51 protein-coding genes and 5 pseudogenes (2 of these 56 cut by a window edge) are annotated in these 57,671 nt (G+C 34.1%); 45 read left to right on the top strand and 11 right to left on the bottom strand.

The annotated features are described in order from the left end of the window. From araA to ABDW27_RS12695, 4 genes are all read right to left on the bottom strand, one after another. On the bottom strand, positions 1-106 hold the start of the coding sequence (gene araA, locus ABDW27_RS12710; protein WP_343696252.1) for an L-arabinose isomerase. 1,403 nt of this gene lie to the left of the window's left edge; 106 of the gene's 1,509 nt are visible here — the first part of the coding sequence; the start codon lies at positions 104-106; the stop codon falls past the left edge of the window. Between the two features lie 137 nt (positions 107-243). Beyond that, positions 244-945, bottom strand: a complete 702-nt coding sequence (locus ABDW27_RS12705) for an L-ribulose-5-phosphate 4-epimerase (RefSeq protein WP_343696251.1) — start codon at positions 943-945, stop codon at positions 244-246. Next, positions 929-2,620 carry a ribulokinase gene (locus tag ABDW27_RS12700; protein WP_343696250.1) on the bottom strand — a complete coding sequence of 564 codons (1,692 nt, stop codon included), beginning with the start codon at positions 2,618-2,620 and terminating at the stop codon, positions 929-931. Before ABDW27_RS12700 ends, ABDW27_RS12705 begins: the two co-directional genes overlap by 17 nt. A gap of 275 nt (positions 2,621-2,895) precedes the next feature. Further along, positions 2,896-4,440, bottom strand: coding sequence for an alpha-L-arabinofuranosidase C-terminal domain-containing protein (locus tag ABDW27_RS12695; protein WP_343696249.1), 1,545 nt, complete (start codon positions 4,438-4,440; stop codon positions 2,896-2,898). 529 nt (positions 4,441-4,969) lie between these two features. On the opposite strand from ABDW27_RS12695, the gene ABDW27_RS12690 reads away from it, so the two are divergent. Beyond that, positions 4,970-5,659 carry an NUDIX domain-containing protein gene (locus ABDW27_RS12690; protein ID WP_129745873.1) on the top strand — a complete coding sequence of 230 codons (690 nt, stop codon included), beginning with the start codon at positions 4,970-4,972 and terminating at the stop codon, positions 5,657-5,659. 11 nt (positions 5,660-5,670) lie between these two features. Here ABDW27_RS12690 and ABDW27_RS12685 read toward each other — a convergent pair whose 3' ends face one another. After that, positions 5,671-6,663, bottom strand: a complete 993-nt coding sequence (locus ABDW27_RS12685) for a GntR family transcriptional regulator (RefSeq protein ID WP_343696248.1) — start codon at positions 6,661-6,663, stop codon at positions 5,671-5,673. Positions 6,664-6,770: 107 nt separating this feature from the next. Between ABDW27_RS12685 and ABDW27_RS12680 the strand changes: the two genes are divergently transcribed. The 5 genes and pseudogenes from ABDW27_RS12680 (at position 6,771) to ABDW27_RS12660 (ending at position 13,030) form a co-directional block, all read left to right on the top strand. Further along, on the top strand, positions 6,771-7,823 hold the full coding sequence (locus tag ABDW27_RS12680) for an aldose epimerase family protein (RefSeq protein WP_343696247.1): 1,053 nt from the start codon (positions 6,771-6,773) through the stop codon (positions 7,821-7,823). A 33-nt stretch (positions 7,824-7,856) separates the two neighbouring features. Continuing rightward, positions 7,857-9,018, top strand: a pseudogene (galK, locus tag ABDW27_RS12675) (galactokinase). Between the two features lie 17 nt (positions 9,019-9,035). Then, a complete protein-coding gene (locus tag ABDW27_RS12670) occupies positions 9,036-10,094 on the top strand; it encodes a UDP-glucose--hexose-1-phosphate uridylyltransferase (protein ID WP_343696246.1) in 1,059 nt (352 codons plus the stop codon). A gap of 251 nt (positions 10,095-10,345) precedes the next feature. Beyond that, a pseudogene (locus tag ABDW27_RS12665) lies at positions 10,346-12,033 on the top strand (sodium/sugar symporter). 217 nt (positions 12,034-12,250) lie between these two features. After that, positions 12,251-13,030 carry an SDR family oxidoreductase gene (locus ABDW27_RS12660; RefSeq protein WP_008465924.1) on the top strand — a complete coding sequence of 260 codons (780 nt, stop codon included), beginning with the start codon at positions 12,251-12,253 and terminating at the stop codon, positions 13,028-13,030. Between the two features lie 313 nt (positions 13,031-13,343). Here ABDW27_RS12660 and ABDW27_RS12655 read toward each other — a convergent pair whose 3' ends face one another. Further along, the gene (locus ABDW27_RS12655; RefSeq protein WP_343696245.1) at positions 13,344-14,072 is read right to left on the bottom strand and encodes a hypothetical protein; all 729 of its coding nucleotides are present in this window, start codon (positions 14,070-14,072) and stop codon (positions 13,344-13,346) included. A 172-nt stretch (positions 14,073-14,244) separates the two neighbouring features. Here ABDW27_RS12655 and ABDW27_RS12650 point away from each other — a divergent pair. The 4 genes and pseudogenes from ABDW27_RS12650 (at position 14,245) to ABDW27_RS12635 (ending at position 18,000) form a co-directional block, all read left to right on the top strand. After that, positions 14,245-15,901 (top strand): annotated as a pseudogene (locus ABDW27_RS12650) (altronate dehydratase family protein). A gap of 36 nt (positions 15,902-15,937) precedes the next feature. Further along, entirely contained in the window at positions 15,938-16,702 is a 765-nt protein-coding gene (locus ABDW27_RS12645) for a glucose 1-dehydrogenase (protein ID WP_343696244.1), read from the top strand. 97 nt (positions 16,703-16,799) lie between these two features. Continuing rightward, positions 16,800-17,655, top strand: a pseudogene (locus tag ABDW27_RS12640) (fumarylacetoacetate hydrolase family protein). Between the two features lie 9 nt (positions 17,656-17,664). Then, the gene (locus tag ABDW27_RS12635) at positions 17,665-18,000 is read left to right on the top strand and encodes an L-rhamnose mutarotase (protein ID WP_343696243.1); all 336 of its coding nucleotides are present in this window, start codon (positions 17,665-17,667) and stop codon (positions 17,998-18,000) included. Positions 18,001-18,210: 210 nt separating this feature from the next. Here the strand turns inward: ABDW27_RS12635 and ABDW27_RS12630 are convergent, their stop codons facing one another. After that, complete coding sequence (locus ABDW27_RS12630; protein ID WP_343696242.1) at positions 18,211-19,461, bottom strand: tryptophan 7-halogenase; 1,251 nt, start codon at positions 19,459-19,461, stop codon at positions 18,211-18,213. A gap of 101 nt (positions 19,462-19,562) precedes the next feature. On the opposite strand from ABDW27_RS12630, the gene ABDW27_RS12625 reads away from it, so the two are divergent. The 34 genes from ABDW27_RS12625 (at position 19,563) to dusB (ending at position 52,764) form a co-directional block, all read left to right on the top strand. Then, positions 19,563-21,083 carry an aromatic amino acid ammonia-lyase gene (locus tag ABDW27_RS12625; protein WP_343696241.1) on the top strand — a complete coding sequence of 507 codons (1,521 nt, stop codon included), beginning with the start codon at positions 19,563-19,565 and terminating at the stop codon, positions 21,081-21,083. A gap of 90 nt (positions 21,084-21,173) precedes the next feature. Continuing rightward, the gene (locus ABDW27_RS12620; protein ID WP_343696240.1) at positions 21,174-22,313 is read left to right on the top strand and encodes a WG repeat-containing protein; all 1,140 of its coding nucleotides are present in this window, start codon (positions 21,174-21,176) and stop codon (positions 22,311-22,313) included. Between the two features lie 116 nt (positions 22,314-22,429). After that, positions 22,430-23,161, top strand: a complete 732-nt coding sequence (fabG, locus tag ABDW27_RS12615) for a 3-oxoacyl-ACP reductase FabG (RefSeq protein WP_343696239.1) — start codon at positions 22,430-22,432, stop codon at positions 23,159-23,161. Between the two features lie 236 nt (positions 23,162-23,397). Continuing rightward, the gene (locus ABDW27_RS12610; RefSeq protein WP_343696238.1) at positions 23,398-24,633 is read left to right on the top strand and encodes a beta-ketoacyl-[acyl-carrier-protein] synthase family protein; all 1,236 of its coding nucleotides are present in this window, start codon (positions 23,398-23,400) and stop codon (positions 24,631-24,633) included. After that, a complete protein-coding gene (locus tag ABDW27_RS12605; protein ID WP_343696237.1) occupies positions 24,626-24,880 on the top strand; it encodes a phosphopantetheine-binding protein in 255 nt (84 codons plus the stop codon). Before ABDW27_RS12610 ends, ABDW27_RS12605 begins: the two co-directional genes overlap by 8 nt. Beyond that, positions 24,880-25,761 (top strand): lipid A biosynthesis acyltransferase, encoded by an 882-nt coding sequence (locus ABDW27_RS12600; RefSeq protein WP_343696236.1) that lies wholly within the window; start codon positions 24,880-24,882, stop codon positions 25,759-25,761. Before ABDW27_RS12605 ends, ABDW27_RS12600 begins: the two co-directional genes overlap by 1 nt. A 205-nt stretch (positions 25,762-25,966) precedes the next feature. Further along, complete coding sequence (locus ABDW27_RS12595) at positions 25,967-26,869, top strand: dialkylrecorsinol condensing enzyme DarA (protein ID WP_343696235.1); 903 nt, start codon at positions 25,967-25,969, stop codon at positions 26,867-26,869. A 15-nt stretch (positions 26,870-26,884) separates the two neighbouring features. Continuing rightward, a complete protein-coding gene (locus tag ABDW27_RS12590) occupies positions 26,885-28,018 on the top strand; it encodes a beta-ketoacyl-ACP synthase III (protein ID WP_343696234.1) in 1,134 nt (377 codons plus the stop codon). Then, a complete protein-coding gene (locus ABDW27_RS12585) occupies positions 28,018-28,449 on the top strand; it encodes a hypothetical protein (protein ID WP_343696233.1) in 432 nt (143 codons plus the stop codon). Before ABDW27_RS12590 ends, ABDW27_RS12585 begins: the two co-directional genes overlap by 1 nt. Before the next feature lies 1 nt (position 28,450). Further along, positions 28,451-28,918 (top strand): ABC transporter permease, encoded by a 468-nt coding sequence (locus ABDW27_RS12580; protein ID WP_343696232.1) that lies wholly within the window; start codon positions 28,451-28,453, stop codon positions 28,916-28,918. A 27-nt stretch (positions 28,919-28,945) separates the two neighbouring features. Then, complete coding sequence (locus ABDW27_RS12575) at positions 28,946-29,350, top strand: hypothetical protein (RefSeq protein WP_343696231.1); 405 nt, start codon at positions 28,946-28,948, stop codon at positions 29,348-29,350. After that, positions 29,350-30,348 carry a BtrH N-terminal domain-containing protein gene (locus ABDW27_RS12570; protein WP_012023182.1) on the top strand — a complete coding sequence of 333 codons (999 nt, stop codon included), beginning with the start codon at positions 29,350-29,352 and terminating at the stop codon, positions 30,346-30,348. Before ABDW27_RS12575 ends, ABDW27_RS12570 begins: the two co-directional genes overlap by 1 nt. Positions 30,349-30,355: 7 nt before the next feature. Continuing rightward, a complete protein-coding gene (locus tag ABDW27_RS12565; RefSeq protein WP_343696230.1) occupies positions 30,356-31,108 on the top strand; it encodes an ABC transporter ATP-binding protein in 753 nt (250 codons plus the stop codon). Then, positions 31,098-32,381, top strand: a complete 1,284-nt coding sequence (locus tag ABDW27_RS12560) for an ABC transporter permease (protein WP_343696229.1) — start codon at positions 31,098-31,100, stop codon at positions 32,379-32,381. The genes ABDW27_RS12565 and ABDW27_RS12560 overlap by 11 nt, the downstream gene beginning before the upstream one ends. Beyond that, on the top strand, positions 32,356-32,805 hold the full coding sequence (locus ABDW27_RS12555; protein ID WP_343696228.1) for an acyl-CoA thioesterase: 450 nt from the start codon (positions 32,356-32,358) through the stop codon (positions 32,803-32,805). Before ABDW27_RS12560 ends, ABDW27_RS12555 begins: the two co-directional genes overlap by 26 nt. A 49-nt stretch (positions 32,806-32,854) precedes the next feature. Next, a complete protein-coding gene (locus tag ABDW27_RS12550; RefSeq protein WP_343696227.1) occupies positions 32,855-33,355 on the top strand; it encodes a hypothetical protein in 501 nt (166 codons plus the stop codon). A gap of 119 nt (positions 33,356-33,474) precedes the next feature. After that, positions 33,475-34,614, top strand: a complete 1,140-nt coding sequence (locus ABDW27_RS12545; protein WP_343696226.1) for a beta-ketoacyl synthase N-terminal-like domain-containing protein — start codon at positions 33,475-33,477, stop codon at positions 34,612-34,614. 96 nt (positions 34,615-34,710) lie between these two features. Beyond that, positions 34,711-35,328, top strand: coding sequence for a 3-oxoacyl-ACP synthase (locus tag ABDW27_RS12540; protein ID WP_343696225.1), 618 nt, complete (start codon positions 34,711-34,713; stop codon positions 35,326-35,328). A 2-nt stretch (positions 35,329-35,330) separates the two neighbouring features. After that, the gene (locus ABDW27_RS12535) at positions 35,331-35,588 is read left to right on the top strand and encodes a phosphopantetheine-binding protein (RefSeq protein ID WP_068841663.1); all 258 of its coding nucleotides are present in this window, start codon (positions 35,331-35,333) and stop codon (positions 35,586-35,588) included. Positions 35,589-35,726: 138 nt separating this feature from the next. Further along, positions 35,727-36,926 carry a beta-ketoacyl-[acyl-carrier-protein] synthase family protein gene (locus tag ABDW27_RS12530; protein ID WP_343696224.1) on the top strand — a complete coding sequence of 400 codons (1,200 nt, stop codon included), beginning with the start codon at positions 35,727-35,729 and terminating at the stop codon, positions 36,924-36,926. Continuing rightward, positions 36,926-37,987, top strand: a complete 1,062-nt coding sequence (locus ABDW27_RS12525; protein ID WP_343696223.1) for a beta-ketoacyl synthase N-terminal-like domain-containing protein — start codon at positions 36,926-36,928, stop codon at positions 37,985-37,987. The genes ABDW27_RS12530 and ABDW27_RS12525 overlap by 1 nt, the downstream gene beginning before the upstream one ends. A 68-nt stretch (positions 37,988-38,055) precedes the next feature. Next, positions 38,056-38,760, top strand: a complete 705-nt coding sequence (locus ABDW27_RS12520) for a polysaccharide deacetylase family protein (protein WP_343696222.1) — start codon at positions 38,056-38,058, stop codon at positions 38,758-38,760. Further along, positions 38,750-39,382: an outer membrane lipoprotein carrier protein LolA gene (locus ABDW27_RS12515; RefSeq protein ID WP_343696221.1), complete on the top strand. Its 633-nt coding sequence runs from the start codon at positions 38,750-38,752 to the stop codon at positions 39,380-39,382. Before ABDW27_RS12520 ends, ABDW27_RS12515 begins: the two co-directional genes overlap by 11 nt. Then, on the top strand, positions 39,348-39,983 hold the full coding sequence (locus ABDW27_RS12510; RefSeq protein WP_343696220.1) for a hypothetical protein: 636 nt from the start codon (positions 39,348-39,350) through the stop codon (positions 39,981-39,983). Before ABDW27_RS12515 ends, ABDW27_RS12510 begins: the two co-directional genes overlap by 35 nt. A gap of 38 nt (positions 39,984-40,021) precedes the next feature. Continuing rightward, positions 40,022-40,615, top strand: coding sequence for a porin family protein (locus tag ABDW27_RS12505; RefSeq protein ID WP_343696219.1), 594 nt, complete (start codon positions 40,022-40,024; stop codon positions 40,613-40,615). Next, complete coding sequence (locus ABDW27_RS12500; RefSeq protein ID WP_343696218.1) at positions 40,615-41,229, top strand: outer membrane beta-barrel protein; 615 nt, start codon at positions 40,615-40,617, stop codon at positions 41,227-41,229. Before ABDW27_RS12505 ends, ABDW27_RS12500 begins: the two co-directional genes overlap by 1 nt. 11 nt (positions 41,230-41,240) lie before the next feature. Further along, entirely contained in the window at positions 41,241-41,612 is a 372-nt protein-coding gene (locus ABDW27_RS12495) for a 3-hydroxyacyl-ACP dehydratase (RefSeq protein ID WP_343696217.1), read from the top strand. Positions 41,613-41,614: 2 nt separating this feature from the next. Continuing rightward, entirely contained in the window at positions 41,615-42,100 is a 486-nt protein-coding gene (locus tag ABDW27_RS12490; protein WP_343696216.1) for a hypothetical protein, read from the top strand. A gap of 18 nt (positions 42,101-42,118) precedes the next feature. Next, the gene (locus ABDW27_RS12485) at positions 42,119-43,306 is read left to right on the top strand and encodes a DUF2062 domain-containing protein (protein WP_343696215.1); all 1,188 of its coding nucleotides are present in this window, start codon (positions 42,119-42,121) and stop codon (positions 43,304-43,306) included. A 162-nt stretch (positions 43,307-43,468) separates the two neighbouring features. After that, positions 43,469-47,149, top strand: coding sequence for a 1-acyl-sn-glycerol-3-phosphate acyltransferase (locus ABDW27_RS12480; protein WP_343696214.1), 3,681 nt, complete (start codon positions 43,469-43,471; stop codon positions 47,147-47,149). After that, on the top strand, positions 47,150-48,667 hold the full coding sequence (locus ABDW27_RS12475; RefSeq protein ID WP_343696213.1) for an NAD(P)/FAD-dependent oxidoreductase: 1,518 nt from the start codon (positions 47,150-47,152) through the stop codon (positions 48,665-48,667). Between the two features lie 6 nt (positions 48,668-48,673). Next, positions 48,674-50,341 (top strand): C45 family peptidase, encoded by a 1,668-nt coding sequence (locus ABDW27_RS12470; protein ID WP_343696212.1) that lies wholly within the window; start codon positions 48,674-48,676, stop codon positions 50,339-50,341. Continuing rightward, a complete protein-coding gene (locus ABDW27_RS12465; RefSeq protein ID WP_343696211.1) occupies positions 50,338-51,627 on the top strand; it encodes a phenylacetate--CoA ligase in 1,290 nt (429 codons plus the stop codon). Before ABDW27_RS12470 ends, ABDW27_RS12465 begins: the two co-directional genes overlap by 4 nt. A 144-nt stretch (positions 51,628-51,771) precedes the next feature. Further along, the gene (gene dusB, locus ABDW27_RS12460) at positions 51,772-52,764 is read left to right on the top strand and encodes a tRNA dihydrouridine synthase DusB (protein ID WP_343696210.1); all 993 of its coding nucleotides are present in this window, start codon (positions 51,772-51,774) and stop codon (positions 52,762-52,764) included. 95 nt (positions 52,765-52,859) lie between these two features. On the opposite strand, the gene ABDW27_RS12455 is transcribed toward dusB, so the two are convergent. The 3 genes and pseudogenes from ABDW27_RS12455 to rbfA all read right to left on the bottom strand — a co-directional run bounded on the left by ABDW27_RS12455 (position 52,860) and on the right by rbfA (position 56,054). Then, entirely contained in the window at positions 52,860-54,287 is a 1,428-nt protein-coding gene (locus ABDW27_RS12455; RefSeq protein WP_343696209.1) for an MATE family efflux transporter, read from the bottom strand. A gap of 172 nt (positions 54,288-54,459) precedes the next feature. After that, positions 54,460-55,659, bottom strand: a complete 1,200-nt coding sequence (locus tag ABDW27_RS12450; RefSeq protein ID WP_343696208.1) for an FtsX-like permease family protein — start codon at positions 55,657-55,659, stop codon at positions 54,460-54,462. Between the two features lies 1 nt (position 55,660). Further along, positions 55,661-56,054: pseudogene (rbfA, locus tag ABDW27_RS12445) on the bottom strand (30S ribosome-binding factor RbfA). Between the two features lie 195 nt (positions 56,055-56,249). On the opposite strand from rbfA, the gene ABDW27_RS12440 reads away from it, so the two are divergent. After that, the gene (locus tag ABDW27_RS12440) at positions 56,250-56,669 is read left to right on the top strand and encodes a CBS domain-containing protein (protein ID WP_343696207.1); all 420 of its coding nucleotides are present in this window, start codon (positions 56,250-56,252) and stop codon (positions 56,667-56,669) included. A 33-nt stretch (positions 56,670-56,702) separates the two neighbouring features. Here ABDW27_RS12440 and ABDW27_RS12435 read toward each other — a convergent pair whose 3' ends face one another. Continuing rightward, positions 56,703-57,671, bottom strand: the 3' portion of a protein-coding gene (locus ABDW27_RS12435; RefSeq protein WP_343696206.1) for a peptidoglycan DD-metalloendopeptidase family protein. 285 nt of this gene lie beyond the right edge of the window; only the last 969 of its 1,254 coding nucleotides appear in the window; the start codon falls outside the window, past its right edge; its stop codon occupies positions 56,703-56,705.

Here is a 57,671-nt window from a genome sequence, read left to right as displayed (position 1 = left end):
TTGCAATAATCTGCGAATGTTCCGCTACTTTTCTAAGCGTTTCTTCACCATATAATTCTTGGCTTCCTACTACAAACCATACTTCTTTTTGAGATATATCTATCATGTTGTTTAATCGTTTATTTGTTTAATCGTCAAATCGCTTTTCTTTGTCTAAAATCCACGATTAACGAAAATCTTTTCTCTTTGTTCTTTATTCTATTTTCTTTAATCTAAAATCTGCATTCTAAAATCTAAAATCATTTACTGTCCGTAATACGAATCTTTTCCGTGTTTACGATTGTAATGTTTCTTTATTAATGAATCTTTTAATCTTGGTGCGTTTGGGTTGATTTGTAAAGTCAGGTAGGCCATTTCTGCCACGACTTCTAGAACTTTACTATTATAAACCGCTTTTGCTGCATTTTTCCCCCATGCAAACGGACCATGATTTCCAATTAAAATCATTTCTACTTCTTCGTACGAAAGATTTTTTTCTTTGAAACAATCCAAAATCTGAATTCCTGTATTGTGTTCATAGTTTCCTTCAATTAAAGAATCAGCCATTGGCGGTGCACATGGAATATCAGCTGTTAAATGATCGGCATGCGTTGTTCCGAAAATTGGAATATCCAATTGAGATTGCGCCCAAGCCACAGAATAAGTTGCGTGAGTATGCGCAACGCCTCCAATATTTGGCCAATGCTTGTATAAATAGGCGTGCGTTTTGGTATCTGACGACGGACGCAGATTTCCTTCGATAACATTATTATCAAAATCGACAATTACAATATCTTCAGGTTTCAAATCTTCGTAAGGAACACCGCTTGGTTTAATGGCGAAAACACCTTTTTCCCTGTCTACGGCGCTTACATTTCCAAAAGTGTATACCACCAAATTCAATGCATTTAACTGCATATTGGCTTCGTAACACTCTTGTTTTAAATCTTTATATTGAGAGCTCATGTTGCGATATTTTAAGGTTTGGATCTGCAAAAGCGCTTAGTTTTTCATATCCTAAAAGCAGTTTATGATACGCTTCAACTTTATCTGTCTGAGGGAAATATTCTCCATCAAAATCACTTCCGATTTTTTGGCTAGCTTCGATTACGTTTGGATAAATCCCTGCTGCAACGGCTGCGTAAATTGCCGCTCCTAAAGCTGGAGTTTGATCTGAAGCTGCAATTTTAATTGGCTTGTTTAGAACGTTTGCCAAAGTCTGCATAATGAAAGGAGATTTACGGGCAACACCACCAATACCGATGACGCTGTCGATTTTTACACCTTCTTCTTCAAAACGATCTACAATTTTCTTCGCTCCAAAACAGATTGCGTTTACTAAAGCTTTAAAAATATGTGGCGCTTTTGTTCCTAAAGAAAGATTTGAAATAGCGCTTTTTAATTCTTGATTTGCATCTGGAGTTCTTCTACCATTAATCCAATCTAAAGCAATTGGAAGACTTTCAGAAACTGGAATTTTCTCTGCTTCTTTTGTTAATTCCACAATTAATTTATCGCTGAATTCTTCTCTTAATTGTTCTTTTTGAGCATCATTTAAAACAGAAGAAGAACCTAATAAATGTTCCGTCGGCCACATTAAAAGTTCTTTGTACCAAGCCAATAAATCTCCAAAAGCAGATTGTCCTGCTTCTAAACCAATAAAACCTGGAATGACTGAACCATCAACCTGTCCGCAAATTCCGCGAACGGTTTTTGTGCCAACCTCATCATAAGAGCCAACTAAAATATCGCAAGTTGAAGTTCCCATAACACGAACTAAAGTATTCTCTTCGATTTTAGCTCCAACTGCACCAGAATGCGCATCGAAAGTTCCAACAGCTACAACTGTTTCTGTAGAAAGCCCTAAACGATCTGCCCATTCTTTGCTTAGTTTTCCAGCAACTAAATCTGATGTATAGGTTTCGTCGTATAAATTACCACGAAGCTGTGCTAAATATGGATGTAATTTTTCTAAAAATTCAACTGGCGGCAATCCGTTCCAGTCAGTGTGCCACATTGCTTTGTGACCCGCTGCGCAACGGCTTCTTTTGAAGGTTTTTAAATCTTTATCTTCAATTAATAGATAGGTCATTAAATCGCAGTGCTCCATCCAAGTGTGTGCTGCATTTCTAACCGCTTCGTCTTGTCTTGCAATATGAAGGATTTTTGCCCAAAACCATTCAGAAGAATAAATTCCTCCAACGTATTTTGTAACGTCTTCTCCGCCCCAGCTTACTGCCAGCTCGTTGATTTCGTTTGCTTCATTTATAGAAGTGTGATCTTTCCATAAAACCATCATCGCATTTGGGTTTTCTTCAAAACCTTTTGCCAAAGCCAATGGCGTTCCGTCTTTGGTAACCGGAACTGGAGAAGATCCTGTTGTATCAATACAGATTCCGCGAACTAATGACGGATCGACTTTACTTTCTTTGACAACATTCTGTATCGTAATTTCCAATCCTTCAATATGATCTAAAGGATGCTGGCGAAATTGGTTTATAGAGGCGTCACAATATTGCTTGTTTTTCCATCTTTTGTAATGAGAAACATTCGATGCCAGCTCCTGTCCATTCTCAGTATCAATCAGCACCGCGCGAACAGAATCTGTTCCGTAGTCCAATCCTATTACATAATTTTTCATTCGTATTTTATTTTAAAATATTGACAAATATAGACATAAATATTTTATAAGTGTACAAAAAACACTTAATTGAAAATGCATAATTAATTTTTGCTATAAATGCATTAAAACAGCATTTTAGCACTAAATCAGAAAATAAATGTCAATGACACATTTATAATATTGCGATTATTTCATCCTTAAACAAAAGTCAATTCTTTTAAAAATTGCATTTTGTTTGCTTAACCTGTAAAATCCGCTCTTTTTGCAGAACGGATTTTAAGATTTTTCATCAATTACTTTCCTTCTAAAACCAAAACAGAGTAAGGAGGCAATGTTATTTCAAGTTTGCCTTTTTTACTTTCAAAACCTTTAAAAGCAACTGGAACAATTTTATTTGGATTTTCGAAAGAATTATAATCCTGAAGTTTTGAAGCAGTGATTACACTTCCTGAAAAACCTTTTACACCTAGATCTTTTACATCAATTTCTATTTTATTTTTATTTACTGGGTCAATATTTACCAGCGAAATATGAACAAAACCGCTCTGGTCTTTTGAAGCTGAAGCTGAAACCGCTGGAATACTTTGTCCATCAAAAACGTAAGAAGGCGATTTAAAATCTATTGGCAATAATTTGGCATCCTGATGCACGCTGTACATTTTCATCACATGATAGGTCGGCGTCGTGATCATTTTTGCTTTGTCTGTTAAGATTACCGCTTGGAGCACATTAACACATTGGGCTAAGTTTGCCATACGAACACGATCTGCATGGTTATTGAAAATATTTAATGTTGCTCCAGCCAAGACAGCATCTCTCATGGTATTTTGCTGATATAAAAATCCTGGGTTTGTTCCTTTTTGAACATCATACCAGCCGCCCCACTCATCAACAATCATGGCTACTTTTTTTTCTGGATCATATTTATCCATAACGGCAGCATGTTTTGTCACTAATTCTTCCATTTTCAAGGCAGACTGCATCGTTAAAAAATATTCTTTTTCGGTAAAATCAACATCCGAACCTTTTTTCTCCCAATTGATTACTGCATAATGGTGAACACCAACACCGCCAAGCATATTTAAAGGAATGTTTTTCATTAAAACTTCTGTCCAATTATAATCGGAACTGTTTGCCCCTGATGCGATTCTTGTAATTCCTCCTGTATTGCCCCAATCAGACATAAAAGTGGCAAACTTTTTATATTCGTTTGCATAATAATCTGCGGTCATATTTCCTCCGCAGCCCCAAGCTTCATTACCAATTCCCCAGTATTTTACTTTCCATGGCTCGGTTCTTCCGTTTTTCTTGCGAAGATCACTCATTGGGCTTTTTCCTCCGAAATTGGTGTATTGCACCCAGTCTGCTAATTCCTGAACTGTTCCGCTTCCAACATTTCCAGACAAATACGGTTCTGCTCCAAGCAATTCGCACATATTTAAAAAATCGTGTGTCCCGAAACTATTATCTTCCGTTACACCTCCCCACCATTGGTTTACAATTGTTGGGCGCTGTTCCTTCGGACCTATTCCATCTTTCCAGTGGTATGTATCGGCAAAACATCCGCCCGGCCATCTTAGATTTGGAATTTTTAAATCTTTTAATGCTTTTACAATATCATTTCGAACTCCATTGGTATTTGGAATTTTTGAAGTATCCCCAACAAAAAATCCGCCGTAAATACAACGTCCCAGATGTTCAGCAAAATGACCGTAAATATTTCTATTTATGGTCGGTGCCGAAGCATCATTTTTTATTGAAACAATTGTGGGCTCTTTTTGTGCAGATACGGTTTGAATGCAGAATACAGCAAACAATATCAGTAATAGTTTTTTCATGTCTTTTGTGGTTTTTTGATGTTTAGAATAGAGAATGTCTCTTATTTCTAATGTTTTTGGTTTTTAATTATAAGTGTTTGTTTAACATTTGTAAATTTAAATAAAAAAAAGCCACATAAAAAAATAAAAATATCAAAACAACGGGTTGCAAAAAATGGATTTCGCAATTAGATCTTAAAAATCAGTGTAAAAAAGGGTTTTAGTAGTATATATAAATTAAAAAAACAAAAAAAATCGACAAAAAACTCTGAACGGTGGCATTTGTAACAAAATTTGAAGAAATTTAATTTTAAAACACGAAATAATAATACTGAGATTAACTCTCTTTTAAAAATGTTTCTACCTTTGACTTTAATATTTTTTTGATATAGAACTGAAAAAGAATACAGAAAAATCGTTTCATCATTATTCATTTAAAATTGATTATTATAATTCATTTATTGAACTTTAGCATAAGTGTAAAATCAACATTAATAAATTATGATACGTTTTAGGAAGTTTATATATTTACCATCCAAATTAATTATATATGTTAGATAGTTATAGTTCTGCCGATAAGGTTTTATTGGCGGTTGACTGCATCATTTTTGGATTCGACAATGAAGGGCTAAAAATCCTTTTAATTCAAAGAGATTTTGAGCCTGAAAAAGGAAAATGGTCCTTGATTGGAGGATTTCTAAAGCGCGATGAAGTTTTAGATGCTGCTGCAACCAGAATTTTAAATACATATACTGGCCTTAACGATATCTATATGGAGCAGTTATATGCTTACAGCGAAATAGATCGTGACCCGGTAGAAAGAACCATTTCGGTTTCTTATTTTGCTTTAATTAATATTGAAAACCACAATACTGAATTGATTAAAAATTATCACGCAGAATGGTTTCCAATTAATGATGCGCCTAACTTAATTTTTGACCACAACGAAATGGTCCAAAATGCCATTAAGAGACTTCGCTACAAAACTTCCATCAAACCAATTGGTTTTGAATTGCTTCCTGAAAAATTTACCATGCGTCAGCTTTTAGAATTGTATGAAGCCATTTTGAGCAAAGAATTGGACAAAAGAAATTTCATCAGTAAAATAAATTCCTTAGAAATCTTAAACAAACTGGATGAAAAAGACATGCAGTCTTCTAGAAAAGGATCTTATTTATACACTTTTAATAAAGAGAAATACGAAGAAAAACTGCTTAACAACTTTGTGCTCAATTTATAATTGGCATTCACCTATAAAGAATTCCTTAGTATAAGAGCAGATTTATTTTCGATCTGCTCTTTGATTCCTTTTAAAACCATATCGGCCAAAATTTTTCCCATAACTTCAAAATTGGTTGAAATTGTCGTTATTCCGTTTGCTGCGATTTTCTTTAAAGGCGTTTCATTATAAGAGATAATTCCAAAATCTTCTCCTAATTTTAAATTTCTGCTCATCGCATTTTCTATAACCAAAAGTAGATCACGATCATGAGGAATAATATACAAATCTCCTAGTGCAATAGATCGGTCACTAAAATCTGAAATCACCTCATAATCAAAACTATAAGCCTGACAAAACGATTCAAATCCTAACTTCATTCCGGGAGGTTCCCTAAAACCTGGAAATATTAAAATCAGTTTTTTGTATTTTGACAATCGAGATTTGCCCTTCATCAAACCTTCGAAAATATCTTTTTGATGGTTCTGGTAAATTGCAGGAAACATTTTTAACTCTGAATTGGTCTGGTCCAAAATAATTACGTCGCTTACTGGTAGGGTTTTTATCGAGTCGACAATATCGGTTAAGTTGGTCGGCATGATAATATATTTTGTATAATTTCCATTGCTGTCATTTATCAGTTTTTTGAAAACCTGAACATTAAAATGATGAAAGAAAATATCTACCTGCACATTTTTTCCAATGTTTTTTAAAAACGAATTATAAATATCTTCCTTGAAAATATTCAATTCGTCAAAAAGCAAGAAAATCTTCTGAGTTATAGTGATTTCAACACTTTTAACGTAATATCCTTTGCCTGGAATCGCATAAATAATCCCTCTTTTCTTCAATTCGTCATACGCCAATAAGACTGTATCGCGAGATAAAGAAAAAGCCAAACAGACCTTGTTGACAGAGGGAAGTCTATCACCTTTAATTAAATTTCCTTCTTCAATCTCTTTTTCGATTGAAAGAATTATCTGCTTATATTTTGGCAGACCGATATTATTTTGAATTGAAATCATGTTTTAGATAAAGTCATTGTGACTATTATAATTAAAAACTGGTAGGTACTGGTATGCAAATATAGAAAATGTTTCTACTTTTGGATTTCATTTTTGTTAAAAATTATATGGAAATAAAACACATATCGCATTTAAAAGAGATTCATAATTGCAAATTGTTTGGTTTAATGCCCAATAAGGAAGAAATTTATTCTTTTGATCTGATCAATAAAAATGGAATGAAAGTTCAGATTATCAATTATGGAGCAACTGTAACCTCAATCCAAATTCCAGTAGATGGAAAACCGACAGATATTGTACTAGGCTTTGATAATTTAAATGCATATTTAGAATCTTATAATTTGCCAAGCGCTCCCTATTTTGGAACAACGGTTGGGCGTTATGCTGGACGAATTCATAATGCTACTTTCAGTTTGGACGATAAAAAGTTTCAGCTTGGCAGTAACAATAACGGCAATTCACTGCATGGCGGAGAAATGGGGTTTGGGAGAAAAGTCTGGAATGTAACTGATGCAAAAACTGGTGAAAATCCTTCTATTACTTTTGGACTATTGAGCGAGCATTTAGACGAAAATTTTCCTGGCGAAATGACTGTTTATTTAACGTATACTTTGACTGAAGAAAACGAATTAAAATTAGAATATAGAGCAACCTCAACCGAAGATACCATTATCAATTTGACACATCACAGTTATTTTAACCTTGACGGTCATGACGGAAATGTTTTAGAACAGCAAATGTTTATCAAATCGGCTAAAATGCTGGAAACAAATTCAGATAATATTCCAACCGGCAATTTTACCGATTTAACAAATCATGATTTTGATTTTAGAACTCCAAAAAAATGCCCGTTTCCAATTGACAATTCTTTTGTGGTAAATTCTAAAACAGAGATTGTAGCGCAATTAATCAGTTTAAAAAATAAATTGAGAATGAATGTTTACACCGATCAGCCAAGTGTACATATATATGTAGGCGGAAATTGTTTCGGAAAACTGAAAGGAAAAGAAAATGTTGATTACAATGCTCAAAGCGGAATCTGTTTTGAAACGCAGAATTTTCCAGATGCACCAAATCATGCTCATTTCCCGAATGCTGTTCTCAAAAAAGGAGAACAATATTCTCAAAAAACACTTTACAAATTTGAAACTGTAAACTAACTATTTATATAATATACCAATTACACAACTATAATGAATGATATTTTAATACAAAATACTGTTGCTTTTTTTGAGAAATCTTTCGGGTCTTCTCCAGAGAAAACGGTACTTTCTCCTGGCAGAATCAACATCATTGGAGAGCATATTGATTACAATGACGGTTATGTTTTGCCTGCTGCAATTGACAAAGTGATTTGCTTTGCTTTTAAAAAAAACAACACAAAAACTTCTAAAGTAATTGCTATTGATTTAAACGAAGAGTTTGAAATCGATTTGACTCAGGAAGTAAAACTGAGCGATGTCGTTTGGACAAATTACATTCGTGGCGTAATTAAACAACTGCAAGACAACGGATTTTCTTTTGAAGGTTTCAATTGTGTTTTCAGCAGTAATATTCCGGTTGGTTCTGGATTATCTTCTTCTGCAGCTTTAGAGTGCGGAATGATTTTCGGGATCAAATCTCTTTTCGATTTAAAAATTGAGAAAAAAGACATTTCACTATTAGGACAAAAAGCAGAACATTGGGTTGGAATCAACTGCGGAATTATGGATCAGTTCTCAAGTGTTCACGGTCTTGAAAATAAAGTAATCCAATTAGACTGCAACACTTTAGATTTTGAATATCACAATGCCGATTTCAAAGATTATTCTTTGATTTTATTTGATTCTAATGTAAAACATTCGCTCTTTACATCAGAATACAATACCAGAAGAATTGAATGTGAAGAAGGTTTATCGATCATAAAAAGTCATTTTCCAGAAGTAAAAACTTTTAGAAATGCTACAGAAGAACAGGTTTTGAGCCTTAAAGATAAAATGACTGAAAAAGTTTTTGCCAGAGTTCATTTTGTAGTAAAAGAAATCAATCGCGTTATCAAAGCTTGCAAAGCTTTAGACCAAGGAAATATTGAACTTTTAGGAGAATTGCTTTTTGAAACACATTACGGATTGTCGCAAGAATATGAAGTAAGCTGCGAAGAATTAGACATGCTTGTTGATACAGCAAAAGAAGACGATGCCATTATCGGTTCCCGACTTATGGGAGGCGGTTTTGGCGGCTGCACTATTAATTTAGTTAAAAAAAGGACATGAAAATGAGGTTAAGCGTAAGTTTTCAAAGCTTTATTTAGATACATTTGGAATTGAATTAAAATTCTATGATGTAAAAATCTCAAACGGAACAACGCTACTTTAAAACCACAACACACTACAATGAAAAATTTTGACATTAACGAAGATCCGCACAGACGCTTCAATCCATTAATTAACGAATGGGTATTAGTATCGCCACATCGTGCAAAACGCCCTTGGCAAGGACAAAATGAAAGCATTTCTACAGAAGAACTTCCTAAATATGACCCAACTTGCTATTTGTGTCCAGGAAATGTTCGTGCTAACGGAATGAATAATCCGCAATACGAAAACAGTTTTGTTTTTGAAAATGATTTTGCGGCCATGAAACAGGATGAAATCATTTTTGAAGATGATATTAAACATACTTTTTTTAAGGCAAAACCAGAACAGGGAATTTCGAGAGTAGTTTGCTTTTCTCCAAGACATGACCTGACTCTTCCAGAAATGGAAATTGCCGATATTGAAAACATCATCAAAACTTGGCAGAAAGAATATACTGATTTAGGAAACATCAAATACATCAACCACGTTCAGATTTTTGAAAATAAAGGAAGTGTAATGGGCTGCAGCAATCCGCACCCGCACGGACAAATTTGGGCTCAATCTTCTCTTCCTACTCAAGTTGAAAAAACACAAAATAGCTTAAAATCATACTACGATAAAAACGAGAGAACTTTATTGGAGGATTATGTGAAAGCTGAATTGAAAGCTGGCGAACGTATCGTAATCGAAAATGATCATTTTGTTGCGCTGGTTCCTTTTTGGGCAATCTGGCCATATGAAACAATGATTGTAAGTAAAAGAGCCGTAAACAAAATTACCAATTTTACTGCTGAAGAAAGTACCGCTTTCGCGAAAATCTTAAAGCAGTTAACCACGAAGTACGACAATTTATTTAATACTTCTTTTCCATATTCATCAGGAATTCACCAATCGCCAACAGATGGTTTACTGCATCCAGAATGGCATTTCCACATGCATTTTTATCCACCATTGTTAAGATCAGCAACTGTAAAGAAATTTATGGTCGGATACGAAATGTTGGGCGAATCTCAACGTGATATTACACCTGAAAAAAGTGCTGAAATTTTGAGACAGCTTTCAGATGTACATTACAAAAGCACTGTAAAAGTGTAATAGCTTTCACACTGTAATAAAGCCAAAAATAAAAATTTAACATAATAATCACGAAATAAATGTAAAAAATACATTTACTAGTGATTGATTTCTAAATTTTTATTTTACATTTGGCTTCTGCTTTTATTTTCGCAAAAAAATAACAGAAATAAAACACATCTTGCATTTTTAACAAGATTTAACAACATAAAAACAAATTTAAAACCACATAAACAAACAACCTATAATAATTATTTAAAATACTACTAACAATGAACCAAAACCTCGCTTTCGCAGACTATGCGGTTTTTATTATTTATTTTATCGTAGTCTCTGTCTATGGCTACACTGTTTATCGCAAACGTAAACAGGACGAACATGATGCTAAAGCTTACTTTTTGGCTGAAGGAAATTTAACTTGGTGGGCAATTGGAGCTTCTCTTATTGCTTCTAATATCTCTGCAGAGCAATTCATCGGAATGAGCGGTGAAGGTTTCTTCTTAGGAATCGCTGTTGCTGCTTACGAATGGCTTGCTGCCGTTGCCTTATTATCGTGGCTGTATGGTTTATTCCTGTTTATCTTAAAAACAAGATTTACACTATGCCACAGTTCTTAAAAACACGTTACAACGAATCTACTGCACTTATCATGGCAGTATTCTGGCTGTTTTTATATGTTTTTGTAAACCTTACTTCTATTTTATATTTAGGAGCAGTTGCGATTAACAAACTTGCTGGTGGAGAATACCTTCACGTAATTATGCTTGGATTGGCTATTTTTGCTTTGTTTATTTCTCTTGGAGGAATGAAAGTTGTAGCCTATACAGACGTTATACAGGTAGCTGTATTAATTATCGGAGGTTTGGTGACTTCTTATATTGCTTTAACAACAGTTGCGGAAGCTTTTGGTGTTGGTCAAAATGCAATTGCCGGTTTTAAAGTTTTAATGCAGCAGGCTCCCGAACATTTCAAAATGATTATTCCGAAACCAACTGCGACGTCTTCTCAGCTTGAGATCGACAAATATTTAACTTTCCCTGGATTATTATCTTATGCTGCTGGTATTTGGATTATTAACTTAAACTACTGGGGATGTAATCAATACATTACACAAAGAGCACTTGGAGCAGATTTACAAACAGCACGTACAGGAATTTTGTTTGCTGGTATGCTTAAATTATTAATGCCGCTTATTGTAATGCTTCCTGGTATTGCTGCTTACGTTTTATACACAAGCGGACACTTACCTCAATTAGAGGGTGGAGTAAAAGATGAGGCATATTCTGCTATCTTAACATTCCTTCCAACCGGATTAAAAGGACTTTCAGTCGCTGCTCTTACTGCTGCAATTGTAGCTTCTTTGGCAGGAAAAGTAAACAGTATTTCTACAATCTATACCTTAGATGTTCATAAAAAATACATTCAAAAAAATGCTGGTGAAAAACAGCAGGTAAACATTGGTCGTCTTGCCGTTTTTGTTGCTATGCTTTTGGCCGTTTTATTTACATGGAATGACGTTTTAGGAATTGGTGGCGTTGGAGGATTTACCTACATCCAAAAATACACTGGATTCATCAGCCCTGGAGTTTTTGCAATGTTCTTCTTAGGTATGTTCTGGAAAAGAACTACAGGAACAGCAGCAATCGTTGGGGTAATCTTAGGATTCTTATTATCTGTTTTATTCAACGAATACGCTCCAGCTTTATTTGGAAACGACACACTTTTATACACAGCTTACAATAATGGAAAAGGAGCTTTCGAAATTCCGTTCCACATCTGTATGGGATTATCATTCTTATTCACAATGATTGCAATGATCTTAATAAGTTTTGCTGGTCCAAAAGTAAACCCTAAAGCATTCGAAATTGATTCTGAAATGTTTAAAGTAAAACCGCAGACAACAGTCTTAATCGTTATTACATTATTGATTATTGTTGCGCTTTATGTTAAGTTCTGGTAATAAATTATCAGTTCTATTCTCTCTATTTTTACAGCTGTTGTTTGTCATGAACAACAGCTGTAAATTTTTTAAAGTATATTCATTGGATAAAAAGGATTAACTTTTTGTCAGGCTGAGCGAAGTCGAAGCCCACGTCCAATTGGAGCGCCCTTCGACTTCGCTCAGGGTGACATCTCATTCATAAATCAAGAATTTCAAATTATAATACATAAATACCATGCAGTTATCATTAACCCAAAAAATCATTATCGTTACGGGAGGAGCAAAAGGAATCGGTTTAGGAATCGTTAAGGTTTTAGCCGAAGAAAATGCAATTCCGTTTATCGTTGGACGTAACGAAAATGATAACATCAAAGCCGTAGAAGAATTAAAAGCCATTGGAAAAGAAGCGCATCAAGTTGCCGCCGATTTGACAAAACCTGAAGACTGCAAAAAAGCTGTTGAAGCCGTAATCGCAAAATTTGGCAGAATTGACGGACTTGTAAATAATGCTGGCGTTAACGATGGCGTTGGATTAGAAAACGGAAATTATGAAGATTTTGCTGCTTCACTTCACAAAAATTTGGTGCATTATTATTTAATGGCACAGCATGCTCTTCCGTATTTGAAAGAATCGAAAGGAGCCATTGTAAACATTGGTTCTAAAACTGCCGAAACGGGTCAAGGCGGAACCTCAGCGTATGCTGCTTCAAACGGAGGAAGAAATGCCTTAACCAGAGAATGGGCTGTTGAATTATTAAAATACCGCATTCGTGTAAACGCCGTAATTGTGGCAGAATGCTACACGCCTCTTTACGAAACCTGGATCAACACTTTTGAAAATAAAGAAGAAAAATTGGCTGCAATTACTAAAAATATTCCGTTAGAAAACAGAATGACAACCGCTGAAGAAATCGCGAATATGGTGGTTTTCTTATTGTCTGAAAAATCAAGCCATACTACTGGACAGATTATTTATGTAGATGGCGGTTATACCCATTTAGATCGATCTATTTAATTTTTTTTTAGCCACAGATTAAAAGGATTAAAATGATTTGCTTTAGTTTGTCACCCTGAGCGAAGTCGAAGGGCGTTCCAATTGGACGTGGGCTTCGACTTCGCTCAGCCAGACAAAACTGGACTTAAAAATCTCTTTAATCCTTTAATCCCGATAGCTATCGGGAGTGGCAAAACTAACCTTCGCATTATTTTTAAAATCGGAAGGCGTAATTCCCTTAACTTTTTTAAAGAGTTTATTAAAATTTGAAGCCGTTTTATAACCGCATCCATACGCAATCTCAGACATACTTTTATCGGTTTCCAGCAGCAATTTACAAGCATTCGAAATTCGGATCTCGTGCAGATAATCCACAAAATTTTTCTTTGTTTTTACTTTGAACATTCGACAGAAAAGAAGTCGGCGTCATATTCGCGACAGCGGCAATTTCTTCTAATGAAATATTCTTTTTATAATTTTTATTTACATATTGAAAAACCTCCGAAAGACGATCTACTTTCGAATCTTTCTGCATCAACGAATAAATTTCGTCGTTGATGTAAATTTTATCCTGACTTTCTGAAAGGATAGATAAAATTTCAAAAAGCCCAACAATTACTTCAAAGTCTTTTTTGGAAACTAATTTCTCCAGTTTTTTAGCAATCTGCTTATTGGTTTTTCCGATAATCGAAATGCCTTTTCCAGCCTGAACAAAAAGCTCGTTGATTTTTTGGGTTTCTTTTAATTCATAAAAAGTTGGTCCGAAAATATCTTTATGAAAATATACGACAATCGAATTGGCTCTTAAATCTTCAATTCCCTGATAATATTTTTCGTCATTTAACCAAACGTGCGGAATATCCGATCCTAAAAAAACCATATCGCCAGGTTCAAACGGCATTACCGAATTTCCGATAATACGTTTTCCGTAACTCTCTTTCACATAAACCAATTCCAGTTCAGGATGCGAATGAAACGGCGCTTGAAAAAAAGGTTCAATACGATTGAGTATCGAAACTTTCGTGTTGAGATAAGACGCTATTTTGGTTTGTTCCAATTTCATACTACAAAGATAATTAAAGATTAGATACGGATAATATTAGACTATCAACCAATATGTAAAAAAGCTAATTTTATTTTTCGTTAACTGCCCGAATTCTATACGAAATCAGAAGATTAAAATGTTATAAAACAAAAGCAGTGACATCAAAAAGGAAAAAAAAACAAACAACACAATGTCTGAGAATAACACAAAAAAACTGGTTGTAAAACTGCATCCAGACGATAATGTATTGGTTGCCTTAACCGATCTTCAAAAAGGCGAAACCATTCATTTTGAAAACGAAATTTACGTTTTACAAGACCTCATCAAAGCCAAACATAAATTCTACATGCAAGATATGAAGCAGGGAGAAGAAGTAAATATGTACGGCGTTTTGGTTGGAAAAGTGCAAAATGACTTATCAAAAGGAAGTTTAATGACGAGCGAAAACCTTAAACATGCTGCAGATCCGTACGCTTACAGAAATGCTTCTTATGAATGGAATGCACCTGATGTTTCTAAATTTGAAAACAGAACTTTTAAAGGATATAAAAGAAAAGACGGACGCGTTGGAACAGCAAATTACTGGCTTTTTATCCCAACTGTTTTTTGTGAAAACCGAAATCTTGACGTAATCAAAGAAGCATTGCACAAACAATTGGGTTATGCTGTAACGGACAAATACAACCAATTTACGCACGAATTGCTAGAAGGTTATTTGAATGGAAATGACATAAACGATATTAATATTGAATTAAATCCGACGCCAAAAAACAAACGTGTTTTTGAAAATGTAGACGGAATTAAATTCTTAAATCACCAAGGCGGTTGCGGCGGAACTCGTCAGGACGCTTCTACTTTGAGCGCTTTATTGGCTTCGTACGCAAATCATCCAAACGTGGGAGGAATCACACTTTTGAGTTTAGGATGCCAGCATTTACAAGTTCAGGATTTTGTAAACGATGTAAAAAGACAAAATCCCAGAGTTTGACAAACCATTGTTTATTTTTGAACAGCAGCAGACCGAAAGCGAAGAAGTTTTAATTACAAATGCCATCAAAAAAACTTTTGAAGGTTTAATCGAAATCAACAAATACGAAAGAACCGATGCGCCTTTGAGCGATTTATGCATTGGTGTAAAATGTGGCGGAAGCGATGGTTTCAGCGGTGTTTCTGCAAATCCTGCTGTGGGTTACACTTCTGATTTAGTTGTAGCTTTAGGCGGAAAAATTCTTTTGGCTGAATTCCCAGAATTATGTGGTGCAGAACAAAATTTAATTGACAGATGTATTACCGAAGATAAAGCTAGAAAATTCATCAATTTAATGGAATCTTATGATGAATTGGCGCACAAAGTAGGTTCTGGTTTTCATATGAATCCTTCTCCTGGAAATATCAAAGACGGTTTAATTACTGATGCCATCAAAAGTGCTGGAGCGGCACAAAAAGGCGGAACATCACCTGTTGTTGATGTTTTAGATTATACTGAATTGGTTACAAAACCTGGATTAAGTTTGGTTTGCACTCCAGGAAATGACGTAGAAGCGACAACTGGAAAAGCGGCTTCTGGGGCAACTTTAATTTTGTTTACAACGGGATTAGGAACACCGACAGGAAACCCAGTTTGTCCCGTAATTAAAGTAGCGACAAACTCTGTTCTGGCAACCAGAATGAAAGATATTATCGATATTGACTGCGGACCAATCATTAGCGGTGAAAAGTCTATTGAAGAAATGGGTGAGGAAATTTTGGAATACTGCATCAAAGCGGCAAGTGGCGAAATTATTCCGAAAGCGGTTCAATTAAACCAAGACGATTTTATTCCGTGGAAACGCGGCGTATCTTTGTAAAAGACTCAATTAAAACAACTTAAAAAAATTATATAAATGTTTTCATTACAAAATAAAAAAGCAATTATCACAGGCGGAGGAAGCGGAATTGGAAGAGCGATTTCTGTCTTATTTGCTAAACAAGGAGCTGAAGTCCACGTTTTAGAATTGACGGAAGAAAGCGCAAAAGAAACTGTAGAAGAAATCAAATCAAATGGCGGAACTGTTTTTGCTCATGCTTGCGACGTTTCAAATCACGAACAAGTAAAATCGACTTTTGAGAAAATCGGAAATATTAATATTCTGGTTAACAATGCTGGAATTGCCCACGTTGGAAAAGTAGACACAACTTCTGAATCTGATTTTGATCGTATTATGAATGTAAATGTAAAAGGTGTTTACAACTGTCTTCACGCTTCGATTCCAGCACTGAGAAATTCAGGGGGAGGAGTCATTTTGAACTTAGCTTCTATTGCAAGCTGGGTTGGTATCCCAGATCGTTTTGCTTATTCAACAGCAAAAGGAGCGGTTATGGCAATGACTTTATCGGTTGCTAAAGATTATTTACACGATAAAATCAGATGTAATTCTATTTCTCCTGCGAGAGTGCACACGCCTTTCGTAGATGGATTTATCGCTAAAAATTATCCTGGAAAAGAAGAAGAAATTTTCGAAAAACTATCTAAATCACAGCCAATCGGTCGTATGGGAAAACCAGAAGAAATTGCAACTTTAGCTTTATTCTTATGCAGCGACGAATCGTCTTTCATCACAGGTTCAGACTATCCAATTGATGGTGGTTTTATCAAATTGAACAACTAAAATATTTAAACATATAGCCACGAATTACACAAATTTCCACAAATTTTAATTCGAGAAAATTCGTGTAATTCGTGGCAAAAAAACTAAAAATTAAAACATGAAACTTATTAGATTCGGAGAAGAAGGAAAGGAAAAACCAGGAGTTTTACTAAATGAAAAAAAATACGATGTTTCGTCTATTGTAACAGATTACAACGAAGCTTTTTTTTGAAAATGACGGTTTAGCAAAATTAGAAGAAGCTTTAAAAAGCAATCCCTCTCTTCCAGAAGTAAGCGATTCAGTTCGTTTAGGTTCGCCAGTTGCGCGTCCGTCAAAAATTATCTGCATCGGATTAAATTATGTAGATCACTGCGAAGAAACTGGCGCTGCAATTCCAGAAGAACCAATCATTTTCTTCAAATCAACCACTTCTTTATGCGGTCCAAATGACAATTTGATTATCCCAAAAAACAGTGAAAAAACAGACTGGGAAGTGGAATTGGCATTTGTTGTAGGCAAAAAAGCAAGCTATGTTTCTGAAGAAGACGCACCAAACTACATCGCTGGATATTGCCTTTTGAATGATTATAGCGAGAGAGCATTCCAAATCGAAAGAGGCGGACAATGGGCAAAAGGAAAAGGTTCTGATACTTTCGCTCCTCTTGGACCAATTATGGCAACTCCAGACGAAGTTGGCGATGTAAATAATTTAAAAATGTGGCTAACTGTAAACGGTAAAACGTTCCAAAACAGTAATACTTCAAACTTGATTTTTAAAATTCCATTTTTAGTACATTATTTAAGCCAGTTTATGACATTGCTTCCTGGCGACGTAATCAGTACAGGAACACCTCCGGGAGTTGGATTGGGAATTAAACCAGATCCAATTTACATTAAAGCGGGTGACGTAATCGAATTAGGAATTGAAGGTTTAGGTACAAGCAAGCAAACTGCTGTAGCTTACCAAGGATAAATTTAGATTATGGCAACTCAAAAATTCTATCTGGCGTTAGACCTAAAAGATGATGCAGATTTAATTGCAGAATACAAAGAACTGCATGAAAATGTCTGGCCAGAAATCAAAAAAAGCATTCAAGATTCTGGAATTGAAGTTTTGGATATTTACTGCACAGGAAATCGATTGTTCATGATCATCGAAGCAGATGCTGATTTTACTTTCGAAAAGAAAGATCAAGCCGATGCAGCAAACGAAAAAGTTCAGGAATGGGAAACTTTAATGTGGAAATTTCAGCAAGCTTTACCATGGGCAAAACCGGGACAAAAATGGATTGTAATGGATAAGATTTTTGGATTGTAAAAAATATTCCGTTAGGAATATCTGGTCGGTAGAAAAAAAATATTGTCGTTTTGTGTTATGTCCTGTAGGGACATCTGATTTACGAAAATGATATACACAAATCAATTAATCAAACGTTCCTACGGAACGTATTATCGTAATTCAATTTTTTTTCTACCGATGAGACATTCCTAACGGAATGAATCCTTTTCTAAATAAAAAAAGCCCTGATTATTCAGGGCTTTGTTCTTTTTGCATATTCAATAAATACGCCATATTCGCAATTACGTGATCATGTTTTTTGACAAACGAATTTTCTTCGTTCCACACATAACCTGCTAAAACGGCACATATTTTTTCTTTTACTTCTGGATTTTCCGGCTGATGGAAGAATAATGTCTGCAGATTTCCTGTGTACCATTCTTGAACATAAGTGGTGAAAACGGCAATTCCGCGTTTCATGTATTGTGTAAATTCCACTTCCCAATCAACAGGAATTCCTTGTGATTCTTTCAAATATAATTTTGCTGCCAGCATTCCAGATTCGGTTGCAAAAGCTACACCTGATGAGAAAACTGGATCTAAGAATTCAGAACTGTTTCCTGTTAAAGCAAAACCATCGCCGTACATTCTTTTTACGGCTCTTGAGTAGTTTTCTAATTTAACTGGCTCAAATAGAAATTCTGTTCCAGCAAATCTTTTAATATAATAATCCGATTTCTGAATGGCATTTCGCAAAGCCTCGGCATTATCTTTATTTTCAGAAAGCGAATTGATAAAATCTGTTGGGCCAACAACACCCAAACTTGTATTTCCGTTCGAAAAAGGAATTACCCAAAGCCAAACTTCAGTTTCTAAAATATCAAATGAAATTTGAGTTCCCTCTACCCCTTCTTCTCTATTAATATCTTTAACATGAGTAAAAATAGAAGAATGCGGATCTAATTTTGACGGTGTATCCAAATCTAAAAGTCTTGGCAAAACGCGTCCGTATCCGCTGGAGTCAATGATAAATTTTGCGTGAATTTCTTTTAGGTTTCCGTCTTTATCTTTTACGATAGTTTTTGAATTTTTCCCTTCAAAAGAAACTTCCAAAACTTCAGTTTCAAATTCTAAATCAATTCCTTTTCTTATAATTTCCTGAGCCATTGTATTGTCAAAATCAGCTCTTGGAACTTGCCAAGTCCAATCCCATCCTTCTCCAAATTTTACGCTGAAATCAAAATTGCAGATTTCTTCTCCTCTAATAAAACGAGCGCCTAACTTTTTCTCAAAGTTCATTGCATCAAGAGCCTCAAACAATTCTGCCTCAGCAAAATGATCCATTACTCGCGGAATAAGGCTTTCGCCTACCACAAGTCTCGGAAACTTCGTTTTTTCTACAACTTTAACCTTAACATTGTTTTTAAAAAGATACGATGCCGAGACACATCCAGACGGTCCTGCACCAATCACTAAAACATCAACAAACTCCTTTGTCATATTAGAATTATTATCATTAATTAACCTACATTTGCCATCATCAAAATAACTACATTTATTTTGATAAATAAAATTAAATTAGCACAACCAAAATCGATTTGATGAATACAATAAATGAATATTTAAGTTTAGCAGAATTTGAAGCCATAATCTTTGGAAAAAGTAAAGTTGCGATAAGCGATGTGGTCTTAAATCGAGTAAACGAAAGTTTTAATTTCTTAAAAGAATTCTCAGGAAATAAAGTAATATACGGTGTAAATACGGGATTTGGTCCAATGGCTCAGTACAGAATTAAAGAGTCTGATCAAATTCAATTGCAATATAATTTAATTAGAAGCCACTCTTCTGGAACAGGAAAACCTTTGAACGCTGAGTGTGCAAAAGCAGCAATTTTAGCTCGATTAAATACACTTTCTTTAGGAAATTCAGGAGTTCATTCTTCTGTTATTCATTTAATGGCAGAATTAATCAATAGAGATATTACGCCTTTAATTTTTGAGCACGGTGGTGTAGGTGCCAGCGGAGATTTAGTGCAATTATCACATTTAGCCTTAGTTTTAATTGGAGAAGGCGAAGTTTTTTATAAAGGAGAAAGACGCGCAACTGCAGAAGTTTTCGAAATTGAAGGTTTAAAACCAATTCAAGTAGAAATTAGAGAAGGTCTGGCATTAATCAACGGAACTTCAGTAATGACAGGAATTGGAGTGGTAAATGTTCATTATGCAAAAAAATTATTAGACTGGTCGTTAAAAGCTTCTTGTGCGATTAACGAATTAGTTCAAGCTTATGACGATCATTTCTCTGAAGAATTAAATCAAACCAAACGTCATAAAGGACAGCAGGAAGTTGCGGAAAGAATGAGAAAAAATCTTTCTGACAGTACTTTGATCCGTAAAAGAGAAGACCATTTATATTCTGGCGAAAACACAGAAGAAATCTTCAAAGAAAAAGTTCAGGAATATTATTCATTAAGATGCGTTCCTCAAATTCTAGGACCAGTTTTAGAAACTATTAATAATGTAGCTTCTATCTTAGAAGACGAATTTAACTCGGCAAACGACAATCCAATTATAGACGTAAAAAACAAACACGTTTACCACGGAGGAAATTTCCACGGAGATTACATTTCGCTAGAAATGGATAAACTGAAAATCGTTATTACAAAATTAACGATGCTGGCAGAACGTCAATTGAATTATTTATTGAATTCAAAAATCAACGAAATTTTGCCTCCATTCGTAAACTTAGGAACATTAGGATTCAATTTCGGAATGCAGGGCGTTCAGTTCGTGGCGACTTCAACAACTGCCGAAAACCAAATGTTATCAAACTCAATGTACGTGCACAGTATCCCGAACAACAATGACAATCAAGACATTGTAAGTATGGGAACAAACGCGGCGGTAATTACATCAAAAGTGATTGAAAATTCTTTTGAAGTTTTGGCTATCGAATTAATTACGATTGTTCAGGCAATTGATTATTTAAAACAAAAAGATCAAATTTCGTCTACAACTAAAAAATGGTACGACGATATTAGAAATATAATTCCAGAATTTAAGGAAGATCAAGTAATGTATCCTTTTGTTCAAAAAGTAAAAGATTATTTGATCAATAATTAAAAGATTTTACATAGAAACTATAGTTTCTATAGATTAAAATATGCCCCAAAGAGTTTTGCTTTAATCATTAAACATTGAATTTTTAAAATCATGAAAAAGACACTTATTTTTTTACTGCTGGCAAGTATTCAATTTGTTAATAGTCAAGAATTGGCATTAGTTAAAAAAAATTCTAAAATTGGATATCTGTCTAAAGATGGATCTTTTAAAATCGAACCTCAATACAAATCTGCCAGAAGTTTTTCTGAAGGTTTAGCTGCTGTAGAAAATGGCGGAAAATGGGGATTTATCGATGCAAAAGGAAGTTGGGTAATTCCAGCAGATTTTAAAGATGCTAAAGATTTTAACAGCGGAATTGCAGTTGTACAAAAAGATAAAGACTGGGTTTACATTAATACAAAAGGAGAAATTCAAAAAGGACCAACTACTGACAAAGTATTTGATTTTAATGATGGCGTTGCCTTCATCAGGCAAAACAATAAAGTTGGGTTAATCAACAACAAAATGACTGTAGTTTTAGAACCAAAATACGATCAGATCAAACCTTTTGAAAATGGTTATGCCAGAGTGGAACTGAACAAAAACTGGGGAATTATTGATACTAACGGAAAAGAATTGGTTGAACCAGTTTATGCCGAAGTTGGAAATTATTTTAAAGGAACGACTTGGGCAAGAAAAGACAAAACTTTCGGATTGGTAAGTGGTGGAAAATTCATTCCAGTTGACGGAGCTGAAAAAATCTGGGATTTTGAAACTCAAGATTTGACTTTTGCTAAAAAGAACGGAAAAATTGGATATATCGATTTAAAAGGAAATTGGGTAATTCTTCCTATTTATGATAAAGGAAAAGCGTTCTCAAAAAATCTAGCTCCTGTTTTAGTTGGAAAAAAATGGGGATTCATCAATCCAGAAGGGAAATTTGTAATTGAGCCAACTTACAACGATGCAGAAGTTTTTAGTACAAACGGTCTGGCTCCAGTAAAAGAAAGCAACTGGGGATTCATTAACGAATCTGGAAAACTGGTAATTCCAACGCAATACGGAATCACTTCAAACGGATTTGTTATTGCTTTGTTTGTACAGCAGGACAAAGGATTTATTGGTGGTGTTGCCAGAGTTAAAAACGAAGGAAAATGGGGATTTCTTAAACCTGACGGAACAGTTTTAGCCAACCAATGGTTTGAAAATGCAGAATTATTTTCAAAAAGTGCAGAAACTCTGCTGCAGTAGAAAAACCTAAAGACGAAATGAAATCGCTACTTGAAAAACCAAAGCAGGAAACAAAAACAAACTGTCATAAACCAACATCCGAAGAAAAATGACAATAAAAAATAAAATTTACATCAATGAAGTGTGTATTAGTAACAGGCGGTTCGAGAGGAATTGGAAGTGCGATTTGTAAAAAACTAGCCGTAGAATCCGATTATCATATTCTGATTAACTATCATTCAAATAAAACAGCTGCCGAAGAAACATTGCAAGAAGTGCAAAAATTAGGCGCAACAGGCGAAATCTTAGGTTTTGATGTTTCTAATTTTGAAAATGTACAAAATGTTTTAACTGCTTGGCAGGAAGCTAATCCTGAAAAATTGGTTGAAGCCATTGTAAACAATGCCGGAATCACAAAAGATGGTCTTTTTATGTGGATGACACCAGAAGACTGGAACGGAGTTATGAATACAAGTGTAAACGGTTTCTTTAATGTTACGCAGTTTTTTATTCAAAAAATGCTACGCAATAAATATGGCCGAATCGTAAATATGGTTTCCGTTTCTGGAGTAAAAGGAACTGCAGGACAAGCCAATTATTCAGCTGCAAAAGGTGCTATTGTAGCGACTACAAAAGCATTGGCACAAGAGGTAGCCAAAAGAAATATTACTGTAAATGCTGTTGCTCCTGGTTTTATCAGAACCGATATGACAAGTCAGCTGGACGAAAAAGAGTTACTAAAATTAATTCCGGTAAATCGTTTTGGTGAAGCCGAAGAGGTTGCAGATTTGGTAAGCTTTTTGATTTCAAAAAAATCAAGTTATATTACCGGTGAAATTATTAACATAAACGGCGGAATATATTCTTAAGAATACTATGTTTGCATAATATTTTAAGTTTTTACCTGATTCTTACCACAAATTACGCAAATTCACACAAATTAATTTTGCGGAAATTTGTGAAATTTGCGGTTAAAAAATTAGAAGCCTAAAGCATAATACTCTAAAAATGTATAGCTTTTAAATGCTTTCAATACCAATTAAAGAATATAAAATATACTTAGTAAAAATTACACTTTAAGGATAAAAAATTACTTTGAAAGACGATGAATAGAAGAGTTGTAATTACTGGAATGGGAATTTATTCTTGTATCGGAACTTCTTTAGATGAAGTAAAGGAATCATTATATAATGGAAAATCAGGAATTCAGTTCGATGCTGAACGAAAAGAATTTGGTTTTCAGTCAGCCTTAACCGGAATGGTTCCGAAAGCTGATTTAAAAAATCTTTTGACCCGAAGACAACGTATGAGCATTGGCGAAGAAACCGAATATGCTTACATGGCCACGATCGAAGCATTGAAAAATGCCGGTATCGACGATTCTTTTTTTGAAACTCACGAAGTGGGAATTATGTACGGAAACGACAGTGTTTCTAAAGCCATTATTGATGCTACAGATATTGTACGCGAGAAAAAAGATACTGCCTTAATTGGTTCCGGAGCGATTTTTAAATCGATGAATTCTACCGTTACCATGAATCTTTCAACAATTTTTAAACTTCGTGGTATCAATTTAACCGTAAGTGCAGCTTGTGCCAGCGGTTCGCACTCTATAGGATTAGCTTATTTTTTAATAAAAAGCGGTTTTCAGGATATCGTTATTACCGGAGGAGCACAGGAAATTAACAAATATGCCATGAGCAGTTTTGATGGTTTAGGTGTTTTTTCTAACAGAGAAAGTGATCCGGAAAAAGCATCAAGACCTTTTGATGCCGGACGCGACGGATTAATCCCGAGTGGCGGCGGAGCAACCTTAATTCTTGAAAGTTACGAATCTGCTATTGCTCGTGGAGCCAACATTATTGCCGAAGTTTCCGGTTACGGATTTTCTTCAAACGGTGGACATATTTCTACTCCAAACGTCGAAGGACCGGCTACAGCTATGCAGAGAGCACTTGACGATGCTAAACTAAAAGCAACCGATATTGAGTATATAAATGCACACGCAACTTCAACTCCGGTTGGTGATGCAAACGAAGCCAAAGCAATTTTTGAAGTTTTTGGTGAGAAAAATCCTTATGTAAGTTCAACAAAATCGATGACGGGACACGAATGCTGGATGGCCGGAGCAAGTGAAATTATTTACTCTATCCTAATGATGCAGAACGATTTCATTGCGCCAAACATCAATTTAGAAAACCCAGACGAAGATGCTTCAAAATTAAATTTAGTTAAAACTACGTTAAACAAAAAATTTGACATATTTTTGTCCAATTCTTTCGGTTTCGGAGGAACCAACTCTGCGTTGGTGGTTAAAAAGTTTAAATTGAGCAATGAATAAAGAAGAGATAATAGCAAAAATTAATGGTTTTTTGGTTGATGAATTTGAAGTAGACAATGATGACATTGAACCAAATGCTAATTTAAAAGACACACTTGGCTTAGATAGTTTAGATTATGTTGATTTGGTAGTTTCAATAGAATCTAACTTTGGCGTAAAACTAGTTGAGGCTGATTTTGTTGGAATCTCTGATTTCCAAAGTTTCTATGACCTTATCGAAAATAAATTAAAAGCCAAAACAGCTTAATGAGTGAATGGGATGGCAAATCAAAAGGAACGGTTTTAGGATATAGAATATTCGTTTTTTTGATTCAAAAAGCGGGTGTTAAATCTGCTTATGTTTTACTTTATTTTGTCGCCTCTTATTACTTTTTATTTTTAAAGAAAAGCAATCGCGCTATTTTTTATTATTTTAAAGAAAGGCTGCAATACTCCTATTTTAAATCAAAAAAAATGGTTTTCAAAAGTTATTACACTTTTGGACAAACCATTATTGATAAAGTTTCCATTTCGGCCGGAATGCGGAACAAATTTACCTATGAATTTGACGGAATCGAGACTTTAAAAAATCTTTTGGCAGAAAAAAAAGGCGGTGTACTAATTAGCGCACATGTTGGTAATTTTGAAATCGCCGAACATTTTTTTGGAGAAATTGATATCGATTTTCAAATCAATTTAGTTACTACAGATTTAGAGCATTCTGCCATCAAAAATTATTTGGAAAGCATTACCCAAAAACCAACCGTAAAATTCATCATTATCAAAGAAGATTTGTCTCATATTTTTGAGATCAATGCTGCTTTGGCCAATAACGAATTGGTTTGTTTTACAGGCGACCGCTATTTTGAAGGCACAAAATCACTTTCTGAAAATATTTTAGGCAAAGAAGCAAACTTTCCTGCCGGACCATTTTTAATTGCTTCGAGATTAAAAGTTCCGGTTGTCTTCGTTTATGTTATGAAAGAGCCAAATTTACATTATCATTTATACGCAAGAGAAGCTACAGTAAAACATCGCGACGAAAAAGCATTGCTAAAAGAATACGTAACAAGTGTAGAAAGCATTCTAAAAAAATACCCTTTACAATGGTTTAATTATTTCGATTTCTGGAATGATTTGAAGCCTTAAAATTTTCTTTAGCCACAAATTTTCACTAATTTAATACTCTCTGAAATTTTGTAAATCTCAACATGTGGTTAAAAACATTCTTTTTTACGCAATACATTCGTGAAAATTAGTGTAATTCGTGGTAAACCCTCAATCCGTTAAACAAGAAAAATCCGTTTAAATAAATTTACTTATTTTTGTTCGCAACCAAAGCAACAAAACCTCAATGAAAAATGTTCTCGTTATTTATTATACTCAATCCGGACAGTTAGAAAGTATTGCGCAAAACATCGCAAAACCATTTCTAAACTCAGAGAATATAAATGTAACTTTTCACGAAATACAATTAGAAAAACCGTTTCCTTTTCCGTGGAATAAGGATGCTTTTTTTGACGCCTTTCCGGAATCTTTTTTACAGATTCCGACAGCGTTAAAACCAGTTCCTGAAGAAATTTTAAATACAAAATACGATCTGGTTCTTTTCCATTATCAGGTTTGGTATTTATCGCCTTCCATTCCAATTAACTCGTTTTTAAAAAGCGACGAAGCCAAAAAAATCCTCAACAACACGTCCGTTATAACAATTAGCGGTTCGAGAAATATGTGGATTATGGCTCAGGAAAAAATCAAAACGTTACTTAAAGAAGCCAATTCACAATTAGTTGGCAATGTAGCTCTTGTAGATCGTGTTGGAAATTTAATAAGCGTTATTACAATTGTAGAATGGATGTTCTCTGGTGTTAAGAAAAAATATTTAGGCATTTTTCCGCTTCCGGGAGTTTCAGAAAAAGACATAAACGAATCTCCAAAGTTTGGAGAAGTTATGCTTTCAGCGTTTAACGAGAATAATTTACAGCATTTACAGCCAAAATTGGTAGAAATTGGTGCCGTAAAGATTAGTCCATATTTAGTAACTGTAGACAAAACAGCCAATAAAATTTTCAATAAATGGTCAAACCTCATTTTTAAAAATCAAAAAAACCGAAAAAAGCTTCTAAAAGTATTTAATGTTTATTTATTCTTGGCAATTTGGTTAATCTCGCCAATAGTGTATATATTGCACTTGATTTCCTACCCTTTTAAGTTAAAAACCATAAAAAGAGAAACTCAATATTATCAAGGAGTTTAGAAGCGATTTTAGATTATGTTTGAAGTATACATCACAAAAGCTGCAAAATATTTGCCAAACGAAGCTGTTTCTAATGATGAAATGGAAGCCTATTTGGGCCTTATCAACGATACTGCCTCAAAAGCAAGACGTATTATTTTGCGCAACAACAAAATTACAAGCCGTTATTACGCTGTTGACAAAAAAGGTAAAAGTACACATAGTAATGCCGAATTAACAAGAAATGCAATTTTACCGTTATTCGACGAAAATTTTACGCCTCAGGATTTAGAAGTACTTTCATGCGGAACCTCAACGCCGGACATTTTTCTTCCTTCGCATGCTGCGATGGTTCATGGTTTACTAAAAAATAAATCGGTAGAATTAAACTCTTCAACAGGAGTTTGCTGCGCCGGAATGAACTCTCTTAAATTTGGTTTTCTTTCTGTGCGTTCCGGAAATTCAAAAAATGCCATCTGCACAGGTTCTGAAAAAGTTTCGACCTGGCTAAATGCTCAAAAATACAACCACGAAGCCGAGAATTTAAAAAATCTTGAAGAACAGCCAATTATTGCTTTCAAAAAAGATTTTTTACGCTGGATGCTTTCTGACGGTGCTGGTGCATTTTTATTAGAAAATAAACCACGCGGACCAATTTCTCTAAAAATAGAATGGATGGAAGCTTTTTCGTATGCTTACGAATTAGAAACTTGCATGTATGCTGGAGGTGATAAACTTGAAAACGGCGAAATCAAAGGTTGGAGCGATTATACACCAGAACAATGGCTAAACGAATCTGTTTTCTCTATTAAACAAGATGTAAAATTATTAGATGAATTTATCCTGTCTAAAGGTGCAGAAAGCATGAAAGACGCGATGGATAAAAACAACATCAAATCTGAAGATATTACTTATTTTATTCCTCACGTTTCTTCTAATTTCTTCGTTGAAGGATTAAAGAAAGGATTAACAGAAAAAGGAATCGGAATGAGCGATGAAAAATGGTTCATGAATCTTTCTAGAGTAGGTAACGTAGGTTCTGCCTCAATTTATCTGGCACTTGAAGAATTAATGAATTCCGGGAAATTGAAAAAAGGAGATCATATTCTTTTATCAGTTCCGGAAAGCGGAAGATTTTCTTTTGCTTACGCCTATTTAACTGTTTGCTAATGGAAACAATGACACTTTTAGAACAAAAAACCGTCGAAAATTTATTGCCGCAAAAGTTTCCTTTTGTAATGGTAGACAGCATGTTTTCGTATACCGAAACATCGCTGGTTTCTGGTTTTACTATTAAAAGTGATAATATATTTTTTAATAACGACAGCTTTTTAGAAGCGGGTTTAATCGAACACATGGCACAGTCTGTGGCGTTGCATACAGGTTATCAGTTTTTTTTAAGAAATGAAACTGCTCCAACCGGTTATATCGGTTCTATTAAAGAAATTGAAATTAAAAAACTGCCAAAATTAAACGACACAATACAATCTGAAGTAACTATTTTACAGGAATTTGCCGGAATTACTCTGGTAAATATTGTGACGAAATTAAATAATGAAGAAATTGCAAACGGACAAATGAAAACCGTTTTAGCCAAATAATATGATTTTGAATACCGGAGTTGACATACAAAATTACCTTCCGCACCGAGCTCCAATGCTTATGGTCGATTTAATTTTGGATATTAATGCCAACTTCGTAGAGACCACTTTTTTGATAAAAGAAGACAATATTTTTGTTCAGAATACTATTTTTATTGAAGCAGGTTTAATTGAAAATACGGCGCAGACTTGTTCGTCTATTGTTGGAAAAAAATATTTTTTTGACGAAAACGGAACAGAAAATGAGAACGTAAATGTAATTGGATTTATCAGTGCCTTAAAAAATGTAAAAATTCATTCGCTGCCAAAAGTGGGCGACACTATAATTACCAAAGCAAATTTAGTTTCAAAATTTGCCGGCGACGATTACACTTTATGCACAATGAGCTGTCAAAGCTCTGTTGAAGATCAAATACTCTTAGAATGCGAAATTAATTTGTTTATTCAAAAAACAGTTCCAGTTTCGTAAAATTCCACTTGAAAATATAACTAGGTAATGGAAAAAGATAAAGTACCTCAGGATCAAAGTAATTTAACGAAAAATAACGTTAAAGAACTTTTGTACGCAATAGATGAAAATGGCAATTATACCACAACCTTAAGTACAGGCTGGGAACCAAAAACAATAGCACTTTCGAATTCAATTGATGAAATAAACGAAAGAATCGCAGATGCCAGACAACAAGTTTTAAACGGCGAAGCAAGTCCGATTGTGTATTTTATGGAAGTCAACAAAATGGATCTTACTATTTTATCCAGTTATGTAGGATTCTGGAAATGGCGTGTAAAAAGACATTTTAAACCAAGTATTTTTGCAACATTAAGCGATAAAATTCTGCAGAAATATGCCGATACATTTGAAATTTCAATCGAAGAATTAAAAAACAGCATCACCAAATAATGGAGTTAACTTTCACACATCATCAGTCTGCTCATTGCGAGAATGGAGTAGCGTCGAATCTGCTAAAAAACAGCGGACTAAACATCAGCGAACCGATGGTTTTTGGTATTGGCTCCGGGTTATTTTTTGTGTATCTGCCTTTTATAAAAGTTAATTATGCTCCGGCAATTAGTTACAGAACTTTGCCTGGACAGATTTTTAATAAAGTTGCCACTCGTTTAAATTTAAAAATAAAAAGACAAAAATTTTCATCGGTATCAAATGCGAATAAAGCATTAGATGAAAATCTAAAAAATAATATTCCAACCGGATTACAAGTTGGTGTTTACAATTTAAGTTATTTTCCAGATGAATATCGTTTCCATTTCAACGCACATAATTTAGTTGTTTACGGAAAAACCGATAAAGATTATTTAGTGAGCGATCCAGTAATGGAAACCGTAACGACTTTAACACACGAAGAATTAGATAAAGTTCGTTTTGCAAAAGGTGCGTTTGCGCCGCGCGGCCAAATGTATTATCCAATTCAAATTCCAAAAGACGTTGATTTAAAAAGTGCCATCATTAAAGGAATAAAAAATACATGCAGAGATATGTTGGCGCCAATGCCAATTGTTGGTGTTCGCGGCATCAAATTTGTATCTAAGCAAATTAGAAAATGGCCGATAAAACACGGAACCAAAAAAGCCAATCATTATCTGGCGCAAATGGTTCGTATGCAGGAAGAAATTGGAACCGGCGGCGGAGGTTTTCGTTTTATTTATGCGGCATTTTTACAGGAAGCTTCGGTTGTTTTAGGTAATGAAGAACTGAAAGAACTTTCGAAAGAAATGACGAAAATTGGCGATTCTTGGCGAGATTTTGCTGTTGAAGCTTCGCGAATTTATAAAAACAGAAGTGCCAAAGAAGATGCATACAACACGATTGCCGATGAACTTTTGGACATTGCCAACAGAGAAGAAATCTTTTTCAAAAAACTAAAAAAAGCTATCAGCTAAATATATTTTGCAGTCTATAATTAAAATAGAATCCCTTTCGAAAAAGTACAAAGAAGCAGATCAATATTCTTTGAACAATGTTTCGCTGGATATCAATGAAGGAGAAATTTTTGGTTTATTAGGACCAAACGGTGCCGGAAAAACAACTTTAATTTCAATGCTCTGCGGATTGGTAAAACCAACTTCAGGACATTTTACAATTGATGGTTTAGACTATCAGCATCATTCTTCAAAAATTAAAAAAATCATAGGAGTTGTTCCTCAGGAATATGCCTTATATCCAACTCTTACGGCAAGAGAAAACCTGCATTATTTTGGAAGTATGTACGGTTTAAAAGGTTCAGACTTAAAAGATAAAGTAATCGAAACTTTAGATCTTTTAGGACTCTTAAAATTTGCTGACAAAGCTGTTGGAACTTTCTCCGGCGGAATGAAACGCCGTGTCAATTTAATTGCCGGAATTCTGCATAACCCAAAAGTTTTATTTTTAGACGAACCAACCGTTGGTGTTGATGTTCAGTCTAAAAATGCTATTATAGAGTATCTAAAAGTGTTGAACCAAAACGGAACATCCATCATTTATACTTCTCATCATTTGGCTGAAGCCGAGGATTTTTGCAGCACAATTGCGATCATCGACAGAGGTCAGATTTATACGAAAGGAACACCTTCAACCTTAATTAATTCTGTTGAAGATGCCCGCAATCTCGAAGACGTTTTTATTTCATTAACCGGTAAAGACTTGAGAGATGCTATATAAAATTTGGATGTCAATCGTAAAAGAATTTTTACTGCTTAAACGCGATTTAGGCGGATTGATAATTCTATTTATAATGCCTTTGGTTTTAGTCATCACAGTTACGTTAATTCAGGACAGCACTTTTAAAACTGTCAGCGATTCTAAAATTCCGATTTTATTGGTGGACAACGACAAAGGTTCTGTTTCGAAAACCGTTTTTGAGAATTTAGAAAAAAGTAATTTGTTTAGCGTTGTAACGCAAATCGATAATAAAACAATTACCGAAGATGTTGCCAGAGAAAATGTTTACAAAGGAAAATTTCAATTGGCCATTATAATTCCGAAAAATTTAAGTTCTGATTTGCAGGCGAAAGTAGATCAAAATGTCGAAAAAATTGTCAGCAGTTTAGGCATGACTGATAGTACGGCAGCAAGTGAACCGAAACGAATAATTAAAGAAAAAGAAGTAAAACTGTATTTTGATCCGGCGGTTCAGATGAGTTTTAAAAATGCGGTCATGAGTTCAATCGACAAAATGATTTCGCAGATCGAAACCAAATCGATTTACACTACTTTCGAAAAACAATTAGGAGAAGGAAATGCAAATTTTGAGCAAAAGAGTTTCATTTCTTTTAAAGAGATTATTCCAAAAATCAATAATAAAGAAGTTCGTCCAAATTCGGTGCAGCATAACGTTCCGGCGTGGACACTTTTTGCGATATTTTTTATTGTAATTCCGTTATCAATTAATATTGTAAAAGAAAAATCACAAGGAACTTTCGTTCGATTAAGAACCAATCCTGTTTCTAGTTTAGTTGTGATTATTGGCAAAACGATCACTTATTCTGTCATTTGTATGATTCAGTTTTATATGATGGTTGCCGTTGCCGTTTTTCTATTTCCATCTATCGGATTACCTTCTCTAAATATCGAAGGACATTTAGCCTTAATGAGCATCGTTGCCTTATTTTCAGGTTTTGCAGCAATCGGATTCGGAATTTTATTAGGAACAATTGCAAGTACTCAGGAACAATCGGCTCCGTTTGGCGCAACGAGTGTTATTATTTTAGCAGCAATTGGCGGAATCTGGGTTCCGGTTTTTGCCATGCCGAAAATCATGCAGATTATTGCTAAATCGTCTCCAATGAACTGGGGATTAGATGCTTTCTACGACGTTCTTTTAAGAAACGTTTCTTTTCTGGAAATCATCCCAAAAATAAGTTTATTATTTTTGTTTTTTATTCTTACCACAGCCATCGCATTATTTTATGATAAAAAGAAAAGAGCAGTTTAACGAAGCCACAGATTTAACCGTTACCCACGAAATCAGAATTCGTTTTAACGAAACTGATCCGCTTGGAATTGTTTGGCACGGAAACTATATTACCTATTTTGAAGATGGACGCGAAGCGTTTGGCCGTCAGCACGGACTTACGTATTTGGACATTGCCAAAACCGGTTACACAACGCCAATTGTAAAATCAACCTGCGAACATAAATTGTCTTTGCGTTATGGCGATGTTGTAACAATTGAAACAACTGTTGTTGATACGCCCGCTGCCAAAATGATTTATCGTTTTAAAATTATCGATAATAAAGGCGAAATTGCATGCACAGGAGAAACCGTTCAGGTTTTTTTAGATAAAGAAGGAAATTTAATGCTGACCAATCCGCCTTTTTATGAAGAATGGAAAAAGAAAGTTGGGTTGTTGAAATAAAGTTTTAGCCACGAATTCACGAATTAATATTCATAAAATTTTAGATAATTTGAATACTAAAAAAGAAGTAACAGTAAAAGGATCTTTATTAAATTCAATTTTTGCAATAGTAATTTTTACCGCTATTCCATTTTTTATTTTTTGTAGTTTTCCAAATGAACTTCTTCATTGGAAGAAATTTAATTCAAATATTTTGTACAATATCATCTTCTTTATATCCATTTTTATTGCTTTTTTAAGTTGGATTAATCTTTTTGACGATGATCCGATACTAAATTTTAATAATAAAGGAATCTGGATGCGAAAATCAATCTTACCATTTTCTCCTTTAAAATTTTGGGATTGGAATCAGATTAAGTTTGTTGAATTAAGTACCCAAAAAGAAAAAAGAGGAAGAAAAACGACAATTTTAGTTATTCACAGAAACGATTCAAAAACAAAAACAATAAATTTGGATGACCTAGATTATCCATCTGAAGAAATAATAGCAGTAGTTCGGGAGTTTTCTAATTTTCTAAACTATAAAGACAGAATGGAAGTTAGACAATAAGAGTAATTAAATCTGCCTAAGTCTGTAAAATCTAGGTGAAACCTTTTTTCATATAAAGCTTAAAATAAAATATACCTACAAGTTTTGAAAACCTTGCAGGAGAAACTGAGAATCATAAAATGTTAAGAGAAATATACATCACAGAAACAAATTGCATCACCCCTTTAGGTTTTGATGTTGAATCCAATATTAGCGCCATTCTTAATGGCGATTCTGGAATTCAGCTTCATAACGATGTTTCTTTGATGCCAAATTCATTTTATGCTTCGATTATTTCTGATGAAAAAATAAACAGCGCTTTTTCAAAAATCAGCACTGAGACAAAATATTCCCGTTTAGAAAAAATGATGATTTTGGCTTTAGAGCCGATTATCAAAAATTCTGGAGTTGAATTAAATTCAAAAACGGTCTTTATACTTTCTACCACAAAAGGAAATGTAACTGCTTTAGCAAATGATTCTGACGAAAGTTTCAACAACGCACATTTAGATGTTTTAGCTAAAAACATTTCCGATTTTTTCGGATTCAAAACACAGCCAATTGTCGTTTCAAATGCTTGTGTTTCGGGAATTTTAGCGGTTTCAATTGCTAAAAGAATGATTCAGTCTGAACTTTACGACAATATTTTTGTTGTTGCAGGCGACGAAGTTTCAGAATTTGTTTTGTCTGGTTTTAATGCATTTCAGGCGATGAGTGATTTGCCTTGTAAACCGTATTCTAAAAACAGAACCGGAGTAAGTTTAGGCGAAGCTACGGCAGCCCTTTTAGTTTCTGCGGAAGCCAAAAACGCTAAAATAAAAGTAATTGGCGACAGTTCAATAAACGATGCGAATCATATTTCGGGTCCGTCAAGAACAGGTGAAGGTTTGTTCAGAAGTATTCAAAATGCTTTGAAAGAAGCTCAAATCGAAGCCAACAAATTAGATTATATTTCAGCACACGGAACCGCAACACCTTATAATGACGAAATGGAAGCCATTGCTTTAAATCGTTTAGGTTTACAAAATGTTCCCGTAAATAGTTTAAAAGGTTTTTATGGTCATACATTAGGCGCTTCGGGATTATTAGAAACGGTAATTGCGATCGAATCTGCTAACCAAAATACACTTTTTGAATCAAAGGGTTTTGATGAAATTGGAGTTAGTGAAGCTGTAAATGTTATTGAGAAAAATGAAGAAAAAAAGATTGAATATTTTTTGAAAACAGCTTCGGGATTTGGAGGTTGTAATACGGCGGTTGTTTTTGAAAAGATAAGATAAAACACTAATTACACTAATTCACACGGATTAATTAGTGTAATTTTTAAACCCAAAACAATCTGTGCCAATTTGTGGAATTAGTGTTAAATTAAAATAATGACTCAAAATAAAACCAACATACAATCCTATATCGCTATCCAAAACAACGAAATTGTTTTGAACGGAACTTCTGTATTCAAAATTGAACCAACCGATTTTGCTGATTTCTCGAAACAAGCGTATCGTAATTTTGAAATGCAATATCCAAAGTTTTTCAAAATGGACGCTTTGAGTAAACTGGCTTTTTTAGGATCAGAATTGCTTTTGAGTCCGATAACTTCGGAAGAAAAAGAACATAATATAGCTTTGGTTTTGGCGAATAAATCGTCAAGTTTAGATACCGATGTAAAATATCAGGAATCTATTTCAGACAAAGAAAACTATTTTCCGAGTCCGGCGGTTTTCGTTTATACGCTGCCAAATATTTGTTTGGGCGAAATAAGTATCCGTCATCAGCTTAAAAGTGAAAATTCTTTCTTTATATTTGACACCTTTAACACGGAATTTATGTCGAATTATTCAGATATTCTGTTGAATACGAATAAAGCAGATATGGTTTTGTGCGGCTGGGTAGAATTTTTTAACGACAATTATAAAGCGTTTCTCTGCACAATAAGCAAGGAAGAAAGCACAAAATATACAAACGAAACTATCAATACATTATATAATAAATAATCATGGAAGCATTAAAAGAAGAATTGAAAAACAAAATTATCACGACTCTAAATCTTGAAGATATCGCAGTTGAAGACATTGCTGATAACGATCCTTTGTTTGGAGATGGTTTAGGTTTAGACTCGATTGATGCGCTTGAATTGATCGTGATTTTAGATAAAGATTACGGAATTAAATTAGTAGATCCGAAAGAAGGAAAAACAATTTTCCAGTCTATCGAGACTATGGCGGCTTACATTAGCGCTAACAGAACGAAATAGATTTCAGATTTTAGACTTTAGATTTTAGATTCCAATAGGAAATCTAAAATCTAAAATGTTTTAAAATCCGTCAACTTTGTCAAAGTTTAAAACTTTGACAAAGTTCTAGAATCTAAAATCAAAACTCTAAAATCTAAAATGACAAAAGGTGTTGCAATAACGGGAATGGGAATTATCTCCGCGATCGGGAATTCAGTTGAGGAAAATTTTCATTCGTTAATCGAAAATAAAATCGGGATTTCTCATATCTCCAATATTTCTACGGTTCATGCAGATGTTATCAAAGTGGGTGAAATCAAAAAAACCAACGATGATCTTATCAGCGAACTGAAATTAAACGACGATAATAATTTTTCGAGAACCGCTATGATTGGTACTTTGGCAGCCAAACAAGCTGTTGAAAATGCCGGCATTACCAATATAAATGAATTTAGAACCGGACTTGTTTCGGCTACAAGTGTGGGCGGAATGGACATGACAGAGAAACATTATTACGATTATTTCGAAAAACCGGAATTGGTAAAATATATCACTTGCCACGACGGCGGCGATGTTGCGGATAAAATTGCAGAAGAATTAGGCTTGAAAGGAATGGTTTCGACTATAAGTACAGCTTGTTCCTCTGCAGCAAATTCGATTATGCTTGGTGCAAGATTAATTAAAACTGGAAAATTGGATCGCGTAATTGTAGGCGGAGCAGATGCTTTGTCAAAATTCACGATCAACGGATTTAAGACTTTGATGATTTTATCTGACGATTACAACAAACCTTTCGACAATAACAGAAAAGGTTTAAATCTTGGAGAAGCTGCTGCTTTTTTAGTTTTAGAATCGGATGAAATCGTCGAAAAGCAAAATAAAAAAGTATTGGCAAGAGTTTCGGGTTACGGAAATGCAAATGACGCTTACCACCAAACAGCTTCTTCAGAAAATGGAGACGGCGCTTATTTGGCAATGAAAAAAGCGTTTGAAGTTTCGGGTCTAAAACCTTCTGAAATCGATTATATCAACGTTCACGGAACTGCAACTCCAAACAACGATTTATCTGAAGGAAGAGCTTTACGTCGCATTTATGAAAAAGAAAAAGTTCCGGATTTTAGTTCTACAAAACCGTTTACGGGACATACTTTAGCGGCGGCAGCGTCAATTGAAGCGGTTTACAGTGTTTTGGCAATTCAGAATAATGTTGTTTATCCCAATTTGAATTTTGAAACGCAGATGGAAGAATTCGATTTGACTCCGCAGACTACTTTAAAAAATAAAAACATCGAACATGTTTTATCTAATTCTTTTGGTTTTGGAGGAAATTGTTCAACCCTTATATTTTCAAAAAGCTAATGAAAAAAACATATATAAATGGAGTAGGCTGTATTTCGACTCAAAAAACATTTGATACTGTTTTTTTAGAAGAAGCTGTTGTCAATCATAACGAAAATGTACTGGCGATTGTTTCGCCGGCATACAAAGATTATATTTCACCGGCTGCAAGCCGCAGAATGGCAAAAGGCGTAAAAAACGGAATTGTAGCTTCGGCTTTAGCCATGAAAGATGCTAATGTTGAAAGTGTCGATGCCATTATTACCGGAACTGGTTTAGGCTGCATAGAAGATTCTGAAAAATTCCTGAAAAGTATTTTAGATAATAAAGAAGAATTTTTAACGCCAACTTCTTTTATTCAGTCAACTCATAATACCGTTGGCGCACAAATTGCTCTTTTACAGCAATGTAAAGGTTATAATTTTACGTATGTAAATGGTGCGGTTTCTTTTGAGTCGGCACTTTTGGATGCTAAAATGCAGATTGAAGAAGACGAAGCCAATTCAATTTTGGTTGGTGGCGTTGACGAAAACGGCGATTATACAACTTCGCTTTTTAAATTAAACGGCCGAATTAAAGCTGATAATTCTGCTCCATATGATGTTTTAAATTCGACAACGAGCGGAGCGGTTTATGGCGAAGGCGCCAGTTTTTTTGTTTTAGAAAATGAAAGAAAAGAAAACACATACGCTGAACTTCTGGATATTGCAATCGTAAACACACTGGAAGTAAACGAAGTAGAATCTGAAATTAAATCTTTTTTGAAATCAAATAATTTAGAAATTTCAGATATCGACGCTTTGGTTTTAGGTTTTGACGGAAATGCTTCTTTCGAAAATTATTATAAAAATCTTGCTGAAAATTCGTTTTCAAAAACTCCTGTTTTGTATTACAAACATTTGAGCGGAGAATACGATACCGCTTCGGCTTTTGCTTTTTGGATGGCTTCAAAAGTTTTAAAAACACAGGAAATTCCAGAAATTATAAAAGTAAATTCGGTTACAAAACCAGCTTATAAAACCATTTTATTGTACAATCAATTAAACGGAAAAAATCATAGTTTTACGTTACTTTCAAAATGATAACGCATAAAAACATCTCGATATTTTTTATCTTTTTATTGCTTTTAGTCTTTCTTCTGAATCTTTATATGGCAATAAATCTGTGGTATTTTTTTGCTATAATTTTTATCTGGATCGGGATAAATGCTGTTGGTTCTTCGAGAATTTCTTCTAATTATCATGTAAAAGCTTATTGTAATAATCCACTCGAAACAGAGAAAAAAATTGCTTTAACTTTTGATGATGGTCCAAGTGAATTTACTTTGGAAGTTTTAGCACTTTTGAAAAAATATAATGTCAAAGCAACTTTTTTCTGCATTGGAAAAAATATCGAAAAGCATCCTGAAATCGTAAAACAAATTATTGCCGAAGGTCATTTGGTTGGAAATCATTCTTATTCTCATTCTAAATTTTTCGATTTTTATAATGAAGATAAAATAACGGATGAACTTCGTAAAACTGATAAACTGCTGGAAAAATTCACTTCAAAAAAAATAAACTTCTTTCGTCCGCCTTACGGAGTTACGACGCCTTCGATTCGAAGAGCTTTAAAAATTACCGGACACAAAACAATTGGCTGGAATATTCGTTCTCTTGATGGAGGAACAAAAAATCAGGAATTAATTTTCAATAGAATTATAAAACGTGTTTCTCCGGGCGGAATTGTACTTTTGCACGATACCGGCGAACACTCTGTTTTGGTATTGGAACAGTTTTTGCAATTTTTACAGCAAAACAATTATGAAGTGGTTTCGATTGAGGAACTTTTGAATCTTAAAGCTTATGCAGACTAAAATATATTTATTCTTATTTTTAATTATCGGCGGTTTCAATTTATCGGCACAAGAACAAAAAATGACCGATGCCGAAATTGCATCTTTTAAACAAGATGTAAATGTCGTGGCAAAAAAAATCAAAACTTTAAGTACTGATTTTGTTCAGTATAAACATTTAGATTTTCTTTCGAAAGATATTGAAACTTCAGGGAAAATGGTTTTCAAAGAACCTGCTTTACTTCAATGGCAATATAAAAAACCATACAATTACAGCATTACTTTTAAAAATGGAAAAATCCTGATTAACGATGAAGGAAAGAAAAGTGCCGTTGATATTGGCAACAGTAAAATTTTTGCCCGTATCAATAAATTAATTGTGGGAAGTGTCAGCGGAAATATGTTCGACGATAAAGAATTTACGATTTCGTATTTTAAAGTAAAAGGTCAAAATCTGGCGAAATTTATTCCGAAAGATGCGACGCTGAAAAAATATATCAAACAGATTGAACTGACTTTTGACAAAGAAGAAGCAACTGTGGTTCAGGTAAAATTATTAGAATCATCTGAAGATTATACCCGAATTGTACTTAAAAATAAAGTGATCAATGCAAAAATCGACGATTCAGTTTTTACTAATTAATTGCTTTCTGGCAATTGTATTGGTTTCTTGCGGCTCGGTCACAAAAAACTATACGCCAAAAAAATTAGACAAAACGTCTTACACTGTTCCTTATTTTTCTGATTCAAAAACCGATTATGTTTATAAAACTAATATCTCTGTTTATGGAAATGAATTGTCGGGAATTTTCATCGCCAAAAAAATAAACGACACAACGCACAGAATTGTTTTTACAACGGAATTCGGAAATAAATTAATGGATTTTGAAATCTCCGAAACCGATTTTAAAGTCAATTCGATTGTATCAGAATTAGATCGGAAAATTTTAATTAATACTTTAAAAGAAGATTTTCGATTACTTCTAAAAAAGGAATATGTGATTCAGGAACAATTTGAAAACGAATCAGATGACATTTATAAATCGGCAGATGGCAAACGTGACAATTATATTTTTACATCTAAAAAAGATCAAAAATTAGAGAAGATTGTTAACGCTTCTAAAACAAAAGAAAAATTTACACTGCTTTTCAATTCAGAAAACAATATTTTTGCTGAGAAGATTCAGATAATTCATCAAAATATTAAGCTAAAAATTGAGTTAAATTATTTTAAATCAGAATAGAAAATTTAAACTAAGCATAAAATTAAACTAATCAAAAAATGAAAAAAATAACCTTAATTGCATTCGTTTTATTTATCGGTCTTGTAAAATCACAAGCACAGGTAAAAGTGAGCCCTGGACTAAGAGGCGGTCTAAATATCTCAACTTTAACCAATATTGATGATAATAGCTCTAAAACTGATTTTTATGTTGGTGGATTGGTAGATATTAAATTTAATAGATATTTTTCGCTGCAGCCTGAAATTACTTATTCAAGACAAGGTGATGAAGGAAGATATTTTGAAAACGGCCGTTATTATTCTGAAAAGTATGAATTAAATTATCTGACACTTGGTGCAGTTGCAAAATATCATTTTGGAGGAAAAGGTTTTCACGTTTTAGCCGGACCTTCTTTAGATATAAAAGTGGGTGATAATTATATCAACAGCAATCCTGAAGGTTTTGACCTTGCCATTGTTGGAGGTGTTGGTTATACGCTACCAAATGGTTTAACTTTTGAAGCTCGAATCAAACAAGGAATGATAGATATTTATGGTTATGACGACATTGATAATAACGATTATTATTATGATGATGTTATCTTAAATCAGGTTTTCCAGATCGGTATCAGCTATACTTTTAAAGTAAAATAATGAAGAAAATAACAGCATTTGCTTTTGTTTTATTTTTCGGAATCTTTGTCTCAAAAGCTCAGGTAACTTTTAATCCGGGTTTTAGAGCTGGTTTGAGTTTATCGACAATTTCAGAAACGCATGCTGATTACAGACCGGATTTTTACATTGGTGCTTTTGGACAAATAGATTTATCAAAACGTTATTCGCTTCAACCGGAAATAAATTATATCAGGCAGGGTTCTAATAATGTTGCCCGAAACTTTATTGATCCAAATACTCAGGCAGAAAGAGTGGTTTATCAGGATTTACAAATAAGCTATTTGTCGTTTGGTTTAATTAACAAATTAAGATTTGGACAAGGTTTACAAGTACAATTTGGACCTGCTTTAGATGTTCACTTAGACGATAACTTAGTTATTAGAAAAACTTATAATGACCTTTCGTTTGTTACTGGTGTTGCTTATAAAATGCCTTCGGGACTTGGATTTGAAATTCGATTTAAAAAAGGTCTTTTCGATGTTTTAGACAGCGATTACTATTATAACAATTCTAATAACGATTATTTCTTTGGCGATTATAATACTAACGTCAATTTTCAAATAGGTGTTTCGTACTCTTTCGATACGAAATAAAAAAATAAATTATGGTATTAAAAGACTTTTACAAAGTACTTTCAGAAGAGAAAACAGGCGATGCTAAATATAATATTCGTATATTAGTTAATGCCAATCATGAGGTTTTTAAAGGTCATTTTCCTGGAAACCCAATAATGCCGGGCGTTTGCATGATTCAGATTATTAAAGAACTTGTTGAGTCGATCACAAAAAATACTTTAATGATACAAACTCTTTCAAATGTAAAATTCATGGCATTGATTAATCCGGAAACCAATCCTGAACTTCGTTTAGAACTTGACATAACAACCACAGAAGATGATTTGGTAAAGGTGAAAAACACCACATATTTTAACGATACCGCAGCTTTAAAATTAAGCAGCGTGTATAAAAAATTATAATTATGAAATTACTATTGTCATTACTTTTATGGATAAATTTTGCGGGAACTCCAGATTTGGCTTCCATTCGCAAAATGTATACGGATGTTGCAAAATCAGAAACCAATTCTAAAGAATTTATCGAAAAGCTTTCCGGCGTTTCAAACAACGATGATAAAATTTTAGTGGCTTACAAAGCGGCTTCAATTTTATTAGACTCAAAGTTTGAAAGCGTATTAGGAAACAAAATTTCCCGTTTTAAAGAAGGTGCAAAACTTCTGGAATCGACTATAAAAAGCGAACCTAATAATATCGAAATCAGAATGATTCGATTGAGTATTCAGGAGAATGTTCCCGGAATTACAGGTTATAGAAAAAATATTAAAGAAGATAAAAAATTCATCACAGCACATTATGCCGAGCAAAATGGTGCTTTGAAAGATTATCTAAAAGACTTTGTTTTGCAATCTAAAAGTTTCTCTGAAAAAGAGAAACAGTTTGTAAAGTAAGATCACGAAAAATTCTCAATGAAACCTATTTTATCAAAGCAGGAATTGCTCGATTCGACTTCTTTTTGTGTTATTGTGCCCACATACAATAACCAGAAAACATTGAAAAAAGTGTTGGATTCTATTTTAGATTTCACTCAAAATGTCATAATTGTCAACGATGGTTCTACAGATGAAACCAACGAGATTTTAAAACAATATTCGCAGCTTACTCAAATTCATCATCCTAAAAATTTAGGAAAAGGAAGAGCGCTGCGAAATGGTTTTAGAAAAGCAATCGAACTCCATTTTGAATACGCCATCACAATAGATTCTGACGGGCAGCATTTTGCTTCTGATATTCCAAATTTCATTTCAGCAATTCAAGACGAACCAAATTCGCTTTTAATAGGAAGCCGAAACATGACTCAGGAAAATGTTCCCAAGAAAAGCAGTTTTGGTAACAAATTCTCCAATTTCTGGTTTAAGTTCGAAACCGGAATTGAACTTCAGGATACACAATCTGGTTTTAGATTATATCCACTTAAATTAATTCCGAAGCGATTTTATACCAATAAATTTGAGTTTGAAATTGAAGTAATCGTTCGCTCTGCCTGGAAAGGAATTACAGTAAAAAATATTCCCATTCAGGTTTTGTATGATCCTGCAGAAAGAGTTTCACATTTTCGACCATTTAGAGATTTTACCCGAATCAGTATTTTGAATACAGTTTTGGTAACCAATGCTTTGTTGTATATTAAGCCTCGCGATTTTTTTCGGCGAGCAAAAAAAAAAGGTTTTAAAAAGTTTTTCCTAGAAGATATTTTAGAAAGCAACGATTCTAATTTCACGAAATCTGCTTCGATTGCTCTGGGAATTTTTATCGGAATTTCTCCTTTTTGGGGATTTCAAACCATTCTTCTTTTTACTTTTGCAGCTTTGTTCAGGCTCAATAAAGTAATCGCTTTTTTATCGTCAAATGTGAGTTTTCCGCCGTTTATTCCGCTTGTAATCTACGGTTCTTTAAAAACTGGAAGTCTATTTATTTCGAGCAATGCGCCGTTAATTTTAGATAGTTCGGCCACACTCGACGATATTCAAAAAAACGCTGCACAATATATCGTCGGAAGTCTTATTTTAGCAACCGTTTTAGCACTATCAGCTGGTCTTATAAGTTATTTGCTTTTAAGCGCTTTTAGTTCTAAAAATAAACCGAATATTAAATAAGGTTTTGCCACAGATTATACGGATTAAAATGATTTTTACATCCCGTTGTCAGGCTGAGCGAAGTCGAAGCCCACGTTCAATTGGAACGCCTTTCGACTTCGCTCAGGGGTGACAAACTAAAGCTAATTTTTTAATCTCTGGCAAAAAAATAATAAATTAATCATGCATCAATACTTTTACGCCATTCATTTATTTGTAAACCGAAGAAAATCTCTGTCGGTTCTACTGGCTGTTTTGATGCTTTTAGTATTTGGATTTTTCGCTTCCCGAATCAAATTTGAGGAAGATATTACCAAACTTATCCCAACAAACGACAAAGCCGATGCAACCGCTAAAGTTTTAAAACAATTAAATTTTGCCGATAAAACTACCGTGATTTTTAAACTCGAAAAAAACGGTTCTGGCGAAGATTTAAAAGAAATGGCACAAGTCTTTTCAGACAGCGTTTCTAAATCCTGCAAACCTTACATAACCGGAATTCAGGGAAAAATCGACGAAGAAAATATTCAGGAAACTATTGATTTTGTTTACAATAATCTACCGCTTTTTCTTGAAGATAAAGATTATGAAGCGATTCAAACTAAACTGCAAAAAGACAGCATTGCAGCAACCGTCCAGGGAAATTATAAGTCAATAATTTCGCCATCTGGATTTATCACTAAAGATTTTATTCTGCAGGATCCGCTTGGAATTTCTTTTATTGCTTTAAAAAAATTACAGCAATTAAACATTGGCGACGATTTTACGCTTGACAATGGTTTTGTAATGACAAAGGATAAAAAGAAATTACTGCTTTTTATAACCTCAGATATTTCATCAAGCGAAACAGAAAAAAACAGCATTTTTGCCGAAAAACTAAAATCAATTCAGGAAAATTTAAATACACAGTTTAAGAGCAAAACTTCTGTAAGTTACTTTGGTTCAGCTTTAATTGCGGCCGCCAATGCTAAACAAATTAAAAGCGATATTGTTTTGACAACTTCAATCGCAATGTTTACGCTGATGCTGATTTTGATTTTGTTTTACCGAAAAATATTTATTCCGTTAATTATTTTTCTGCCAACTGTTTTCGGAGCTTTATTTGCCGTTGCGTTTTTATATTTTGTAAAAGAACAAATTTCGGCTATTTCACTCGGAATTGGTTCTATTTTATTGGGAATCACGATCGATTATTCGCTTCACATTCTTACGCATTACAAGCATAACAGCGACATCAAAACATTGTACAAAGACATTACGATGCCTGTAATTATGAGCAGTTCTACAACTGCCGTAGCGTTTTTATGTCTGCTTTTTGTAAAATCTGATGCATTGAATGATCTCGGAATTTTCGCTGCCGTTATCGTTATGGCGTCGGCAATATTTTCTCTTTTAATTGTACCGCATTTATACAAACCAAAAGAAAACAATTTTGAACACAAGAAAAATGTGATTGATAAACTCGCTCATTTTTCATTTCATAACAATAAATTCTTAATCGGATTTTGCGTTATCATTACTATAATCTGCTGTTTTACTTATAATGATGTTGGTTTCAACAACGATTTGTCGCAGTTAAATTTTGTTCCGAAAGACATTAAAGCTGCCGAAAAACAATTGGAAGAAAGTACCAGTTTAACTTCAAAAACCATTTATGTTGCTTCTTACGGAAAAAGTATGGAAGAAGTTTTGCAAAACAACAGCAAACTTTTTTCTGATTTATCCAAAGAAAAACAACAAGACAAAATTTTGAATTTTAGTTCCGTTGGCGGAATTGTTCTTTCGGAGAAAACACAAAAAGAAAAAATCGCAAAATGGAATTCGTTCTGGACTTCTGATAAAAAACAATTATTAGAATCTCAATTAATTTCCGAAGGTTCAAAACTTGGCTTCAAGCCAAATACATATTCTCTTTTTTTTGATCATTTAGATTTTGATTTCAAACCCATTTCTACCGAAGATTATTTAAAAGTTCAGGCATTACAATTAAAAGAATTTGTAACCGAAAAAAATGGTTTTTATACGATTTCAACTTTGGTAAAAGTTACGCCGGAACAGCGCGATCGTTTTGTAAAATCAACTTCTGCAAAAGAAAATCTTATTGCAATTGATCGTCAGCAAATGAACGAAACGTTTTTCAGCACTTTAAAAACCGATTTTAATTCACTTGTAAATTATTCATTTGTTGCTGTAATTCTTATTCTGTTTGTCTTTTTCCGAAGAATCGAATTGGTAATCGTAAGCTGCATTCCTATTGCTTTAACCGGAATTGTAACAGCCGGAATTATGGGAATATTTGGCATTCAAATGAACATTTTCAGCATGATTGTCTGCACGTTGATTTTTGGTCATGGTGTTGATTTTAGTATTTTCATGACCAGCGCTTTACAAAAAGAATATACTGACGGGAAAAACGAAATTGCCATTTACAGAACGTCAATTATCCTGGCGGTAATAACCACTATTTTAGGAATTGGTGCTATGGTATTTGCCAAACATCCGGCATTGAGATCTATTTCTTCGGTTTCGTTAATTGGGGTTTTTGCGGCGTTGATTATAACGTTTATCTTTTACCCAATTCTGTATAAATTATTTTTAACAAACAGACCTAAAAAAGGAAATCCGCCTTTTCAGTTACGTACTTTTTTATACGGTGTTTTTTCGTTTGCCTATTATGGCTTGGGCGGAATTGTGATGTCTTTTTTAAGTTTCACAATAATGCCGATTCTGCCGCTTAGCAAAAAAACAAAAATGAACGGCTTTCGTTATATCGTTTCAAAATTCATGAAATCGGTATTGTATTCGAATCCTTTTATACGCAAAAAAGTCGTTAATAATTTCAATGAAACTTTCGAAAAACCGACTGTAATTATTGCCAATCATTCTTCTTTTCTGGATATTTTGTCAATCGGAATGCTGAGTCCTAAAATTATATTTCTGGTAAGCGACTGGGTTTACAATTCTCCTATTTTTGGCGGCGTTGTAAGAAAAGCAGGTTTTTATCCTGTTTCTGAAGGTCTTGAAGGCGGCGTTGAACATTTGCGTAAAAAAGTAAATCAAGGCTATTCGCTAATGGTTTTTCCGGAAGGAACGCGCTCAGAAAGTAATGTTGTAAAAAGATTTCATAAAGGCGCTTTTTTCCTTGCCGAAGAATTTAATTTAGACATTGTTCCTGTTGTGATTCATGGTGCTTCGGAGTTAATTCCGAAAGGCGATTTTATCATTCATGACGGAAGTTTAACGGTTACGATTCTGGAAAGAATTACGCCTGAAAACACTTCTTATGGAAATAATTACACAGAAAGAACCAAACAAATAAGTGCTTTTTTTAAAACGGAACATCGTAAAATAAGACAAGAACTCGAAGGTCCTGATTATTTCAAAAAAATGCTGATTAACAGTTACGATTATAAAGAAATTGAAATTGGCAATGCTGTAAAAAAAGATTTAAAACAGAATTTAGAAATCTATTTTAACCTGAATAAATACATTCAGCCAAAGGCAAAATTTTTACATATTGCTAACGATTACGGACAGCTTGATGTTTTATTGGCTTTGCAGGAACCACAGCGAAAAATATTTTCTTTTATTAGCGATGAAGAAAAATCTTCGGTTGCCAAAACCAATTATTTCCTAAAAAAGAGAAAAATACATTACTTAGATCATTTAGAATATTCCGTTGAAAATCAATATGAAATGGTTTTAATTTCAGATCAAAGTTACAATGACAACCCTGAAAATTTTATCTCAAAATTTTCTTCGGTAATCTTAATACATTCTCTGCATTACAAAACAAAATTGATTAATTCTGGTTTTGAGATTCTTTCTGAAGAAAATGGAATTACGGTATTAAACAAAAAATAAATGAAAGAGCAATACGATGTAGTTATTGTTGGCAGCGGTTTAGGCGGTTTGGTTTCGTCTATAATTTTAGCTAAAGAAGGCTACAGCGTTTGTGTACTCGAAAAAAACAATCAATACGGAGGAAATCTTCAGACTTTTGTTCGTGATAAAACCATTTTTGATACCGGAATTCACTATATCGGCGGTTTAGACAAAGGGCAGAATCTACATAAATATTTCAAATATCTGGGTATTATCGATCAGCTGAATTTAAAAAAATTAGATGACGATCGGTTTGATGTTATTTCTTTTGAAGATGATCCAAACGAATATCCGCATGCACAGGGATATGAAAATTTCGTAAAACAGCTTACTGCATTTTTCCCTGAAGAAAAAGAAAATATTTCCCTTTACTGCGAAAAACTAAAAACGGTTTGTGATTCTTTTCCGCTTTATAATGTAAACTGGGAAGGAAAATACGAAAGCGAAATTCTGGAGCTAAATGCAAAAGATACTATCGACAGTTTTACAAAAAATGAAAAACTAAAAGCGGTACTTGCCGGATCTAATTTTCTTTATGCAGGTATTCCGGATAAATCGCCTTTTTACGTTCATGCTCTTTCGGTAAACTCATACATTCAAAGTTCGTGGCGCTGCATTAATGGCGGAAGTCAGATTACTAAACAGCTTTTAAAACAGCTTAAAAAATACGGCGGAGAATTTTATAAATACAAAGAAGTCACTCGTTTTAATGTTGAAGAAAACAAAGTGATTTCGGTAGATTTAAAAGACGGAACTCAGGTTTCGGGTTCTATTTTTATTTCAAACATTGAACCCAAAACAACTTTGAAAATGGCTGGCGAAGAAAATTTCAGAAAAGCTTTTGTCAATCGAATTCAAAACCTTGATGATGTTATTTCGGCTTTTAGTTTATATATCGTTTTTAAACCCGAAAGTTTTAAATACATCAATCATAATTTTTATCATTTTAAGAAAAGCAGCGAAGTCTGGACAACTCAGGACTATGATGAAGATTCCTGGCCAAAATCGTATATGGCTTCGATGAATGCTTCTAAAAAAAATGAAATCTGGGCCGACGGAATGACTTTTTTAACTTACATGAAATATGAAGATGTTGTGCCCTGGGCTGACACTTTTAATACAACTGCCGAAGAAAACGATCGGGGCGAAAGTTACGAGGAATTTAAATCGAGAAAAGCTTCTAAATTTTTAGATGAAATCGAAATTAAATTTCCCGGAATCAGAGATTGTATAAAATCAATTCATACTTCTTCTCCACTTTCGTATCGTGATTATATTGGCGGACACAACGGAAATATGTACGGGTATGTTAAGGATTCAAATAATCCGATGAAAACCATGATTCCGTCAAAAACGAAACTGGATAATTTGTATCTTACCGGACAAAGCAGCAATATGCACGGCGTTTTGGGAGTTACCATTGGAGCTGTTGGCACTTGTTCTGAAATTGTGGGCAAAGAATATTTAGTTACCAAAATTAATCGCGAATCTGAATAAAGAATGATGAAAAACCGAATTTTACTTTTTTTATTTATCGGTTTTTTACAACTGTTCGTCTCGTGCGGAACATCAAAATCAGCGCATCACAAACCCGATCTTTCTGGTTACAATTCGCAAAAACCAATTGTCGTTAAAAAATCTGATTCGGTTTTTATCTCCGGAAAAAATTCTCTTTTAAAAAACAAACAAGGTCTTTGGGAATTATATGCAGAAGGTGATCCGCTTGAAATTGGTTTAAACACGGGAGCTTTGACCGATTCTCTTTTAAAAAAACAGCAGCAGATTTTCTTTTCCAAAATCAACGATTTCATCCCGTCGAGTTTTCAGCAAAGATTACTTCGCCAGTTTTTAAAATGGTACAATCGCAAATTATATCTGAATGTTCCCGGAGAATATCAAACCGAAATTTATGGCGTTTCAGAATACACTTCGAATGAATTTAATTATATCGCACCCAAATATCAACGCGGTTTATATCTGCATGGCGCTCATGATATCGGACACGCTTTGCAGGATTTAGCTCTGGTGGGCTGCACGTCTTTTGCGGTCTGGAATGAAAAAACAGAAGACGGCAGTTTAATCCTCGGACGAAATTTTGATTTTTATGTAAATGATGCTTTCGCAGAAAATAAAATTGCAGCCTTTATCAAACCAAAAGAAGGTTATCCGTTTATGATGGTAACCTGGCCCGGAATGGTTGGCGCGGTTTCAGGAATGAATCTGGAAGGATTGACGGTAACAATTAATGCTTCAAAATCTAAAATTCCGCTGATTGCCAAAACCCCTATTTCAATTTTGACACGTGAAATTTTACAGCATGCCAAAAATATAGATGAAGCAATTGCTATTGCAAAAAAAAGACATGTATTTGTTTCTGAATCTATTATGGTGGGAAGCGCTCACGATAACAAAGCCATTTTGATTGAGGTTTCGCCAAAAAAAATGGACGTTTATGATGTTCCAAACAACGATGAACTAATTTGTTCGAATCATTTTCAGGGCGATGCTTTTAAAAATGACCGAAGAAATCAAGAGCAGATCGTAAACAGCCATTCTGAATATCGCTTTGAAAGAATGCAGGAACTTTTAACGCAAAATCCAAAAATAAATCCTAAAACGGCTTCGGATATTTTGAGGAATAAAAATGGTTTAAAAGATATTTCCCTGGGGTATGGATCTGAAAAAGCATTAAATCAGTTAATGGCCCATCATGGTATTATTTTTAAACCAAAAGAAAAATTAGTCTGGGTTTCGGCAAATCCGTATCAGTTAGGCGAATTTATCTGTTATGACTTGAATGCTGTTTTCAATAAAGAAAGAAACGATACTTTGGTTTCTCTTCAAAAAGAAAATTTGAATATTGCCAAAGATCCGTTTTTAGAAACTGTGGCATATCATGATTATCAAAAATTTAGAATTGAAAATCATAAAATGGATGATCTTCTCGAGAAAAAGGAAACTATATCTCCAGAATACATTCAGAATTATCAATCCTTAAACCCTGATTATTGGGTTGTGTATTATAAAGCAGGATTGTATTTTTACCAAATAAAAGATTTTCAGCAGGCGAAGCTTCATTTTGAAAAAGCTTTAACCAAGGAAATTACCACAGCGCCTGACAAAGAAAAAATTGAAAAATATTTAAGAAAAATCAAAAGAAAGTTACAATGATTCCAGCAATAGAAAAAGATTCTTTAGAAGACATTAAAATTTTTCAGGAAAAAAAATTAGTTGAACTTCTAGAATACATAAGTCAAAATTCTCCTTTTTATAAAAGACTTTTTGCCGGACAGAATATTGATATTTCAAAAATTAAAACGCTGGAAGATTTACAGCATCTGCCAGTTACGACAAAAGAAGATTTACAGCAGTATAATGATGATTTTTTGTGTGTTCCGCAAAATAAAATTATCGACTACGCTTCTACTTCTGGAACTTTAGGCGATCCTGTAACTTTTGGTTTAACAGATTCTGATTTAGACCGATTAGCTTATAATGAAGCCATTTCGTTTGCCTGCGCCGGAATTACCGAAGGCGATGTTGTGCAGTTAATGACGACAATTGACAGAAAATTTATGGCTGGTTTGGCTTATTTTTTAGGTCTGAGAAAATTGAAAGTGGGCGTTATTCGTGTAGGTGCCGGTATTCCGGAAATGCAGTGGGATTCGATTTTAAAATACAATCCAACGCATTTAATTACGGTTCCGTCATTCTTATTGAAGTTAATTGAGTACGCTGAAATTCACGGAATCGATTATAATAATTCAAGTATAAAAGGGGCAGTTTGTATTGGAGAATCTCTACGCGATCAGGATTTTTCAATGAATACCTTGTCTAAAAAAATTACGGATAAATGGAATATTAAGTTGTTTTCGACTTATGCTTCAACGGAAATGAGCACTGCTTTTACAGAGTGTGAACATGGAAAAGGCGGACATCATCATCCTGAATTAATTATTATTGAAGTTTTAGACGAAAATAATTTACCTGTTAAAAATGGAGAAACCGGCGAACTTACTTTTACCACTTTAGGAATTGAAGCCATGCCTTTGCTTCGTTTTAAAACAGGTGATATTGTACAACTGCATGACGAACCTTGTGCCTGCGGAAGAAATACTTTTCGTGTTGGTCCCGTTGTTGGCCGTAAAAAGCAGATGATTAAATATAAAGGTACGACACTTTATCCGCCTGCAATGAACGATGTTTTAAGCGGATTTGATAATATCGAAAATCATATTATTGAAATTTCTACCAACGATTTAGGCACGGATGAAATCCTTATAAAAATTGCCGTAAAAAATCAAACGCCAGAATTTTTACAGGAAATTAAAGATCACTTTAGAGCCAAATTAAGAGTAACTCCAAAAATAGAATTTGCCTCAAAAGAAGTTTTAAACCCTTTGGTCTTTAACCCAATGAGCCGAAAACCAATTCGATTTTTCGACTATAGAACTTAGTAAAGTGACAGAGAAACAAAGACACAAAGTTGCAAAGGTTTAGGTTCTGATTATAAAACCTTTGCAACTTTGTCACTATGTCACTTTGCACCTAATATCACGCCAATTCGAAGAAAAGTTGTAATTTTGCAAAAAATTATGAAGATGGTCAAGATTGGCAACATAGAATTACCTGAATTTCCTTTACTATTAGCTCCGATGGAAGATGTTAGTGATCCGCCGTTTCGCAGATTATGCAAAACGCATGGTGCTGACATGATGTATTCTGAATTTATTTCTTCGGAAGGATTGATTCGTGATGCTATTAAAAGCCGCATGAAGCTGGATATTTTTGATTACGAACGTCCAGTTGGAATTCAGATTTTTGGTGGTGATGAAGAGGCAATGGAAATGTCGTCTAAAATCGTTTCTACCGTAAAACCGGATTTAGTGGATATCAATTTTGGATGTCCGGTAAAAAAAGTAGTTTGCAGAGGCGCCGGAGCCGGAGTTTTAAAAGATGTCGATTTGATGGTTCGTTTAACAAAAGCGGTTATCAAAGGAACTGATTTGCCTGTTACGGTAAAAACACGTTTAGGCTGGGATGAAAATTCGATTAATATTGATGAAGTTGCTGAAAGACTTCAGGATATTGGTGTTCAGGCTTTGACTATTCACGCCAGAACTCGTGCGCAAATGTATAAAGGCCATTCTGACTGGTCGCATATTGCACGTGTAAAAAACAACCCAAGAATTACAATGCCTATTTTCGGAAACGGCGATATCGACAGTCCTGAAAAAGCATTACATTACAAAAATGAATACGGAATTGACGGTATCATGATTGGTCGTGCTGCAATTGGTTATCCGTGGATTTTTAACGAAATTAAACATTTCTTTAAAACGGGTGAACATTTGCCTGCTCCAACTGTCATTGATCGTGTTGAAGCTGCCAGAAATCATTTAAAATGGTCTATGGAATGGAAAGGCGAACGTTTGGGAATTGTTGAAATGCGTCGTCATTATACCAACTATTTCAAAGGAATTCATTCGTTTAAAGAATTCAAACAAAAACTGGTTACAACTGATGCCCCTGAAGATTTATTCAACATTATGAAAGAAATTGAACAGGTTTATGCAGGATATGAGTTTGTATAAATATACAATCTTTGTCAAAGTTTAAAACTTTGACAAAGATCTCGAAACAAAAAAGACCTTCAATATTGAAGGTCTTTTTTTTATTTATAAATAATTTAAACTTGAACTCTTTTCCATTTTCCTCTTTTATAAAAAACAATTCCTGCGAGAGTAATTGCGGTTTCGGCAACGGGAATAGCAATAAAAACTCCTGTTGGTCCCATGTTAAAATGTTTTGCCAATACAAATGCTAATGGAATCTGGAACAGCCAAAATCCGAAGAAATTAATTCCAGTTGGTGTCCAGGTATCTCCTGCCCCGTTGAAAGTATTGATGAGAACCATCCCAATTCCGTAAAAGATAAATCCAATACTCATGATTTGCAGTGCTTCAATCGCAATGGTTTTTACCATTTCATCATTAGTAAAAAATGAAATTATATATTGGCCAAAACCTAAAGTAATTATCATAATCGATGCCATGAAAATTACGTTGTATCTGGCGGTGGTATATACTGATTTTTCGGCACGTTCTATTTGTTTGGCACCTAAATTCTGTCCTACTAAAGTCGCCGCAGCATTACTTAGTCCCCAAGCCGGAAGAATAAAAAACATCATAATTCTCAATGCTGTCTGATAACCTGCAGAACCGTGATCGCCTCCGGTTGTAGCAACCAATTGTGCTAAGAAAATCCAACTGCAAGATGCAATTACGAATTGCAAAATCCCAGGTGCAGCAATTTTAACTAATGCTTTTATCTGTTTAAAATCGGGAGCGAAATAAGCAACTTTTATTTTTAAAATTCCGTTTCCAAAAAACAAATGATAAACCTGATATAAAACTCCAATACTTCTTCCTAAAGTTGTGGCTAAAGCGGCTCCAACTAAACCAAAAGCAGGAATTGGTCCTAATCCGTTAATAAAAATCGGACATAAAATAATATTACAAATATTGGCAATCCAAAGACTTTTCATCGCGATTGCTGCATTTCCCGCTCCACGGAAAATTCCGTTTATAAGAAATAAAAGCATGATGCATAAACTGGAACCCACCATAATCTGCGTGAATCGGAAACCATGTTCTGCCGCTTCTGCAGAGGCTCCCATCAAGAGCAGAATATCTTTAGCATAAATAATTCCGAAAATACTCAATATACTGTTTACTGCAAATGCTACAATTATGGCCTGCATTCCGGCTTTTGCCGCTGCGACTGGATCTTTTTCTCCAATTCTGCGGGCAACAACTGCTGTGGCTGCCATGCTCATTCCAATTGCAAGTGAATATATAATCGTTAAAACAGATTCGGTTAAACCAACGGTTTGAATGGCAAAACTGCTATGCTCTAAATGTCCGACAAAATATAAATCGACCAGAGCAAAAACCGATTCCATCATCATTTCTAAAACCATCGGTATGGCTAATAGAATTACGGCTTTTTTGATGCTTCCGGCTGTATAGTCGAATGATTCGTCGCCTTTTAAGGCTTGTTTTAATGTGGTGAAAAATTTAGAAAAGAAACTTTTCTGTATAGTTGTTTCTGTCATGATATGTTAGGATAAATGATAAAATTTGTCCAGATATTTAAATCTGAACTTAAAAAAATAAAAACGTAAGTATCCTAATTATTCTAAAAAATAAAATTAGGATTAAGCAGAAACAATCATATGCTGTAGATTTTCAAGGCGGTAAATATAAGTAATATTTTGAAAGAAAATATTAATCTAATAATTTTTTACTCACACGGCTGCTGGCAATTAGAGACGCCACAAAACCAAGGGAAACGATTGTTGCCATAACGATCAGCACATTTTCAATTGTAAAAACTACCGGATAAGCCAGAGTTGGCGTGATCATGATGAGTTCGTATTTTTGCTGTAACGATACTAGTATAATTCCATAATAAAGTCCTATCAAACCTCCCAGAAAACTCAATAATGTACCTTGCAAAATGAAAATTTTTCTCAGGTCTCTTATTTCAGTTCCAAGACTTAAAAGCGTTTTTAAATTGGCTCTTTTATCTAGGATCATCATAATTAGTGCTCCTACTAAATTAAAAAGCGCTACAATAATTACAAGGGTAAAAATTAAATAAACAGCAATATTTTCGGTATTCAGCATCTTGTATAAAGACTCATTAAGCTGCTCTCTATTTTTTAAAGTAATCTTATTTTTAAAAATCTTTTCAAGCTGAGCTTTCACTGCTTGTTCGTCTACATTTTGTTTAAGATGAAATTCTATTCCCGAAATTTGATTGGGTTTATACATTAGTAATTCTTGTACAAGACTTAAATCTGCAAAAACATATTTTGAGTCTAAATCTTCGCTGATCGAATAAATTCCAACCGGAAGAACATCTGTTTTATTAAATGCCTCTTCTGGATTTTCTATCGCTCCTTTTCCGGGTTTTGGAGCATATATCTGCAATGGGTTTTCGAAATCAAGAATTCCAAGAGAGAAATCCTGAGCAATTCCGTAACCAATAACAACCTGATAAGAATCCGGTCTTAGCCATTGCCCGTTAAAAAGCTTTTTTTTGATATTATTTACAACGGGGTAAATGCTGTCAACGCCTTTTAAATAAGTTACATGCTGTTTATCTTTAAACATAAACAAAACACGCTCTTCTATAATTTTGGTGTAAGAAGCTACGCCTTCAATTTTTTTTATCTGGTTTTCTTCTTCTGGAGAAATTAAAAATGATTTTCCGTAAGTACTTGTCATTTTTAAATCCGGATCAATCTCGTTTGTAAATGACAGACTAAAAACTTTTAATCCGCTAAAAACAGATAAAACCACAAACAGAGCCATTGTACCAACAATAATTCCCAAACTGGCAATTGCATTGATGATATTAATCGCGTTATTTTTACTAAGACTAAAAAGATAACGTCTGGCTATGTAAAATGGGAAATTCAATTTATGATTTTCTTCTTCTTTCTAAAAGATCCGGGTTTTCTATTGGGTTTTCTTTGCCTGATAAGGCATTGTCGATTTTTTCTATATAATCTAAAGAGTCATCAATAAAGAAAACTAAATTAGGTACGCGACGTAACTGTAAACGAACACGTTGCGATAAATCATGTTTTATTAAAGTAGTATTTGATTTTATTGCTTGTAAAGTTTCCTTTGCTTTTTCCTGAGGAAAAATACTTAAATATACTGTTGCCACAGATAAGTCTGTTGTAACACTTACTTTGGATACTGAAATTACCAAATTGCTAATTCCGTTTTTTCGCACTTCACCTTGCAGAATATCAACCAGATCTTTCTGAATTACAGCTGCCTATTTTTTTCTGTCTATTTGTTTCCATAGTGCAAAAATACTATTTTTAAATTCAATCCTCACAATTTCAAACAGACTAAAGGATTATTATTGAAATTGTTCTTCTTAATTGTCAATTTTTTACATTTAATATAGGCTTTTTTATTTCGTTAAACGATGATAAAAGTCATACGATTTGCAAGTTTTATTTTACATTTTTGATATAAATATAAAACTATCTATTATGAAAAAAAGAGAACCAATCAGCCACATTATGACTAAAGCTGTAGTGACTGTAAATCAAACTGATGACTTGAGAAAAGTGATAGAAAAACTAAGGTCTAATTCTATTCGACATCTTCCGGTTGTTAACGGAAAAGAAGTTGTGGGTATTATCAGCAGAACCGATATTAACCGTTTGACTTTTGGAGCTTTGTTTGACGGACAAGACGGAGTTGATGAAGCTATTTTGGATATGCTGACTATTCCTCAGGTTATGACCTCAAAACCTAAAACATTACCTTCTGATACCATTATTAAAGATTTGGCATCGACATTTGCAAAAGAAGAGTTTCACGCTCTTCCGGTTGTTGATAATGGAGAACTAAAAGGAATTGTGACAACAACGGATGTTATTAAATATTTTTTAGAACAATATGATTAAATAAAAAAGGGAGCTTTATAAGCTCCCTTTTTATTATCTGTTTTGTAACCAATTCTCCGGATCGGAATTGGTTGTATTTTGAAGAATCAAAAATTTAATAACTGTTTTCCCTGTATCACCGCTGGTTCTTACTTTTCCAATGTTTTGTTTTATCGAAACTTTTTCTCCTTTGCTTACAAATACTTTACTTAAGTTTTGGTAAACGCTAAAGTAATCTCCATGCTGAATCATTACTACTGTATTCACCGGAGATAATACCATTACACTGAATACTTCACCTGCAAAAACGGCTCTTGCATTTGCACCATCTTCTGTAGTAATCTCAACTCCTGAATTGTGTACCGAAATTGAAGGGTATAATGGGTGAGGCTGATCTCCGTATCCTAATGAAATAAATCCTTTTTCTACCGGCCAAGGCAGTCTTCCTTTGTTTGCTTTAAAGTCAGCAGCCAGAACTTTATCTTCTGGAGTCAGAACAATTTTAGAAGATGAAACCGGAGCTTTTGGAGCTGTTGATCCTGGATTTTCTTTTGCTTTTTCTGCCGCTGCTTTTCTGTTTGCTTCGGCAATGGCTTCACGAATCAAACGATCAATTTGTCTGTCGATTCTTTTTGATTCGCTTTGTTTTGCTTTAATATCAGCAGCAATTCTGTTTTTATCTTTTTTAATAGAGTTAACCAGTTTTTGCTGTTCTTTTTTCTCTACTTCTAAACTTTGTTTTTCTTTTTGATTTTCAGCAATGATTTTTTTCTTAACCTGTCTTTGTCCGTCAAGTTTTGCATTAAAATCAACCAATTGTGCACTTTTTTCCTGAATTTCTAAACCTTGGTTTTTTCTAAAAGTGGTATATTGTTTTAAATATTGCGCTCTTTTATAGGCTTGTAAAAAACTTTCTGAAGACAAAATAAACATTGCCCTGCTTTGTTCTGAACGGCTTTTATATGATTTTAAGATCATTTTGGCATAATCTTCCTTTAATACTGCCAGTTCTTTTTTTAGTTT

This window comes from Flavobacterium sp. (assembly GCF_039595935.1).
Classification (GTDB): domain Bacteria; phylum Bacteroidota; class Bacteroidia; order Flavobacteriales; family Flavobacteriaceae; genus Flavobacterium.
This window is presented reverse-complemented; position numbering and strand designations above follow the sequence as displayed.

Bases quoted from the DNA above. Each gene is read 5' to 3' on its own strand.
- ABDW27_RS12705 (WP_343696251.1), bottom strand. From the start codon at position 945: ATGAGCTCTCAATATAAAGATTTAAAACAAGAGTGTTACGAAGCCAAT.
- ABDW27_RS12700 (WP_343696250.1), bottom strand. From the start codon at position 2,620: ATGAAAAATTATGTAATAGGATTGGACTACGGAACAGATTCTGTTCGC.
- ABDW27_RS12695 (WP_343696249.1), bottom strand. From the start codon at position 4,440: ATGAAAAAACTATTACTGATATTGTTTGCTGTATTCTGCATTCAAACC.
- ABDW27_RS12690 (WP_129745873.1), top strand. From the start codon at position 4,970: ATGTTAGATAGTTATAGTTCTGCCGATAAGGTTTTATTGGCGGTTGAC.
- ABDW27_RS12685 (WP_343696248.1), bottom strand. From the start codon at position 6,663: ATGATTTCAATTCAAAATAATATCGGTCTGCCAAAATATAAGCAGATA.
- ABDW27_RS12680 (WP_343696247.1), top strand. From the start codon at position 6,771: ATGGAAATAAAACACATATCGCATTTAAAAGAGATTCATAATTGCAAA.
- ABDW27_RS12670 (WP_343696246.1), top strand. From the start codon at position 9,036: ATGAAAAATTTTGACATTAACGAAGATCCGCACAGACGCTTCAATCCA.
- ABDW27_RS12660 (WP_008465924.1), top strand. From the start codon at position 12,251: ATGCAGTTATCATTAACCCAAAAAATCATTATCGTTACGGGAGGAGCA.
- ABDW27_RS12655 (WP_343696245.1), bottom strand. From the start codon at position 14,072: ATGAAATTGGAACAAACCAAAATAGCGTCTTATCTCAACACGAAAGTT.
- ABDW27_RS12645 (WP_343696244.1), top strand. From the start codon at position 15,938: ATGTTTTCATTACAAAATAAAAAAGCAATTATCACAGGCGGAGGAAGC.
- ABDW27_RS12635 (WP_343696243.1), top strand. From the start codon at position 17,665: ATGGCAACTCAAAAATTCTATCTGGCGTTAGACCTAAAAGATGATGCA.
- ABDW27_RS12630 (WP_343696242.1), bottom strand. From the start codon at position 19,461: ATGACAAAGGAGTTTGTTGATGTTTTAGTGATTGGTGCAGGACCGTCT.
- ABDW27_RS12625 (WP_343696241.1), top strand. From the start codon at position 19,563: ATGAATACAATAAATGAATATTTAAGTTTAGCAGAATTTGAAGCCATA.
- ABDW27_RS12620 (WP_343696240.1), top strand. From the start codon at position 21,174: ATGAAAAAGACACTTATTTTTTTACTGCTGGCAAGTATTCAATTTGTT.
- fabG (WP_343696239.1), top strand. From the start codon at position 22,430: ATGAAGTGTGTATTAGTAACAGGCGGTTCGAGAGGAATTGGAAGTGCG.
- ABDW27_RS12610 (WP_343696238.1), top strand. From the start codon at position 23,398: ATGAATAGAAGAGTTGTAATTACTGGAATGGGAATTTATTCTTGTATC.
- ABDW27_RS12605 (WP_343696237.1), top strand. From the start codon at position 24,626: ATGAATAAAGAAGAGATAATAGCAAAAATTAATGGTTTTTTGGTTGAT.
- ABDW27_RS12600 (WP_343696236.1), top strand. From the start codon at position 24,880: ATGAGTGAATGGGATGGCAAATCAAAAGGAACGGTTTTAGGATATAGA.
- ABDW27_RS12595 (WP_343696235.1), top strand. From the start codon at position 25,967: ATGAAAAATGTTCTCGTTATTTATTATACTCAATCCGGACAGTTAGAA.
- ABDW27_RS12590 (WP_343696234.1), top strand. From the start codon at position 26,885: ATGTTTGAAGTATACATCACAAAAGCTGCAAAATATTTGCCAAACGAA.
- ABDW27_RS12585 (WP_343696233.1), top strand. From the start codon at position 28,018: ATGGAAACAATGACACTTTTAGAACAAAAAACCGTCGAAAATTTATTG.
- ABDW27_RS12580 (WP_343696232.1), top strand. From the start codon at position 28,451: ATGATTTTGAATACCGGAGTTGACATACAAAATTACCTTCCGCACCGA.
- ABDW27_RS12575 (WP_343696231.1), top strand. From the start codon at position 28,946: ATGGAAAAAGATAAAGTACCTCAGGATCAAAGTAATTTAACGAAAAAT.
- ABDW27_RS12570 (WP_012023182.1), top strand. From the start codon at position 29,350: ATGGAGTTAACTTTCACACATCATCAGTCTGCTCATTGCGAGAATGGA.
- ABDW27_RS12560 (WP_343696229.1), top strand. From the start codon at position 31,098: ATGCTATATAAAATTTGGATGTCAATCGTAAAAGAATTTTTACTGCTT.
- ABDW27_RS12555 (WP_343696228.1), top strand. From the start codon at position 32,356: ATGATAAAAAGAAAAGAGCAGTTTAACGAAGCCACAGATTTAACCGTT.
- ABDW27_RS12545 (WP_343696226.1), top strand. From the start codon at position 33,475: ATGTTAAGAGAAATATACATCACAGAAACAAATTGCATCACCCCTTTA.
- ABDW27_RS12540 (WP_343696225.1), top strand. From the start codon at position 34,711: ATGACTCAAAATAAAACCAACATACAATCCTATATCGCTATCCAAAAC.
- ABDW27_RS12535 (WP_068841663.1), top strand. From the start codon at position 35,331: ATGGAAGCATTAAAAGAAGAATTGAAAAACAAAATTATCACGACTCTA.
- ABDW27_RS12530 (WP_343696224.1), top strand. From the start codon at position 35,727: ATGACAAAAGGTGTTGCAATAACGGGAATGGGAATTATCTCCGCGATC.
- ABDW27_RS12525 (WP_343696223.1), top strand. From the start codon at position 36,926: ATGAAAAAAACATATATAAATGGAGTAGGCTGTATTTCGACTCAAAAA.
- ABDW27_RS12520 (WP_343696222.1), top strand. From the start codon at position 38,056: ATGGCAATAAATCTGTGGTATTTTTTTGCTATAATTTTTATCTGGATC.
- ABDW27_RS12515 (WP_343696221.1), top strand. From the start codon at position 38,750: ATGCAGACTAAAATATATTTATTCTTATTTTTAATTATCGGCGGTTTC.
- ABDW27_RS12510 (WP_343696220.1), top strand. From the start codon at position 39,348: ATGCAAAAATCGACGATTCAGTTTTTACTAATTAATTGCTTTCTGGCA.
- ABDW27_RS12505 (WP_343696219.1), top strand. From the start codon at position 40,022: ATGAAAAAAATAACCTTAATTGCATTCGTTTTATTTATCGGTCTTGTA.
- ABDW27_RS12500 (WP_343696218.1), top strand. From the start codon at position 40,615: ATGAAGAAAATAACAGCATTTGCTTTTGTTTTATTTTTCGGAATCTTT.
- ABDW27_RS12495 (WP_343696217.1), top strand. From the start codon at position 41,241: ATGGTATTAAAAGACTTTTACAAAGTACTTTCAGAAGAGAAAACAGGC.
- ABDW27_RS12490 (WP_343696216.1), top strand. From the start codon at position 41,615: ATGAAATTACTATTGTCATTACTTTTATGGATAAATTTTGCGGGAACT.
- ABDW27_RS12485 (WP_343696215.1), top strand. From the start codon at position 42,119: ATGAAACCTATTTTATCAAAGCAGGAATTGCTCGATTCGACTTCTTTT.
- ABDW27_RS12480 (WP_343696214.1), top strand. From the start codon at position 43,469: ATGCATCAATACTTTTACGCCATTCATTTATTTGTAAACCGAAGAAAA.
- ABDW27_RS12475 (WP_343696213.1), top strand. From the start codon at position 47,150: ATGAAAGAGCAATACGATGTAGTTATTGTTGGCAGCGGTTTAGGCGGT.
- ABDW27_RS12470 (WP_343696212.1), top strand. From the start codon at position 48,674: ATGAAAAACCGAATTTTACTTTTTTTATTTATCGGTTTTTTACAACTG.
- ABDW27_RS12465 (WP_343696211.1), top strand. From the start codon at position 50,338: ATGATTCCAGCAATAGAAAAAGATTCTTTAGAAGACATTAAAATTTTT.
- dusB (WP_343696210.1), top strand. From the start codon at position 51,772: ATGGTCAAGATTGGCAACATAGAATTACCTGAATTTCCTTTACTATTA.
- ABDW27_RS12455 (WP_343696209.1), bottom strand. From the start codon at position 54,287: ATGACAGAAACAACTATACAGAAAAGTTTCTTTTCTAAATTTTTCACC.
- ABDW27_RS12440 (WP_343696207.1), top strand. From the start codon at position 56,250: ATGAAAAAAAGAGAACCAATCAGCCACATTATGACTAAAGCTGTAGTG.